The following is a 57,070-nucleotide window of genomic DNA, read 5'->3' on the forward strand; positions in this document are numbered from 1 at the left end:
GCTCTGGGGTGTTCTTTTTGGGTATTGTGGCGCCCCCCCCGGCCGCTATTGGTGGGTGCGGTGTGGTCGCGCTCGCCTAACTGGATCGCCCGCGCGCGAGGCCGGCGTTGGTGTCGAACCGGCGGCAGATCGCGTCGCCGAGGGTCCTGGTGGTGGCGTTGCCGCCCATGTCCGGGGTGAGTGCGTCACCACCGGCAGCGAGGACGTCCTCGACGGCCGTCATGATCGCCGCGGCCGCTTCGAATTCGCCGAGATGCTCGAGCATCATGCTCGCGCTCCAGATCTGCCCGATCGGGTTGGCGATGCCCTTGCCTGCGATGTCCGGTGCGGAACCGTGAACCGGTTCGAACAGGCTCGGGAACGTGCGCTCGGGGTTGATGTTTCCGCTCGGCGCCACGCCGATGGTGCCCGTGCAGGCCGGGCCCAGATCGGAGAGGATGTCCCCGAACAGGTTGCTGGCGACCACGACGTCGAACCAGTCCGGGTGCAGCACGAAGTTCGCCGTGAGGATGTCGATGTGGTACTTGTCCACCACGACGTCCGTGAAGTTTCGGGCCATCGCTTCGACGCGCTGATCCCAGTACGGCATCGAGATCGAGATCCCGTTGCTCTTCGTCGCCGACGTCAGGTGCCTCTTCGGCCGGGACTGCGCCAGGTCGAAGGCGTACTTCAGGATCCGGTCCACCCCGGTGCGGGTCATCACCGTTTCCTGGATGACGGTTTCCCGGTCCGTGCCCTCGAAGATCGTGCCGCCGATGCTCGAGTACTCGCCCTCGGTGTTCTCCCGCACGACGTAGAAGTCGACGTCTCCGGGTTCGCGGCCGGCGAGCGGGCTGGTGATGCCGGGCAGGAGCTTGACCGGGCGGAGGCTCACGTACTGGTCGAAGTGGCGGCGGAACTGCAGCAGGCTGCCCCACAGACTGATGTGGTCGGGCACCACCTCGGGCCAGCCGACGGCGCCGAAGAAGATCGCGTCGAACTGGTTGAGCTGGTCGAACCAGCCCTCGGGCAGCATCTGGCCGGTGCGGGTGTAGTAGTCGGCGCTGGCGTAGTCGAATTGTTCGTAGTCGAGCCGGAAGTCGAATGCCGACGCTGCGGCTTCGAGGACGCGCAGGCCCTCCGGGACGACCTCCGTCCCGATCCCGTCGCCGGGGATGACCGCGATCCGATGTGTTGCACCCATGGTGTACCTACTTTCTGACAACGTTGCGAACGTCGGCTCTCCCTGACGGGGTGAGGAAATCGGTGACTGGAGCACTGATTCGCCGACTACTGTGGGCATGGACACAGCGTATCCGGCAACAATCAGCCCAAAAAGGTGCACATGAGCAAGGCAGTCTTGCCTGAAACGAAAGAATGAGCGACGCCATGAGTGAAGCATCGGCCGACGACGCCCTGTTCTTCGACGTCGTCGCACGATCGTCGAGCCTGACGGAGGCCGCCCGCGAATTCGGCGTCTCGGTGTCGTCGGTGAGCAAGCGGCTCAGTCGGATCGAGCGCCGCCTGGGCGTCCGCCTGATCCAGCGCACCACCCGGCGCCTGACGATGACGTCGGAGGGGGAGCGTTACGCGGCCGGGGCCGCGGTCATCGCGGCGGAACTCACCGAACTCGAGGAATCGATCTCCGAGGCGCACGCCGAACTCGTCGGCCGGGTGCGTATCCACGCGACCCTGGGACTGGGGCGCGCGCACATCGCACCGTTGGTCGCCCAATTCCTGGACGAGCACCCGCGGCTGAACGTCGAACTCGATCTGTCCCCGCTCCCTCTCAACATCGCAGGCACCACGTTCGACATCGGCATCCGGGTCGGGTCGCTGCAGGACTCGCGGTTGACCGCGAAACGGTTGTGCCGGAACCGGCGTGTGGTCTGCGCGTCGCCCGCCTACCTCGGCCGCCGCGGAATCCCGCTCGAGCCGAAGGATCTCGAGCACCACAACTGCATCGTGATCCGCGAGAACGAAGGCGACTACGCGCTGTGGCGGTTCGGAGTCGACCACGAGGAGACCGCGGTACGGGTGTCCGGGAATCTGCTGTGCAACGACGGCGACGTGGTCACCCAGTGGTGCGTGGACGGCCACGGGCTGATCATGCGCTCGATCTGGCACGTCGCCCCACTCCTGCGGGACGGCACCCTCGTGCAGGTGCTGGCCGACATCCCCACCCCGTCGGCGGACGTACACGCGCTGTACTCGGCCACCACCCACGTTCCCCGCCGCATCCGCGAACTCGTCGATTACCTCGCTGCCGGACTGCACCCCAGAATCGAGGTGTGAGACCGACCGATCGACTCGTCGGCGACGTCGACGGCGCCGGACCCGCGCGGGCGTCACGGGTTGACGTGGTGGCGTGCCGCGTCGAGTTCGTCGGGCGTTCCGAGAGCGATGAGGATCGTGCCGGGTTCGAGTTGGACAGTGGGGGCCGGATTGGCGACGAACTGACCGGACACGGCGCGAATCGCAAGCAGCAGTGCGCCACTGACGTGAAGTCCCATCTGCGCAAGCGTGTATCCCACCCAGGGTGAGGTGGACCCGACGGTGATCTCTTCCATTCGGTAGTCGAGGGTCTCGTCGTGCATCACCACGTCGAAGAATTCGGCCACGTGGGGTTGCAGCGCAAAGGAACCCATTCTGCGGCCGCCGATCAATTGCGGGTTGACCACCCGGTTGGCGCCGGCGCGTACGAGTTTGGACATCGACCCCTCGTTCCGGGCGCGGGCGATGATGACGAGATCCGGGCGCAATGCCCGTCTCGACAGCGTGACGTACACGTTGTCGGCATCGGTGTCGAGTGCGGAGATCAGAGCGTGTGCGTGTGCGATCCCGGCTGCTTCGAGGGTCCGGTCGTCGGTGACGTCGCCGATGACGGTGGGATGCTGGATATCTCGGAGTCTGTCGGCTTCGCGGTCGATGACGACGATCTCGCGGCCGAGTGAGGTGAGGTACTGGGCGCTCGCAGTACCCACCCGGCCCCACCCGCAGATGATGATGTGGCCGGTCATCCGGCCGATGCGTCGATCCATTCGCCGTCTCTCCATGTGGTGGCGCAGGTGGCCCTCGATGAGCGCCTCGAGCAGGACGCCGAACATGTACAGCGCGGTGCCCACCCCCGCGAGGATGAGGGTGATCGTGAATATTTCTCCGACGCGGCTGAGTGGATGTACTTCGCGGAATCCGACGGTCGTGATCGTGGTGACCGTCTGATAGAGCGCGTCCAGGATCCCGAAGCCGAGGACGATGTATCCGGCCGTGCCGATGACAACGACCAGCGCGAACGCGAGGAGCGCTCGACCGATTCGTGCCAGGGGGCTCACCGCGACAATTGTTCCCCCGATCTCGTCGAAGAGTGGGTATTTCCGATGGACCACCGACGGGTGGGGAGGCGGACAGGGCGTACGCCGGTGCGGTGCCGCCTCCCCGGATCGGTCAGTCGCCGACGACGGCGTCGGCCTCGATCTCGATGAGCAGGCCCGGGGCGATCAGCGCGCTGACCTCGAGGATCGTCGTGGCGGGACGGATCTCGCCGAAAACCTCGCCGTGTGCGATGCCCGCTTCTTCCCACCGGCTCATGTCGGTGAGGTACATGCGGGTGCGGATCACATCGGTCGTGCTCGCGCCGGCCTCCGCGAGCGCCGCCTCGATTCGGCGCAGCGCCTCGCGTGTCTGCTCTGCGAGATCGTCTCCGCCGACGGGGCCGTCGGGACCCGACGCGGTGGTACCCGACACGGACACGAGTTGACCGATCCGCACGGCTCGGGAATAGCCGATCTTGCCTTCCCACTCGGAACCGGACGAGATGTTGTTTCTGTTCGACATGAGCGACATTGTCGCAATCCCGGATCCGGCACCCACCAGCGCGGTCGACGTCGAGGAACTCGCGTTCGCCCGGCGCGAAGCCTTGACACCGGTTAGAACACATGTTCGCATGTACTCATGAGGTGGGATGGGCAAGCGGTCGACGCCGACGACGGTGCATTGCCAGGGCTGGAACGCGCCGGACTCGTGCGCAGCGTACAGACACCCGAGTTCGACGGCATCACCTTTCACGAAGTGCTCTGCAAGAGCGCGCTGAACAAGATGCCCGAGGAGTCGCAACTACCATTCCGGTTCACCGTCAATGCCTTTCGCGGGTGCTCGCACGCATGCCGCTACTGTTTCGCCCGGCCCACCCACGAATACCTCGACCTCGATGCGGGCGGCGACTTCGACAGTCAGATCGTCGTGAAGACCAACGTCGCGGCGGTGCTGCGCAAGGAGTTGGGGCGCAGGTCGTGGAAGCGTGAACACGTGGCGCTCGGCACCAACACCGATCCGTATCAGCGCGCCGAGGGCCGGTACCGTCTGATGCCCGGCATCATTCGGGCGCTCGCCGAATCCGCCACCCCGTTCTCGATTCTGACCAAGGGGACGCTGCTGCGGCGCGACCTCCCGCTGCTGACTCTGGCCGCCCGTCAGGTGCCGGTGAGCATCGGCGTCTCGCTGGCGATCCACGATCCCGACCTCCAGAAGTCGATCGAGCCGGGAACGCCCACCCCGAAGGCGCGCCTCGACCTGATCCGGGCGATCACCGACGCCGGGCTGCCGTGCAATGTGATGGTGGCTCCCGTCATTCCGTTCCTCACCGATTCGGTGCGCCACCTGGACGGCCTGCTCGAATCGATCGCCGATGCCGGTGCCTCGGGCGTGACCGTCTTTCCGATGCACCTGCGCGGCAGTACCAAGGGCTGGTTCCTGAACTGGCTGTCGACGGAGCATCCCGCGCTCGTCCGCCAGTACCGGCAGTTGTACGGGCGGGCGGCCTACGTTCCGCCCGAATACAAGTCGTGGCTGAAGCAGCGAGTCGACCCGCTCGTCGACCGGTACGGTCTCGGCGGCGGTGCGAAACACCGGGAGGCCGGGCAGCCCGAACCGGATCGAGGTGAACTGGTCGGGGCGGGTCGTCCCGGACCGGCGCTCACCCTCTTCTGAGGTGGACGGTCCGTCTCGGTTCGTACCATTCGGCGTCTGCGGGTTCTCCCGCCATGTTCCAACTCCACGAGATGGTCGGTGCGATGCGCACATAAATGCCGGGTCCGACCATGCCGTCCCGTTCCACCGGCTGATCGGCCGTGCCGTAGACCCGGATGGATCGCGCGACGAACGGCTCGAACGAGACCAGGTCGTCGACGACCAGCGACACCTTGTCGTTCCCGGCCCGGATGTTCCGGAACTTGCGGGTACCGGCGACGGACGGACCGGAACCTCCCACCCAGAAGTCCGTTCCGTCGAACTCGAACGCGAGTGGAACCACGTCGGGTTGCCCGTCTGCGCCGACGGTGGCGACGCGGGCGATCGGCTGCGACCGCAGGTAGGCGATCTCTTCGTCCGTGAACGACATGGAAACTCCTCGAGGCCAACCGATGTTCCTGTGTCGACACTAGTCAAAGGGACGCGCAACGCGCCCCGCCTTGCCGCACCCACAAAGGGGAGGGGTTCGCCCGCCGGCGCACGATCGAGAAGCGTTTCGTGGGCACGTCCCGGGTGGAGGCGAGTGCACCGCCTCCCGAACTCGGGCACCGCGGAGAGTCACGCGAAGACGTCGTCCAGCCAGGACGTCCACGCGTCCTGCGACTTCTCCTGGTCGTCGCCCGCGGCGAACAGGTGGTGCGCCGCGTCGACCGTTCCGCCGAACGCGTTGCGGCCGTAGAACCGGTACAGCGCGTCGCCGGTCCGGATGCCGATGAAGTGCGGCGTCAGGTAGTCGACGACGCCGTCCACCGTGCCGAATCCGGGAACGTCGACGGTGACCGTGTCGCCGGCGGTCGACGTGTCGGACAGGCCGAGCGCGCCGCGGAGCGTGGCCATGGCTGCGGGGTCGGCGGAGGCAGCCGGGCCGCCGGCCGCGATGTAGGTGGCCGCGCGGCCCGCGAAGTGCTGGACGTACTGGCCGAGGCTGTGCAGGTAGAACGTGGTGTGTTTGTCGGCACCGTCGTACTGGGCGTCCCAGTCGTCGGTGAAGATGCCGCTGTGGACGTAGCGCAGTGCCGCGGTGCCGCCGTCCCGCGCCTCGATGAGGTACTCCAGCGCGTTGAACCAGCCGTCGGGGCCCTCCTGGCGGACCGCGAACTTCTGCGGCGGCTCCCAGGCGACGACGGCGGGGTCGTCGGGTCCCTCGTTGCCGGTCCCCGGATCGAGGTCGGTGGGGAACATCCAGCCGCCGGTGCCGGTGGTGACGGCGGCGAACACGTCCTCGGCGGTGGCGTTCAGGACGACTTCGCGGCGGATCTCGAAATTCTTCGACATGGCTAGTTCTCCTCGTGACGGTTGCCGGATGACTTCGGTTGCGCGGACGGTGTTTTGAGGCTCGGATGCAGTGCGACGACGAGGCGGTGCCTGCGCCCGTTCGGGGCGTTCTCGTCGTGGTAGCGGGCCACCAGGTTCTTGACGGACTCGCCGAGTTCGTCGGCGAACGCGGACCGGTCGGCCGCCGATGCGAACTGGATCTCGCTGTCGATCGCGTAGGTGGCCAACGGCTGACGTGCCGCGGTGGCGCCGGCGATCAACTCGCCGACCTCACGCACCAGTCGCGCGGCCAGCGCCACCAGCCAGCGGGCCGACAGTTGGTCCGGAGCCCGGTCGGGGTCGGGCGCGAGGGCGGCGAACGCGGCGGGGGAGATGACGTACGACGCCGCGGTGGCCTGGAACAGCCGTTCGGTGACGTTGCCCTTCCTGCGTTCCTCGACGAGTTCGACGAGGCGGTGTTCCTCGAGCGCCCGCAGGTGGTAGTTGGCCTTCTGCCGTGTCAATCCCACCTGGGCGGCGACGGAACTCGCCGAACCGGGTTCGGCGAGCGCCGCCAGCAACCGTGCCCGGACCGGGTCCAGCGAAATCTCGGCGGCGGCCGCTTGATCGATCACTGCTACGTCCAACATGCATCAACTCTCGCACCGACAGTAAATTCTGTCAAGACAAAAATGTTTGTCGGCGTGGGGATGGTCAGCGGAGTGCGGGCGGGGTGTTCAGATCGCGTGCCGAGTAGGTGTCGCAGGCCTGCACCTGGCCGGTCCGGTATCCGGTCGCGAACCACTTCTGGCGCTGCTGCGAGGAGCCGTGCGTCCAGCCCTCCGGATTGACCCGGGCGCCCGCCGACTGCTGGATGCGGTCGTCGCCGACCGACGAGGCGGCGGACAGGGCGTCGTCGATGTCGGCGTCGGTGAGGGTGTTCAGGAACGGAGGCCCGCCGTCGGGGCCGGGGAGGGTGTCGGCGTAGTGCGCCCACACGCCCGCGTAGCAGTCGGCCTGCAATTCGGTCCGCACCGCGGCCGAGTCGGCGCCCCGCGGGTCGGCCTGAGCCCGTCCGATGTCGCCGAGCTGATTCTGAATGTGGTGACCGAACTCGTGCGCCACGACGTACTCCTGCGCCAGCGGACCCCCACTGGACCCGAAGCGGTCGACGAGGAGCTGGAAGAAGCTGGTGTCGAAGTACGCCGTCGAATCGGCCGGGCAGTAGAACGGCCCGACCTCGCTGGTGGCGTTGCCGCACCCGGTGTTGACGGAACCGGAGAACAGCACGACCTCCGGTGGCACGTACGCGGTGCCGGTCTGTTGCGCGAGTTCCTGTCCCCACACGGAGTCGAGGCTGCCCGCGGTGAACACCACCCGGCAGTTCACGTCGCGGTTGGCGTCCGCGCCGGTCTCACACCCTTCGAGGCCGGCGCCCGAACTCTGGCCGGACTCGGTGGTGCCGCTGAGACCACCGAGCAGCGAACCGGGATCGCCGCCGAGGAGCAGCGCCAGAACCAGCACGATCAGACCGCCGGCGCCGCCGCCCATCGCGAACTTCCCGCCGAGGCCACCGCCGCCCCCGCCTCCGGTCGACACCCGGCCCGAGTCCATTCGGGCGCCCTCGTTGAAGGTCATGTGTCTTCGCTTTCTCTTCAGTTTTCCGGTGCGTGCCGATCGAGCCTCCCACGAGAAGCGGGTATGCGTTTCCGCTCACGCGCGGTGTCTCCGTAGGATCTCAGCCAACGAAGTAGCTTGCCCCATGTTTCGAAAGGAATCCCGTGCTGCGCACACATCTCGCCGGTTCATTGCGAGCCGAGCAGGCCCAGCAGACCGTAACCCTCACCGGTTGGGTTGCCAGGCGTCGTGATCACGGCGGGGTGATCTTCATCGATCTACGTGACGCGTCGGGCGTGTCCCAGGTGGTGTTCCGTGAGGGCGCCGCCGCCGAGCAGGCCCACCGTCTGCGCGCCGAGTACTGCGTCAAGGTCACCGGTGTGGTCGAGGTCCGTCCCGAGGGCAACCAGAACTTCGAGATCCCCACCGGGGCGATCGAGGTCAACGTCACCGACCTCGAGGTCCTCAACGAGAGCGCACCGCTGCCGTTCCAGCTGGACGACCAGGCCGGCGAGGAAGCGCGCCTGAAGTACCGCTATCTGGACCTGCGCCGTGAGGGCCCCGGCCACGCCATCCGGTTGCGGTCCAAGGTCAACGCCGCGGCCCGCGCGGTGCTCGCGCACCACGAGTTCGTCGAGGTCGAGACGCCCACGTTGACGCGGTCGACGCCGGAGGGCGCCCGCGACTTCCTGGTTCCCGCGCGTCTGCAGCCGGGCAGCTTCTACGCGTTGCCGCAGAGCCCGCAGCTGTTCAAGCAGCTGCTCATGGTCGGCGGTATCGAACGCTACTACCAGATCGCGCGCTGCTACCGCGACGAGGACTTCCGCGCGGACCGGCAGCCCGAGTTCACGCAGCTCGACATAGAGATGAGCTTCGTCAACCAGGACGACGTCATCCTCCTCGCCGAGGAGGTGCTGACCTCGCTGTGGAAGCTGGTCGGGCACGAGATCAAGACGCCGATCGCGCGGATGATGTACGCCGAGGCGATGCGCCGCTACGGTTCCGACAAGCCGGACCTGCGCTTCGGTGTCGAACTGGTCGAGTGCGCCGAGTTCTTCACCGACACCACGTTCCGCGTCTTCCAGCAGGAATACGTCGGTGCGGTGGTCATGCCCGGTGGTGCGAGCCAGCCGCGGAAGCAGCTCGACGCCTGGCAGGAGTGGGCGAAGCAGCGCGGGTCGAAGGGCCTGGCGTACGTGCTGGTCGGCGAGGACGGCACCCTCGGCGGACCGGTGGCCAAGAATCTCACCGACGCCGAACGTGAGGGCCTCGCCGCGCACGTCGGCGCGAAGCCGGGCGACTGCATCTTCTTCGCCGCCGGCGCCACCAAGTCCTCCCGCGCCCTGCTCGGTGCCGCTCGCGGCGAGATCGCCCGGAAGCAGAACCTCATCGACCCGGACGCGTGGGCGTTCGTGTGGGTCGTCGACGCACCGCTGTTCGAGCCGACGGCGGATGCCACCGCGAGCGGCGACGTCGCGCTCGGCTACAGCGCCTGGACGGCGGTGCACCACGCGTTCACCTCGCCGAAGCCGGAGTCGATCGACACGTTCGACACCGACCCGGGGTCCGCGCTCGCGTACGCCTACGACATCGTCTGCAACGGCAACGAGATCGGCGGCGGCAGTATTCGTATCCACCGCAAGGACATTCAGGAGCGAGTGTTCAAGGTGATGGGGATCTCCCACGAGGAGGCCGAGGAGAAGTTCGGGTTCCTGCTCGACGCGTTCGCGTTCGGGGCGCCGCCGCACGGCGGCATCGCGTTCGGCTGGGACCGCATCACCGCCCTGCTCGCCGGTGTCGATTCCATTCGTGAGGTCATCGCGTTCCCGAAGTCGGGTGGCGGTGTCGATCCGCTGACGAGCGCTCCGGCTCCGATCACCGCGCAGCAGCGCAAGGAGTCCGGGGTGGACGCGAAGCCGGAGCCGAAGGGCGACGCCGCCGCGGCGAAGCCCGACGCTCACGCCGCGAAGTAGGCGGGTCCGTCGGCGGACGCCGGCGCACCCGAACGATCGGACGACGCGGAACAGCCGGGGGACACGATGTTGCACCTGCGAGTGATCTGTCCGGCCGAGCGCACCGAGGACGTCCTCGGTGTGCTCGCCGCGGAACCCGGCGCCACCCACGTGGTGGTGCTGCGACAGGCCGCGATCGACCCCGCCGGCGACGCGATCCAGACCGACGTCGCCCGGGAGGCCGCGAACGACGTGATCGGCGCGCTCGAGGCCCTGGGAATCGATCGCACCGGCGCGATCACCGTGGAGCCCGTCGAGACGGTGCTGTCGAAGTCCGCGCACGAGGCGGAGAAGGCGGCGCCGGGCGATCCCGCGGACAGCGTCGTGTGGGAGGAACTGGTCAGCCGGACGCGTGAGGAATCGACGCTCAACGTGACGTTCCTCGCGTTCCTCACCATCGCCTGCCTGCTGGCCGCGGTGGGGGTGGTGACCGACTCGCCGATCACCGTCGTCGGGGCCATGGTGGTGGGGCCGGAGTTCGGTCCACTCGCCGCGCTCGCCGTCGCATTGATGCGGCGCAAGCTCGGGCTGGCCCGGCGGTCGCTGATCGCCCTGCTGTTCGGTTTCCCGTTCGCGATGGCGGCGACGCTGGTCGCGACGCTGTTGATGGAGCGGGCCGGGTGGATGGAGTTCGAGAGCATCGAGTCCCTCGACCAGGTCGACTTCATCTACCGCGTAGGTCCGCTGTCGCTGATCGTCGCGCTGCTTGCCGGCGCGGCGGGCATGCTCGCGCTCGTGTCCTCGAAGTCGGCGGCGCTCGTCGGCGTCTTCATCTCCGTCACCACCGTTCCGGCGGCCGGATTCGCCGTCGTCGCGGTCACCGTCGGCGAATGGCGCGTCGCGGCACTGGCGGCGCTGCAACTCGGGGTCAACATGGTGGGCATCGTGGTCGCCGGCGTCCTGGTCCTGGCGCTGCGACTTCGCAGCGGCGGCGATCCCCGCAGGCTGCTCGCGCAGGCGCGGAAAGACCGCACCCCGGCGCAGCGGCGGAGGGCCTGATGAGCGTCTCGCCGCACGACGGCGCGGGCTACGACGAACTGTTCGACGACGCCGGCGGCCTCCGCGAACCGTGGGCGGAACTGGCCCGGGACTTCACGGACGGCGGCCCCGAGTCCGTCCGCCGCCTGCAGGCCCGCATCCGGCTCCTCGTCGACAACCACGGGATCACCTACAACCCCCTCGACGGTTCGGACGCGCCGACCGCATCGCCGCGGTGGGAAATCGACGCCGTCCCGCTGATCGTCGCGGCCGACGAGTGGGAGCAGCTGGCGGCGGGCTTCGTGCAGCGCTCCCGGCTTCTCGACGCGGTGCTCGCGGACCTGTACGGACCGATGACGCTCGTCCGGAGCGGCGCCGTCCCGGCCCGCACTGTGTTCGGGCACCCCGGCTACGTCCGTGCGGCGCACGGCATCACGGTGCCGGGCCGCCACCAGCTGTTCCTGCACGGACTCGACGTCGGACGCGGGGCGGACGGCACGTTCCACGCGCTGCGCGACCACACGCAGTCCCCGGCGGGCGCCGGGTACGCGATGGCGGACCGACGCGTCATCGCACGGGCGATGCCCGGCATCTACGAGGCGGTCGGACCGCGCCCGCTGTCCTCGTTCGCCCAGTCGATGCGGCTCGCGGCGATCGACGCCGCCCCCGCGGGCACGGAGGACCCGCTCGTCGTCGTCCTCAGCCCCCGTACCCGGTCCGAAGCCGCATTCGATCAGGCGTACCTGGCGACGGTCCTCGGGTTCCCGCTCGTGGAGAGCGCCGACCTGGTGGTCCGCGACGGTCACGTGTGGATGCGGTCCCTCGGCAGTCTGGAACGCGTCGACGTCATCGTCCGGCGCGTGGACGCAGACCTCGCCGACCCCCTCGACCTTCGCCCCGGCTCCCGGTCCGGGGTGGTCGGTCTCGTCGAGGTGCTGCGGCGGGGCGCGGTGACCGTCGTCAACACCCTCGGCAGCGGAATCCTCGAGAACCCCGCACTCACCCGCTTGCTTCCGGATCTGTGCCGCAGGCTGCTCGACGAGGATCTGCTGTTGCCGTCGGTTCCCAGTTTCTGGGGCGGCGACCGCTCCGAGCTGTCGCACATCCTCGCGAACGCCTCGTCGATGGTGCTGCGCGCGGTGCACGGGGGTGCGCCGATCGTGCCCGCCGACCTCGGTGACGCCGACCGGGACACCCTGCTGGACCGGGTGCGAGCCGAACCCGAGCGGTGGGTCGGGCAGATCGTCCCGGACCCGTCGTACGCGCCCGCCGCCGAGGGGGCCGGGGACGTCGTGCTCGCACCGGTCGGGATGCGGCTGTTCAGCGTGGCGCAGCAGGTGGGATTCACGCCGATGGCCGGCGGTCTCGGCACCTCCCTCGTTCCCGGGGCCGAGCGCGGGGACCGCCGCCACGCCGGCGCGAAGGACGTCTGGATCCGGATGGCACAACGCGCCGCGTCCACCGACCCGGGCGACGGCACCGAGCGGGACGGCGAGACCCTGCCCACGTACGCCGGAACGACGTCCGACCTGATGACGTCGCCGCGTGCACTGACCGAACTGTTCTGGATGGGCAGGTTCGCCGAACGCGCCGAGGGCGCGGCCCGGCTGATGATCGCCGTGGGGGAGAAGTACCGCGACTACCGCCTGCGACCGTGGCTGGCGGGCGGCGGGAGCCTCCCGATCCTGCTGAACACGGTCCTGCGGGTCGCCGACGCCGGGCATCACCCCGTTTCCGACTCGGACTCCGACCCGGTCAGCGACCAGCGGCGGGTGCGCTCGGAGTTTCGCTCCCTGACGGCGGACCCCGACCGGGACGGGTCGCTCGCCCATGCGGTGCGCGGCGTCGAGCAGGCCGCGCGGGCCGTGCGCGGGCAACTGTCGAACGACATCTGGGCCGTCCTCAGCTCCGTCGAACGCACGCTCGGACAGGTCGCCGCCGACACCGTCGACGACGGGTCCGCACTGTTCGAGGCGCAGTCCGCCGTGCTCGGCGGCATGCTCGCCCTCTCCGGGGTCGCCGCGGAGTCGCTGGTCCGCGACACCGGCTGGCACGTCATGGACATCGGCAAACGGATCGAGCGGGCAGCCACCCTGATCGCACTGGTGGACTCCACCCTCGGGCGGAAGACGGATCCCGCGACCGAGCGGGCGGTGATCGAATCGCTCCTCGTCGCCACGGAGAGTTCCGTGGTCTACCGCCGACGCAACCGCAGCATCCGCCCGGCGGCCGTGGCCGAGTTGCTGCTGTTCGACGTGAAGAACCCGCGGTCGCTGGCGTTCCAACTGGAGGCGCTGCGCACGAATCTGGCCGCACTGCCGGACGCCTCGGGTGCGTCCCGTGCGGAGCGGCTCGCCGAGGACATGGTCAACACCGTGCGGCGCGTCGACCCCGTCCGGCTCGAATCGGTCGACGCGGGCGGGTCCCGGAAGGAGCTGGGTGAGCTGACGACCACGATGCGCGCACTGCTGCGCGAACTGTCCGACGTGATGCTGAAGGGTCAGCTGTCGCTGCCCGGCGGCACCCAGCCGCTGTGGGGCAGCGGCACCCCCTCGAGCACCTTCCCGGGCGGAGTTCCCGCGTGACGGACACGACGCCGCCCACCGGCCCGGCAGCGGAACGTCCGGTTCTGCGCCGATACACGATCACCCACCGCACGACGTACACGTACTCGGGGCCGGTGACCTCGTCGTACGGCCGGGGTTACCTGCTGCCGCGCGACACCGAGGAACAGCGGTGCGTCGCCTCCGTCGTCGACATCACACCGCCGCCCGCGGACCGCTCCACCGGCTCGGACGTGTACGGCAACCGGGACCTGTACTTCCAGGTGAGCACTTCGCACGAGGAACTGGTGGTGGCGGCCGAATCCGAGATCGAGGTCTACGGACCGGACAGGGCGAGACTCGCGGCCGCACCGGCGAACGCGCCGTGGGAGCTGTCCCGGCCCGTGGGCACCGAGGGCGCGATGGCGCAGGAGTTCGTGCTCGACCTCGAACGTCCCGAGATCGGCGACGCGGTCCGCGAGTACGCGGCACCCAGTTTCCCGCCGGAACGGCCCCTCGTCGACGCGGTGGTCGATCTCACGACCCGCATCCACCGCGACTTCGAGTACAAGTCGGGGTCGACGTCGATCTCGACGCGGGTCGCGGAGGTGCTGGAGAAGCGCTCGGGCGTCTGCCAGGACTTCGCCCGGCTCGCCATCGCCTGCCTGCGCTCACGCGGACTCGCGGCCCGGTACGTGTCCGGGTACCTGGCGACGCAGCCGCCGCCCGGCAAGGAACGGATGATCGGCGTCGACGCGACGCACGCCTGGGCCGCGGTGTGGATGCCGGGGGACCGGTGGCTGGCCTTCGACCCCACCAACGACCAGCTCGTCGACGAGCGGTACACGGTGGTCGCGTGGGGCCGGGACTACGCCGACGTGCCGCCGCTGCGCGGTGTCATATACACAGAGGCACGAAACAGCACCATTGCGGTGTCGGTTGACGTGGCGCCGATGGAAGTACTCGCACCGGATCAGCCGAAATGCTGAAATTCATCGGGGCTTCCGGAGGAGGACTCGATGATCCGTGTCACTAGCAGGTAAGTTGGTCCGCGATGACTGCAATACTGGCAGACCCCGTTTCAGAGGTAGTTGCCGCAGCCGAGAAGCTGCTCACCCGTCGCACAGGGGCACCCGTGACACTGGTGGATCCCGTGGATCTCGGCGGTAGTGGCCGCACCATCGTGCTCCGTGTGCGGGTGGCGGAGAATCCGTTCTCCCTTCCCCGGACGTTGGTGATCAAGCAGGTCCGCGAGGAGTCCGGGGTGTCCGGCGCGCGGGCCGTCGATCCCGACGACCTGTCCGGCGACAGCCGCAGCGCCTTCCTCCGCGAGGCCGTCTCGTACCAGTTCGCCACGGCGCTGGCGACGGACAGCCGCCCCGGAGCCGAACTGCTCGCCTCCGACCTCGACGCCCGGCTCCTCGTGCTCAGCGACCTCGGGGACGCCACCCCGATCAGCGCGCTGCTCGAGCACTCCGACTCCGACACCGTCACCAACACCCTGATGGCCATGGCCCAGGCACTCGGCCGCATGCACGCGGCCACCGTGGGCCGCGAGGAAGACTTCACCGCACTGCTGCGCCGCGCCGAGGTGGCGCACTGCGACGACACCGTGGCCGAGCAGGTCGAGCGTGCGGTGCCCGCCGTGCCCGGCCTGCTGTCCGACATCCTCCGCGTCGACGTGTCCCCGGAGCTGACCGAGCAGGTGGCCCGGGCCGCGAAGCTGTTCGAGAGCGGCCGGTTCCGGGCGTTCAGCCCGTCCGACCTGTGCCCGGACAACATCATCGTCAACGACGAGGGCGTCCGATTCCTCGACTACGAGTGGGGCGGGTTCCGCGACGCGATGCTCGACATCGCGTACGCGCTGGTCTCGTTCCCGGGCTGCCTGTGCAGCATCGAACTGTCCGAGGACCGCACCCAGGCGATGATCGAGGCCTGGCGGGCGGAGGTCGTGGGGATGTGGCCCGCGCTCGCCGACGACAACGTGCTCGCCGCCCGCATGGTCGAGGCGCAACTGATCTGGGTGTGGCTCAGCACCTACCTGTTCCTGCCGGACAATCACACCCGGATCGCCGCGGTCCGCGAGCATCACCTGTCGGTGCCGCGGTCCGAGGCGCTGACCCAGCGCTGGGACAAACTGGCCCGTTCCGCGGATCACGCGGGGAACACGGTGGTCGCCCACGACGCCCGCGTCATCGCCGACAAGATCCGGGGACTGTCCGTCGGCTGACGCGAGGTCCGGCCGGACTGGGTCGGACGGTGCGGGTTCCAGTAGCGTCGAACTTGTGAGCGATCTTTTCGGTTCGGATGTCGGCGAGGACGAGTCGGCGGGCCTGTTCGAGACGGCGCGACCGGACGAGGCCGCGGCTCCGCGCTCGGTTCCCGGTCCGGTGCCGGTCGACCACCGCGCACCGCTGGCCGTGCGCATGCGTCCCCGCACGCTCGGCGAGGTGGTCGGCCAGCAGCATCTCCTCGGCCCCGGTGCGCCGCTCCGGCGCCTGGTGGAGGGGTCGGGGGCGGCGTCCGTGCTGCTGTACGGTCCGCCCGGCACCGGCAAGACCACGCTGGCGTCGCTGATCTCGGGCGCCACGGGGCGCCGCTTCGAGGCGCTGTCCGCGCTGTCCGCGGGGGTGAAGGAAGTGCGCGGCGTCATCGAACTCGCCCGCCGACGACTCCTCGCGGGCGAGCAGACGGTGCTGTTCATCGACGAGGTCCACCGCTTCTCCAAGACCCAGCAGGACGCACTGCTGGCGGCGGTGGAGAACCGGATCGTGCTGCTCGTGGCCGCCACCACCGAGAATCCGTCGTTCTCGGTGGTGTCCCCGCTGCTGTCGCGCTCACTGGTCCTGCAACTGCAGTCGCTGACGGCGGACGACATCGAGAACCTCCTCGAGCGGGCGCGCACCGACGAGCGGGGTCTCGGCGGGGACATCGAGATCGCAGGCGACGCGATGGACCACCTGGTGCGCCTCGCGGCCGGTGACGCCCGGCGCGCGCTCACCGCGCTCGAGGCGGCGGCGGGTGCGGCGCTCGACCGGGCCGGTGACGCGGACCGTCCCGTGCTGCTGGACCTCGCGACGGTGGAGGCCAGCGTCGACAAGGCGGCGGTCCGCTACGACCGTGACGGCGACCAGCACTACGACGTGATCAGCGCGTTCATCAAGTCGATCCGCGGCTCGGACGTCGACGCCGCCCTCCATTACCTGGCGCGGATGCTGACCGCGGGCGAGGATCCCCGCTTCATCGCGCGGCGGCTCGTCGTCCACGCCAGCGAGGACATCGGGATGGCCGATCCCACCGCGTTGCAGACCGCCACCGCCGCCGCACAGGCGGTGCAGCTGATCGGGATGCCGGAGGCGCGCCTCGCCCTCGCACAGGCCACCATCCACCTCGCGACCGCGCCGAAGTCGGGGGCCGTCATCGCCGCGCTCGGCGCCGCCATGGCGGACGTCGCGGCGGGAAACGCCGGGCTCGTCCCACCGCACCTGCGCGACGGCCACTACGCGGGGGCGGCGAAGCTCGGCAACGCCGTCGGCTACCGATATCCCCACGACCACCCGGACGGGGTACTGGCGCAGCAGTATCCGCCCGACGAGCTCGTCGGCGTCGACTACTACCAGCCCACCACCCACGGCGGCGAGCGCGACATCGCGGGACGTGTGGACAAACTGCGCGCCATCGTCCGCGGCACGAACCGTCAGGGTGGCCGGTTAAGCTGAATGTTGCCGAACCGCCGGGTGTGCCCAGCCACCCGGCGACCGTAGTTGCCCTCGAGACAGACAATAAGGATCACTGACGTGCAGACCCACGAGATTCGCCGGCGCTTCCTCGACCATTTCGTCAAGGCGGCCCACACCGAGGTACCCAGCGCCTCGCTGATTCTCGACGATCCGAACCTGCTGTTCGTCAACGCCGGAATGGTGCAGTTCGTTCCGTTCTTCCTCGGTCAGCAGACTCCGCCGTACCCGCGGGCGACCAGTGTCCAGAAGTGTGTGCGCACCCTCGACATCGAGAACGTCGGCATCACCACACGGCACAACACGTTCTTCCAGATGGCCGGCAACTTCTCGTTCGGCGACTACTTCAAGCGCGACGCGATCAGGCACGCGTGGGCGCTGCTGACCTCCGGCGTCGACGACGGCGGTTACGGGTTCGACCCGGAGCGGATCTGGGTGACGGTGTACCTCGACGACGACGAGGCCCGCGACATCTGGCGCGACGAGGTCGGCGTTCCCGAGACGCGGATCCAGCGCCGCGGCATGGCCGACAACTACTGGTCGATGGGCATCCCCGGCCCCTGCGGCCCGTGCTCGGAGATCTACTACGACCGCGGCCCCGAGTACGGCGCCGAAGGCGGCCCGGAGGCCGACGAGGACCGCTACATCGAGATCTGGAATCTCGTGTTCATGCAGAACGAACGCGGTCTCGGCATCAGCAAGGACAACTTCGAGATCCTCGGGCCGCTGCCGAAGCAGAACATCGACACCGGCATGGGCGTCGAGCGCGTCGCGTTCCTGCTCCAGGGCGTCGACAACGTGTACGAGACGGATCTCGTGCGCCCGGTCATCGCGAAGGCCGAGGAACTGTCGGGCCGCAAGTACGGCGTCGTCCACGACGACGACGTGCGGTTCCGGGTGATCGCCGACCACGCGCGCACCGCCGCGATGCTCATCGCCGACGGCGTGAACCCCGGCAACGACGGCCGCGGCTACGTCCTGCGCCGCCTGCTGCGGCGCATCGTCCGCTCCGCGAAACTGCTCGGCGCCGACAAGCCCAGCATGCGGGAGTTCATCACCGTCGTCCGCGACACGATGGCGCCGTCGTACCCCGTCCTCGACACGGACTTCGGCCGCATCGAGACGGTCGCCGTGGGCGAGGAGACCGCGTTCCTCAAGACCCTCACGTCCGGTTCCAAGCTGTTCGAAGGCGCCGCCGAATCGGTGAAGGCGTCCGGCAAGTCGACCATCGGCGGCGACCAGGCGTTCGCGCTGCACGACACGTACGGCTTCCCGATCGACCTGACTCTGGAGATGGCGGCCGAGGCCGGTCTGACCGTCGACGAGGAGGGTTTCCGCACGCTGATGGCCGAACAGCGGCAGCGCGCGAAGGACGACGCCCAGGCGCGCAAGCACGCGCACGCCGACCTGACCGTCTACAAGGAACTCCTCGATCGCGGACCCACCGAGTTCACCGGATTCCACGAATTGGTTTCCGAGGCACACGTTCTCGCGCTGATCTCGCAGGGGCAGCGCGTCCCCGTCGCGGCGGCGGGCCAGGACGTCGAGGTCATCCTCGACCGCAGCCCCCTGTACGCGGAGGCGGGCGGCCAGATCGCCGACCTCGGCACCCTCACCGGCCCGGGGCTGCGGGTGAAGGTCAACGACGTCCAGAAGATCGCCAAGAAGCTGTGGGTCCACAAGGTGACCGTGCAGGAGGGGCAGATCACCGAGGGCGACGTCGTGCTCGCGCAGGTCGACGCCGCGTGGCGCAAGGGCGCCACCCAGGGGCACTCCGGCACGCACATGGTGCACGCCGCACTGCGACAGGTGCTCGGCCCCAACGCCGTTCAGGCCGGCTCGCTGAACAAGCCGGGCTACCTTCGGTTCGACTTCTCCTGGCAGGGCGCGCTGACGGAGGCGCAGAAGCAGGACATCGAGGTCGTCGCGAACGAGGCGGTGGCCGCCGACTACTCCGTGAACACGTTCGTCACCGACCTCGACAAGGCGAAGTCGATGGGCGCGATGGCGCTGTTCGGCGAGAACTACGGCGACGAGGTGCGGGTCGTCGAGATCGGCGGACCGTTCTCGATGGAGCTGTGTGGTGGAACTCACGTGGGCAGCTCGTCGCAGATCGGCAACGTCACGCTGCTCGGTGAGCAGTCCGTCGGTTCCGGCGTGCGCCGCGTCGAGGCCTACGTCGGGCTCGACTCGTACCGCTACCTGGCCAAGGAACGGGCCCTGCTCGCCGGGTTGTCGTCGTCGTTGAAGGTGCCCTCGGAGGAGGTGCCCGCCCGCGTCGAGGCACTGGTGGAGCGACTTCGGGTGGCGGAGAAGGAACTCGAACAGACCCGCGCGCAGGCGGTGCTCGCCTCGGCGGGCACGTTCGTCGACAAGGCGCAGCGCGTCGGGCCCGTGCTGCTGGTCGCGGACTCCGCCCCGGCCGGTGTCGGCGGCAACGACCTGCGCGGGCTCGTCACGGACATCCGCGGCCGGTTCGGCACCCAGCCCGCCGTCGTCGTGCTGCTCGGCGACGTCGACGGCAAGGTGCCGTTCGTGGTGGCCGTGAGCAAGGCCGCGCAGGAACTCGGCCTCTCGGCCGGCGACCTCGTGAAGGAATTCGGTCCGAAGATCGGCGGCCGCGGTGGCGGGAAGGCCGACATGGCACAGGGTTCAGGTTCGGACACCAGCGGAATCGCGGCCGCCCTCGACGCGGTCCGGGCACAAGTCGCAGACAAGGTGGGGAGCCAGTAGCGGTGGGTCACGCGGAACAGGGTCCGGATCGACCGGGAGTCGACGACCCTGGGCGTGGTCGGCGTATCGGCATCGATGTGGGCAGTGTCCGCATCGGTGTCGCGTCGAGCGACCCCGACGGGATCCTCGCCACCCCGGTGGAGACGGTGCCCCGGTCCAAGGAACGCGGGCCCGACGCGCCGGACATCCGGCGCATTGCCCACATTGTCGAGGAATACGAGGCGGTGGAGGTTATCGTCGGTCTGCCGCAGACCTTGCGGGGTGAACGGGGAAAAGCCGCCTCGATCGCTACTGTGTTCGCGAAGCGATTGCGAAGGAAGGTCGACCCGATACCGGTGCGGATGGCGGACGAACGTCTGACGACCGTCACCGCCGCGCGGGCGCTTCGCGAGAGCGGTGTCAGTGCGAGGGGCCAGCGTCCTGTGATCGACCAGGCTGCGGCGGTGGCGATCTTGCAGGGATGGTTGGACGAGCGGAGCAGGTCGGTGAATGCAGGGGATTCGGGTGGGGACGCGCAGCGACCGGAGGCGGGCCAGTGAGCAATCACCGCCGCCCCGCAAGTGAGCGACCCGACTTCCAGTACATCCCCCGCGAACCCCGGCGGCACCGCTATCTCGACGAGGACGACGACGAGGTCGACTACACGCCGCCCCCCGACGACGACCTCGTCACCACCGGCCGGCACGCCGTCGTGTACGACGAGCCGCATTTCGACCAGCCGCACTACGAGGAACAGCGCCCCGACGAACAGCACGTCGAGGAACCGCAGCGCCACGAACCGCACCGCGAGTACGCGGAGCCGCGATACGAGCAGCGGTACGAGCAGCCCTACGACGCCGAGTCCGTGTACGAGGACGGATACGGTCCGCGCTCCTACGGCGACGCCCGCGCGTACCGGGAGCCGCCGGCCGGCGACCGCCCACATGTGGACGACTACGTCGACGAGCCGGCCGAGGCATACCCCGACGACGGCTACGACCGCCCGCAACCGGACGTCGCGTTCGCGGAGGCCGAGACGCAGATAATCTCGGCGATTCCCGAGGAGATCCCACCCTCGGCGATTCCCGAGGCGATCCCACCGACCCGCGCCGCTGCTCGCACGCAGGCCCGCAGGCGCAAACAGGCCAGGGGACGCGCGCGCCGGGGCAAGGTGTTCGGCGTCCTCGCTGCCGCGACGGTCCTCATCGTGTTGGTCGGTGTCGTGTTCGTCGGCGGCAAGCTGTTCTTCGGCGGGTCCGACGCGCCCGCGGACTACGCAGGCCCCGGTGGTCCCGAAGTGGTCGTGCAGGTCCATCCGGGCGACACCGCGGAGGAGATCGCCACCACCCTGGCGGACCGCGACGTCGTCGCCAGCGGATCGGCGTTCTTCAACGCCGCAGTCCAGAGCAACGCGATGAACTCGGTGCAACCCGGTTTCTACAGCCTCTCCACCCAGATTCCGGCCGCTGACGCCGTGCAGGAACTGGTCGACCCCGCTTCCCGCGTCGGGCAGATGATCATCTCCGAGGGCAGGCAACTCCACGACACGACCGACGTGCAGACCGGCGCCAAGAAGAAGGGGATCTACACGCTGATCTCCGAGGCGAGCTGCCTGGGTGACGCCGGCCGGGAGAAGTGCATCAGCTACGACGACCTCAACGCCGCCGGCGCGGGCGACCTGTCCGCGCTCGGCGTGCCCGACTGGGCGAAGGACTCGGTCGCGGGTGTCCCGGACCGGGATCGCCAGCTCGAGGGGCTGATCGCCGCGGGCAGTTGGGATTTCGATCCCACCGCCGGTCCGGTCGCGATTCTGCAGCGGCTGGTGTCGGAGAGTTCCGCGAGCTACGAGAAGACCGGGATCCTCACCGCGGGCAACCAGGTCGGTCTCACGCCGTACAAGATGCTGGTCGCGGCGTCGCTGGTGGAACGCGAGGCGATGCCCGACGACTTCTCGAAGGTCGCCCGCGTCATCCTCAACCGGCTCGCCGTCAACCAGGCGTTGCAGTTCGATTCCACGGTCAACTACGCGCTGGACACCACCGAACTGGCCACCACCGACGCCGACCGCGCGCAGGTGACACCCTGGAACACGTATGCCAGCCCCGGCCTGCCTGCGACGCCGATCTCGTCGCCGAGCATCGGGGCGCTCCAGGCGGTCGAACAACCGGCGCCCGGCGACTGGATCTACTTTGTGACGGTCGACGCGAAGGGCACGACACTCTTCACGAAGAGCTACGACGAACACCTGGCCAACATCGACCAGGCTCTGAACAACGGGATTCTCAACAGTGGACGATGAGTTGGCGACCGCACGCAAAGCTGCGGTGCTGGGCAGCCCTATTGCGCATTCGCGATCACCGCAACTGCACCTCGCGGCGTACCGGGCGCTCGGTCTCACCGGGTGGACGTACGACCGCATCGAGTGCGACGGGGAGCGACTCCCCGGGCTGGTGTCCGGGCTCGGCCCGGAATGGGTCGGCCTGTCCGTCACGATGCCGGGCAAGATCGCCGCGCTCGAATTCGCGTCCGAGCGCACCGACAGGGCTGTGGCGATCGGCTCCGCGAACACCCTCGTCCGCATCGAGGGCGGGTGGCGTGCCGACTGCACCGACGTGGACGGGGTCAGCGGCGCGCTCACCGCGGGCGGTGTCGGTGCCATCGCGGGCGCCGAGGCGGTCGTCGTGGGTGCGGGCGGCACGGCCAGGCCCGCGCTCGTCGCCCTTGCCGACCTGGGCGTGAAATCGGTGACCGTCGTGGCCCGCGACGCGGGTCGCGCGGCAGGTGCGCTGGGGTGCGCGGAATCGGTCGGGCTCGACGTCCGCTTGCTGGGCTTCGACAGCCCCGAACTCGGTGCCCGGTGCGCCGCGGCCGCCGCACTCGTCAGCACCGTCCCGTCCGCCGCGATCACCGACTACGCGGATGTTCTCGGCCGGGCGCCGTTCGTGCTCGACGCGATCTACGACCCGTGGCCGACCCCACTGGCGGCCGCGGTCGAGGCGGCCGGGGGAACGGTGGTCGGCGGTTTGTCGATGCTGCTGCACCAGGCGTTCGGGCAGGTCGAGCAGTTTACCGGTCGCCCGGCGCCGCGCGAGGCGATGGCGGCCGCTCTGGGTTAGTTGTCCACAGGCCCGGCCGCCATCCACAGGGCGATCGTTCCCGCAGGTCGCCGCGAGGGGGCCAGGTGCCCCGGCTCGCACACTGGTCGGCATGTGGTGGCTGATCGCGACGAGTGTGGTGGCCGGTGCGGGTGCGGGACGGTGTGCGCGCCTCACCGCGGGCCGGTTCGTGGGCCCGGTGCCGCCGGGCTGGTGCGAGGCGGTGTGCGCGGTCGGCGTCGCCGCCACGGTCTGGGCCGACGCCGGCCGCAACCCGGCGTGGATATTGCCGGGCGCTCTCGCGTTCTGGTGGTGGTGTGCGAGTCTCGCCGCCACCGACCTGTGCGCCCGGAGGCTGCCGAACCTGCTGACGCTGCCTGGGTTCCTGGTGATCGTCGGCATCGGTGCCGCGACCGGCGCCGCGTCCGCCGCCGTGATCGGCGGTCTCCTGCTGGCCGCGGCCTATCTCGCCCTCTACCTGGGAGCGCCCGGTGCGATCGGCGCCGGTGACGTGAAACTCGCGCTCGGGGTCGGCGCGGCCGCCGGTATGGCCGGGGGAGAAGCCTGGGTGTTCGCGGCCGCGCTCGCGCCCGCACTGACCGCAGTGGCGGGCTGCATCGTCCTCGCCGCCCGGCGCTCGTCGCCGCCGCTCCCGCACGGACCTGCGATGTGCGCCGCGACACTGGTGGCGCTGGTCGCCGGGCACCTCACCTGACCGAGTCCGCACCCCGCGCGCGCCCCGGGAGGACCACCGTCACTGCCGGACGCGGCGACATGGAAGGATATTGGCGTGCTGCGCTGGATAACTGCCGGAGAATCCCATGGTCCCGCCCTCGTCGCGATGCTCGAGGGGATGGTCGCGGGCGTCGAAGTGACGTCCGAGGACATTTCGACCCAACTCGCGCGACGTCGCCTCGGCTACGGCCGCGGTGCGCGGATGAAGTTCGAGGCCGACAAGGTCACCATCGTCGGTGGTGTCCGACACGGCCGGACGCTCGGCGGCCCGATCGCCGTCGAGGTGGGCAACACCGAGTGGCCCAAGTGGGAAACCATCATGTCCGCGGACCCGGTGGACGCCGACCTGCTGGCCGATCAGGCGCGGAACGCGCCGCTCACCCGTCCGCGCCCCGGTCACGCCGACTATTCGGGCATGCTCAAGTACGGGTTCGACGACGCCCGCCCGGTTCTCGAACGCGCGAGTGCGCGCGAGACCGCGGCCCGGGTGGCGGCCGCGACGTTCGCCCGCGGTTTCCTGCGCCAGGTGTTCGGCGTGGAGGTGCTGTCGCACGTGATCTCGATCGGCGCGTCCGATCCGTACGTCGGCCCGGAACCCACCGCGTCGGACCTCGCGGCGATCGACGCCAGCCCGGTCCGGGCGTTCGACAAGGCCGCCGAGGAATCGATGATCGCCGAGATCGAGGCCGCCAAGCGGGACGGCGACACCCTCGGCGGTGTCGTCGAGGTCGTCATCCACGGTCTCCCCGTGGGTCTCGGATCGTTCATCAGCGGCGCGGACCGCCTCGACGCCCGTCTGGCGTCCGCCCTGATGGGCATCCAGGCCATCAAGGGCGTCGAGGTCGGCGACGGCTTCGAGACCGCGCGCCGCCGCGGCAGCCAGGCGCACGACGAGATGCGGCCCGGCCCGGACGGAATTCTGCGTTCGACCAACCGCGCCGGCGGCCTCGAAGGCGGCATGACCAACGGCGAGGCGCTCCGCGTGCGCGCGGCGATGAAGCCGATCTCCACGGTCCCGCGCGCCCTGGCCACCGTCGACATGTCGACCGGTGAGGAAGCCGTGGCCATCCACCAGCGGTCCGACGTGTGCGCGGTGCCCGCCGCCGGTGTCGTGGCCGAGGCGATGGTGGCGTTGGTCGTGGCCCAGGCCGCGCTCGAGAAGTTCGGTGGCGACTCGGTCGCCGAGACGGCCGCGAACTACGAGCGTTACGCGTCGGGTGTCGCAGCCCGGCTCGCGCGATGACCAGCCCGTCTGCCGTCGCGCCGGGGCGGTGACCGGTGATGGCACCGAAAGCCGTGCTCGTCGGTCCGCCGGGAGCAGGTAAGTCCACGATCGGGCGTCGCCTCGCGCAGGCGCTGGACCTGTCGTTGTTCGACACCGACGTGGCCGTCGAGGAAGAGGCGGGACGCACGATCGCCGAGATCTTCGTCCAGGAGGGTGAACCCGCCTTCCGGGCCCTCGAGGAAGAGATCGTGCGGAAGGCCATCGAGAGTCACGAGGGGATCGTCTCGCTCGGTGGCGGGTCCATCCTCTCCGAGCGCACCCGCGAGTTGTTGAAGGGCCAGACGGTGATCTACCTCGAGATCAGCGTGGCCGAGGGGCTCAAGCGCACGGGAACCAACACGGCGCGTCCCCTCCTCGCCGGTGGCGACCCCCGCCAGAAGTACACCGAGTTGATGCGCAAGCGCCGACCGCTGTACCGGGAGGTGGCGTCCATCCGGATACGCACGGACGGGCGGAGTCCCGCCCGGGTGGTGCAGCAGCTGGTGGCGAAACTCGCCGAGTGATCGGCGACCCGGCGGAATTACAGACATCCGAGAATCTCGGACAAGACGGAGCGGAGCAGCAGACAGTGACCGAACCGGTACGCGTACAGGTGCAGACGGCGAACCCCTACCCGGTCATCATCGGGCGCGGATTGCTCGGCGAGCTGGTGGACGAACTCACCGGCACGAGGACGGTGGCGATCTTCCACCAGCCGCCGCTGGCGGAGACGGCGGAGGCGGTGCGCGCGGCGCTCGCCGAGAAGGGGATCGATGCGCACCGCATCGAGATTCCGGACGCGGAGGACGGCAAGGATCTGGCCGTCGCCGGGTTCTGCTGGGAGGTCCTCGGCCGGATCGGCCTGACCCGCAGTGACGCAGTCGTCAGTCTGGGCGGCGGCGCGGCCACCGACCTCGCCGGGTTCGTCGCGGCGACGTGGATGCGCGGGGTGCGCGTGATCCACGTGCCCACGACGCTCCTCGCGATGGTGGATGCGGCGGTCGGCGGCAAGACCGGCATCAACACCGAAGCCGGTAAGAACCTGGTGGGATCGTTCCACGAGCCGTCGGCGGTGCTCATCGACCTGGCGACGCTCGAGACGGTGCCCCGCAACGAGATCGTCGCGGGCATGGCGGAGGTCGTGAAGACCGGATTCATCGCCGACCCCGTCATCCTGGAGCTCATCGAGAAAGATCCCGAGGCCGCGCTGGATCCCACGGGAACCGTTCTGCCCGAACTGATCCGGCGGTCCGTGGAGGTCAAGGCCAAGGTCGTGGCCGCGGACCTGCGCGAGTCGGATCTGCGGGAGATCCTCAACTACGGGCACACGCTCGGGCACGCGATCGAGCGGCGTGAACGGTACCGCTGGCGTCACGGTGCGGCGGTCGCCGTCGGGCTCGTGTTCGCGGCCGAGCTGGGGCGGCTGGCGGGACGCCTGGACGATGCGACGGCGGACCGGCACCGCACCATCCTGGAACTGGTGGGTCTGCCCACCACGTACGACGCGGACGCGTTCGGCCAGCTGGTGGAGGGAATGCAGACGGACAAGAAGAACCGGGCCGGCGTGCTGCGGTTCGTCGTGCTCGACGGGCTCGCGAAGCCCGGACGGCTCGAGGGCCCGGACCCGTCCCTGCTCGTCGCCGCGTACTCCGCGGTCGCCCGCGAGGCGACACCGGGCACCGGCGGTGCCGTCCTCCTGTGACGTAACGGAGAAGGCAAGGACGCGGCGGTGTGAGCGAGTGCGCTCATACCGCCGCGTCGTCGGTCGGTGTGTCGTCCGTCGGGTGTGGGAGAGCCGGGAGCGGCTACTCGCCTCGGCGCTGGTCGTCCGCGGTCCGCTTCCCGAGGTCGACCGGGTCCTGCCAGGTGGTGTCCCCGCCCTGCGGCTGATCGAGGTCCGAGGTGTCCTCGCGGTAGTTGTGCACCGGTTCGAACACGGCCGTGTCGGCATCGGAACCGGCGTACCCGGTGTCCGGGGTCTGCTCGTACGCCTGGCCGGGGTAGTTCTGGCCGTACCCGTCGTCGTCTGCCACGGCTGCGGCTGCGGTTCCCCCCGCTGCGGCTCCTGCCGCCACTCCGGCGCCGTGCGCCGCCGTCCGGCGTTCGCCGCGGCCCTTCTCCGTCTTCCTGGAGTCCCGGCCGACGAAGAACCGGCCGAGGAACACGGCGAGCATGGCAGGAACGAAGATCAGCAGGACCGTGAACGCCGCCCCGGACGTGATCTCGAAGAAGAACGAGTTCTGGGTGACGTTGAGGTTCGGCACCAGGTTGGCCAGCCAGCTCCCCACGCCCGCGACGACTCCGCCGAGCAGGGCCGCCTTCAGCCACAGCATCGTCAGGTCGGCGCCGTCCTCCGGGTCCGGGTTCCGGCGGCGGTCCCGGATACCGTCGATGCCGGCCCAGATCAGTGCCACGAACACCACGATCAGCAGTGCGAGCCATCTCAGAGCGGAACCCTGAAGCGGCCACTGTGTGATCGACACACCGAGGATCACACGAACGAAAACATGTATCAGGGCCATGCCGAGGCCGCGTACCACCCACGCATTCATGGGCACAGCGTAACGAGCGGGTTTCCGCCCGTGTGGCCTAACCCACACGGGGGCGGTCTGAAACCTGTTCTCGCCTGTGGTCGGGTGCCGTCGATCCGCGCCCGCCCGGCGGCGGACTCCCGGTACGTTTGACGACATGCCTGCTGATCATGGTTCGCGGCGCGCGGCGCTGCGCGCGGCCCTCGCCGCCCGGGATCTCGACGCACTTCTGGTGACGAATCTGGTGAACATCCGGTATCTCACCGGGTTCACCGGCTCCAATGCCGCGCTGCTCGTGCACGCGTCCGACGCCGAGGGCGCCGAGGAGCGCACCGTCATCTGCACCGACGGCCGCTACCTCACACAAGTCGGAGAACAGGTTCCCGATCTGCGGGCCGAGATCGCCCGCGCCAGCGCAGCCCATCTGATCGAATCCGTGGGTCGGCGGAACCCGTCGTCGCTGGCGTTCGAGAGTCACGTCGTCACGGTGGACGAGTTCGCCGCCTGGTCGGTGCTCGCGCCGGACGCGCGGCTCGACCCGGTTCCGGGTCTCGTCGAGGAACTACGGATGGTGAAGGACGACTTCGAGGTCGGGCTGCTGCGCGCGGCGTGCGCGGCCGCCGACTCCGCGCTCGCCGAGTTGATCGAGCGCGGTGGTCTCCGCCCCGGGCGCACCGAGAAGGAGGTGGGCCGGGAACTGGAGGCGCTGATGCTCGCGCACGGCGCCGACGGCATCTCGTTCGAGACCATCGTCGCGGCGGGCGCCCACTCGGCGATCCCGCACCACCGCCCGACCGAGGCGGTGCTCGGCAGCGGCGACTTCGTGAAGCTGGACTTCGGGGCGGAGATCGGCGGCTACCACTCGGACATGACCAGAACGTACGTCCTGGGGCAGGCCGCCGACTGGCAACGCGACGTATATGCGCTGGTCGCGCGGTCGCAGGAGGCAGGCCGGGACGCGCTGCGCCCGGGAGTCGAGGTGTCCGCGGTGGACGCCGCCGCCCGCCGGGTCATCGAGGACGCCGGCTACGGGGAGCTGTTCCTGCACGGGCTCGGACACGGCGTCGGCCTGGAGATCCACGAAGCTCCGGGAATCGGCAAGCTGGGCACCGGTACACTTCTGGACGGTGCGGCGGTGACCGTCGAGCCGGGCGTGTACTTCTCCGGGCGCGGAGGCGTGCGGATCGAGGACACGCTCGTGGTTCGTGAGCAGGGACCGGAGCTGCTCACACTCACCACCAAAGACCTGACTGTCGTGTAGACGGTTTCGACCTTATCGAGGAGACGCGAAGCAAGTGGCTTCAACCAGTGATTTCAAGAACGGCCTGGTCCTGCAGATCGAAGGCCAGCTGTGGACGATTACCGAGTTCCAGCACGTGAAGCCCGGCAAGGGTCCCGCGTTCGTGCGCACCAAGTTGAAGAACGTGCTCTCGGGCAAGGTCGTCGACAAGACGTTCAACGCCGGCGTCAAGGTGGACACGGCCACGGTCGACCGCCGCGACATGACCTACCTCTACCACGATGGCACCGACTACATCTTCATGGACGGCGCCACGTACGACCAGATCTCGATCAGCGAGGCCACCGTCGGCGACGGCGCCCGCTTCCTGCTCGAGAACATGTCCGTGCAGGTCGCGACGCACGAGGACGTTCCGCTGTTCGTCGAACTGCCCGTCACCGTCGAACTGGTGGTCAAGCACACCGATCCCGGTCTGCAGGGCGACCGCTCCACCGGCGGCACCAAGCCCGCCACCCTCGAGACCGGCGCAGAGATCAACGTTCCGCTGTTCATCAACACCGGTGACAAGCTGAAGGTCGACTCCCGCGACGGCAACTACCTCGGGCGTGTGAATTCCTGAGTGTCCGGTTCGCATAAGAAACTCGGCGCACGGCACAAGGCCCGCAAGCGCGCCGTCGATTTCCTCTTCGAGGCCGAGGCGCGAGATCTCGATCCGGTCGATCTCGCGAACGAGCGCGCGGAATTGTCCGGCAAGGACGATTCCGTGGCACCGGTCGCCCCGTACACCGTCACCGTGGTGACGGGTGTCGCGGAGAACCTGGACCGCCTCGACGAGGTGATCTCGTCCCACCTGCAGGACTGGACGCTCGAGCGGCTGCCCGCCGTCGACCGCGCCATCCTGCGCATCGCCGTGTGGGAGCTGTTCCACGCCACCGACGTGCCTCCGGTCGTGGCCGTGGACGAGGCGGTGGAGCTCGCCAAGCAGCTGTCCACCGACGAGTCGCCGGGTTTCGTCAACGGCATCCTCGGCCAGGTCGTGCTGGTGGCCCCGCAGGTGCGGTCGGCTGCGGCCGCGACGTCGCGGCGTGCCGAGACCGCCGGCGGCGAGTCGAACGACGCCCGCTCGTAAGTTCGTGTCCCGCTGCGGGCCCGTGTCGGCGGGTCCGCAGGTCAGGGGTCCGGGCCTGGCGCAGTCGACGCGCTGATAAGCTGTCCGCGTCAGGCATCCTTTAACGATCCGTCCAGTGAGGCGGAGAAGGAGGTCGTTGTATGCGCGTGCCCGAAGGGTCTCGCCCCGCCGGGGAACCGGCGGATTCAACACCAGAAGAGTCCCCGTCCGTCGAACCCGCACGGGAGCTGCTGTCCGCAGCCGATGTGGGACGGACCATTGCGCGAATCGCGCACCAGATCATCGAGAAGACCGCGATCGACGCCGCCGACGGTGAGGCGCCGCGTGTCGTTCTGATCGGCATCCCGACCCGGGGCACGACGCTGGCCGCGCGGCTCGCCGGGAAGGTCGAAGAATTCTCCGGGGTGCGTCCACCGGTCGGCTCCCTCGACATCACCCTGTACCGCGACGATCTGCGCACCAAACCGCACCGCCCCCTCGAACGGACCTCGGTGCCCGAGGGCGGCGTCGACAACACCCTGGTCGTCCTCGTCGACGACGTGCTGTTCTCCGGCCGCACCGTCCGCTCGGCGCTCGACGCCCTCCGCGACCTCGGGCGGCCCCGGGCCGTCCAGCTGGCCGTCCTCGTCGACCGCGGGCACCGCGAACTGCCGCTGCGCGCCGACTACGTGGGCAAGAACGTGCCCACCGCCCGCACCGAGGACGTCAAGGTGCTCCTGAGCGAACACGACGGCCGCGACGCGGTCATGATCTCCGGGGGGAAGAGCTAAGTGAAGCACCTGTTGTCGATCGCGGACCTGACACGGGAATCGGCCGTCGAACTTCTCGACGAGGCCGAACGCTTCGAACAGGCCCTCCTCGGACGTGAGGTGCGCAAGCTCCCGACGCTGCGCGGCCGGACCGTGATGACCGTGTTCTTCGAGAACTCGACCCGCACCCGGGTGTCGTTCGAGGTCGCAGGCAAGTGGATGAGCGCGGACGTCATCAACGTCAGCGCCTCCAGCTCGTCGGTGTCGAAGGGCGAGTCGCTGCGGGACACGGCGATGACGCTGCGCGCCGCCGGGGCCGACGCCCTGATCGTGCGGCACCCCGCGTCGGGTGCGGCCCACCAGATCGCGAACTGGACCGGACGTCAGGATGACGGCGGACCCGCGGTGATCAACGCCGGCGACGGCACGCACGAACACCCCACCCAGGCGCTGCTCGACGCGCTCACGCTGCGGCAACGCCTCGGCGACATCGACGGCAAGCGCATCGCCATCGTCGGCGACATCCTGCACAGCCGGGTCGCGCGGTCCAACGCGCTGCTGCTGTCGATGCTCGGCGCCGAGGTCGTCCTCGTCGCGCCGCCCACGCTGCTCCCGGTCGGTGTGTCGTCGTGGCCGGTGTCGGTGGCGCATTCCCTCGACGCGGAACTGCCCGGTCTCGACGCCGTCCTCATGCTGCGGGTGCAGGCGGAACGGATGAACGGCGGGTTCTTCCCGTCCCAGCGGGAGTACTCGATCAATTACGGCCTGTCGGAGAAGCGGCTCGCGCTGCTTCCCGAGCACGCGGTGGTGCTGCACCCCGGTCCGATGCTCCGCGGCATGGAAATCGCCTCGGCGGTGGCCGATTCGACGAGAACCGCCGTGCTGCAGCAGGTGACCAACGGTGTGCACATGCGGATGGCGGTGCTGTTCCGGCTGCTGGTCGGAGCGGAGGAAGTAGCGGGATGAGTGACAGTGCAGTGACAGGAGAGACAGTGCTCATCAAGAACGTGTTGCTGTACGGCGAAGGCGAGCCCACCGACGTTCTGCTCGGTGACGGCGTCATCGCCGCGATCGGTGCGGACGCGGGCACGGACGCCGCGCCGGACGCCGAGGTGATCGACGCGGCGGGGCAGATCCTGCTCCCCGGTTTCGTCGACCTGCACACCCACCTGCGGGAACCGGGCAGGGAGGACACCGAGACCATCGATTCCGGTTCCGCCGCCGCGGCGCTCGGCGGGTACACCGCGGTCTTCGCGATGGCCAACACCAGCCCGGTCGCCGACTCGGTGGTCGTCACCGACCACGTGTGGCGCCGCGGCCAGGAAGTCGGGCTCGTCGACGTGCACCCCGTCGGAGCGGTCACCGTCGGGCTCGAGGGCAAGCAACTCGCCGAGATGGCCACGATGGCGTCCGGGACCGGCCGGGTGCGGATGTTCTCGGACGACGGCCATTGCGTCTACGACCCGCTGATCATGCGCCGGGCCCTCGAGTACTCGAGTTCGCTCGGCGTGCTCATCGCGCAGCACGCGGAGGAGCCGCGACTGACGGTCGGAGCGATCGCGCACGAAGGGCCCACCGCCGCCCGGCTCGGGCTGGCGGGCTGGCCGCGCGCCGCCGAGGAGTCGATCGTCGCCCGCGACGCACTGCTCGCCCGCGATGCCGGGGCGCGCGTGCACATCTGCCACGCCTCCACCGCGGGCACCGTCGAACTGATGAAGTGGGCACGCGGACAAGGTATTTCGATCACAGCCGAGGTCACCCCGCACCACCTGCTGCTCGACGATTCCCGGCTCGAGACGTACGACGCCGTCAACAAGGTGAACCCGCCCCTGCGGGAGGCGAGCGACGTCGCCGCGCTCCGGGCCGGACTCGCCGAGGGGACCATCGACTGCGTCGCCACCGACCACGCGCCGCACGCCGAGCAGGACAAGTGCTGCGAGTTCGCGGCCGCCCGCCCCGGAATGCTGGGGCTCGAGACGGCGCTGTCGATCGTCGCGCAGACGATGGTCCGCACGGGGCTGCTCGACTGGCGCGGCGTTGCCCGGGTGATGAGTGAGCGCCCGGCCGAGATCGTCGGACTCGACGACCAGGGGCGTCCGATCGCGGTCGGCGAACCCGCCAACCTCGTGCTGATCGATCCGGACGCCGAATGGACCGTCCACGGCCCGGATCTGGCCAGTGTCGCCCACAACACGCCGTACGAGTCGATGACGCTCCCGGCGCGGGTGACCACGACGATCCTGCGTGGCCGGATCACCGCCAGCGACGGCCGGGCCCGCGTGCCGGCACGGAACGGCAGGGGATGACGGTGGAGAGAATTCTGTGGATCGTCGGCCTCGTCGCGTTCTGGGTGCTGGCCATCTTCCTCATGTACGTCGGCTGGCGGGGGCGTGCCCGTCGGCAGGCCGACCGGGTCGGGCAGCTTCCCGCCGTGCCCGCGCACCTGGGCGAGCAGACGATCGCGCCGGTCTCCGGCCTGTACGTGGGCAGCACCCTCGCCCCCAGCTGGCAGGACCGTATCGCGGTCGGCGACCTCGGCTTCCGGGCGACGGGCGAGATCTCCCGCTACGCCACCGGGATCCTGCTCGAACGGGACGGGGCGTCGGCGATCTGGATTCCGCGGGACGCGGTCCGCGCGGTGCGCACCGAACGCGGCCTGGCGGGCAAGGTCATGAGCAAGGACGGCGTCCTGGTGATCCGGTGGGAGCTGCCGACCGGCACCGAGATCGACACCGGTTTCCGCAGCGACGACAAGTCCGTGTACCCCGCCTGGGTGGGCACAGGGAAACCGGACGGCAAGACAGACAGTGAAGATTCAGCGAATGCGGCGAGCTCTGGTGAGGTCGAGCAGAACGGAGAGAACGCATGAGCGGCTACGACACCGACTCTGCAGTACTGGTCCTCGAGGACGGACGGGTATTCCGGGGCACCACTTTCGGCGCCGTCGGCCAGACACTCGGTGAGGCCGTCTTCAGCACCGGCATGACCGGGTACCAGGAGACGCTCACCGACCCCAGCTACCACCGCCAGATCGTCGTGGCCACCGCGCCGCAGATCGGCAACACCGGATGGAACGACGAGGACGACGAGTCCGTCGGGCCCACCGGCAGCAGCGCGGAGGCGAAGATCTGGGTCGCCGGGTACGTCGTCCGCGACCCCGCCCGCCGCACCTCCAGCTGGCGCGCCACCGGATCCCTGCAGGACGAGCTCGTCAAGCAGGGAGTCGTCGGGATCGCCGGCATCGACACCCGGGCCCTGGTCCGCCACCTGCGCACCCGCGGTTCCATGCGCGCCGGCGTCTTTTCCGGCGACGCCCTCGCCGACACCGACGTGCTGCTCGAGCGGGTGAAGGGCCAGCCGTCGATGCTCGGCGCGGACCTCGCCGGCGAGGTCAGCACCACCAGCGGCTACGTCGTCGAGCCGACCGGGGGAGAGGCGCGCTTCACGGTCGCGGCCATCGACCTCGGCATCAAGACCAACACCCCGCGCATGTTCGCCGAGCGCGGCATCCGGGTGCACGTGCTCCCGTCCGACGCCACGCTCGCGCAGATCCTGGACCTGAAGGCCGACGGCGTCTTCCTCTCCAACGGTCCCGGCGACCCGGCGACCGCCGACGGCGCCGTGCACCTGACGAAGGAAGTCATCGGGCAGGGCCTGCCCCTGTTCGGCATCTGCTTCGGCAACCAGATTCTCGGGCGCGCACTCGGTCTCGGCACGTACAAGATGAAATTCGGTCACCGGGGCATCAACATCCCGGTCGTCGAACACGAGACGGGACGCATCGCGATCACCGCGCAGAACCACGGGTTCGCGCTGGAGGGGGAGGCCGGACAGGAGTTCGACACCCCGTTCGGCAAGGCCGTCGTCAGCCACACCTGCGCCAACGACGGCGCCGTCGAGGGGGTCCGCCTGCTCGACGGATCCGCCTTCTCGGTGCAGTACCACCCCGAGGCCGCGGCGGGCCCGCACGACGCCGCGTACCTGTTCGACCGCTTCACCAGCCTGCTCGAGGGAGTCAAGAACTAATGCCACGCCGTACAGATCTCTCCCACATCCTGGTGATCGGCTCCGGGCCGATCGTCATCGGCCAGGCCTGTGAGTTCGACTATTCCGGAACCCAGGCCTGCCGGGTGCTGCGCGAGGAGGGCCTGCGGGTCAGCCTCGTCAACTCCAACCCGGCCACGATCATGACCGACCCCGAATTCGCCGACGCCACGTACGTGGAGCCGATCACCGCCGAGTTCGTCGAGAAGGTCATCGCCCTCGAGGCCGAGAAGGGTCACCCCATCGACGCCGTCCTCGCGACGCTCGGCGGCCAGACCGCCCTCAACACCGCGGTGGCGCTGCACGAGCAGGGCATCCTCGAGAAGTACGACGTCGAACTGATCGGCGCCGACTTCGACGCCATCCAGCGCGGCGAGGACCGGCAGAAGTTCAAGGACATCGTCGCCAAGGTCGGCGGCGAGTCCGCGCGCTCCCGCGTCTGCTACACCATGGACGAGGTCCGGGACACCGTCGCAGAACTCGGTTTCCCCGTCGTCGTGCGGCCGTCGTTCACGATGGGCGGACTCGGCTCCGGCATGGCCTACGACGACGAGGACCTCACGCGGATCGCCGGCGGCGGCCTCGCCGCGTCACCCACCGCCAACGTGCTGATCGAGGAGTCGATCCTCGGGTGGAAGGAATACGAGCTCGAGCTGATGCGCGACGGCCGCGACAACGTGGTGATCGTGTGCTCGATCGAGAACGTCGACCCGGTCGGGGTGCACACCGGTGACTCGATCACCGTGGCCCCCGCGATGACGCTCACCGACCGCGAGTACCAGGCGATGCGCGATCTCTCGATCGACATCCTCCGCGAGGTCGGCGTCGACACCGGCGGCTGCAACATCCAGTTCGCGATGGACCCTGCCGACGGGCGGCTCGTCGTCATCGAGATGAACCCGCGCGTGTCCCGGTCCAGCGCGCTCGCGTCCAAGGCGACCGGCTTCCCGATCGCGAAGATCGCCGCGAAGCTCGCCATCGGCTACACCCTGGACGAGATCGTCAACGACATCACCAAGGAAACGCCGGCGTGCTTCGAGCCGACCCTCGACTACGTCGTGGTCAAGGCGCCCCGGTTCGCGTTCGAGAAGTTCCCGGGCGCCGACGACACCCTCACCACCACGATGAAGTCGGTCGGTGAGGCCATGTCGATCGGCCGCAACTTCACCGAGGCGTTCGGCAAGGTGCTGCGCTCCCTCGAGACCAAGCGGGCGGGGTACTGGACGGGTCCCGACGTGGAGGCCGCCGACCTGGACAGCCTCCTCGCGGAACTGAGCGTTCCCCGCGACGGACGCGTGTACGGCCTGGAGAAGGCGTTCGCGCTCGGCGCCACCGTCGAGCAGCTGTTCGACGCCACGAAGATCGACCCGTGGTTCCTCGACCAGATCCTGCAAATCCACGAACTCGGCGACGCGTTGCGCGAGGCGCCCGAGGTGACCGAGCGGGTCCTGCGCCGCGCCAAGCACCACGGCCTGTCGGACCGGCAGATCGCGGCCCTGCGCCCCGAGATCGGTGGCGAGGACGCGGTCCGCGCGCTGCGTGAGCAGTGGGACGTCCACCCCGTCTACAAGACGGTCGACACCTGCGCCGCCGAGTTCGAGGCGAAGACGCCCTACCACTACTCCAGTTACGAACTGGACCCGGCGGCCGAGTCCGAGGTGGCCCCGCAGACCGAGCGTCCGAAGGTCCTGATCCTCGGTTCCGGACCGAACCGCATCGGTCAGGGCATCGAGTTCGACTACTCCTGCGTCCACGCCGCCCTGACGCTGTCGGAGGCCGGCTACGAGACCGTGATGGTCAACTGCAACCCGGAGACCGTCTCCACCGACTACGACACGGCCGACCGGCTGTACTTCGAGCCGCTGACGTTCGAGGACGTGCTCGAGGTGTACCGGGCGGAGTCGATCTCGGGCACCGTCGCCGGTGTGATCGTGCAGCTCGGCGGTCAGACCCCGCTGGGTCTGGCGAAGCGGCTGAAGGCGGCGGGGGTGCCGATCGTCGGCACCAGCCCCGAGGCCATCGACCTCGCCGAGGATCGCGGCGAATTCGGGAAGGTGCTGGTCGATGCCGGTCTGCCCGCCCCCAAGTTCGGCACCGCCACCACGTTCGCCGGGGCCCGCGACATCGCCGCCGGCATCGGGTACCCGGTGCTGGTGCGGCCGTCGTACGTCCTCGGCGGCCGCGGCATGGAGATCGTGTACGACGAGGCGTCCCTCGAAAGCTACATCTCCCGCGCCACCGAAATCTCCGACGATCGGCCGGTGCTCGTCGACCGCTTCCTGGAAGACGCCATCGAGATCGACGTCGACGCCCTCTGCGACGGCACCGAGGTGTACCTCGGCGGCGTGATGGAGCACATCGAGGAGGCCGGTATCCACTCGGGCGACTCGGCCTGCGCGCTGCCGCCGATCACCCTCGGCCGCGCCGACCTCGAGAACGTGCGCCGCTCCACGGAGGCGCTCGCCAAGGGCATCGGCGTGAAGGGCCTGCTCAACGTCCAGTACGCCCTCAAGGACGACATCCTGTACGTCCTCGAGGCCAACCCCCGCGCCAGCCGCACCGTGCCGTTCGTGTCGAAGGCGACGGCCGTGCAGCTCGCCAAGGCGTGCGCCCGCGTCATGCTTGGCGAGTCCATCGCCGAGCTGCGCACGAGCGGCGTGCTCCCGGCCACCGGCGACGGCGGCTGGACCCCGGCGGACGCGCCCGTCGCCGTCAAGGAGGCGGTGCTGCCGTTCAACCGGTTCCGCCGCGCCGACGGCACCGGGGTCGACACTCTGCTGAGCCCGGAGATGAAGTCGACCGGCGAGGTCATGGGCATCGACGCCGACTTCGGCACCGCGTTCGCGAAGAGCCAGACGGCCGCGTACGGTTCGCTGCCCACCTCGGGCTCGGTGTTCGTCTCGGTCGCCAACAAGGACAAGCGGTCGCTGATCTTCCCGGTGAAGCGGCTCGCGGACCTGGGCTTCCGGATCCTGGCCACGGAGGGCACCGCGGCGGTCCTCCGCCGCAACGGGATCACCTGCCAGGAGGTGCACAAGCATTCCGGCGAGAAGCTGGAGGCGGGGGAGCGCACCATCGTCGAGACGATCCGCGACGGCGAGGTCGACATGGTGATCAACACCCCGTACGGCAACTCCGGACCGCGTGTCGACGGCTACGAGATCCGCAGCGCGGCCGTCGCGATGAACATCCCGTGCGTCACCACCGTGCAGGGCGCGTCCGCCGCGGTGCAGGGCATCGAGGCCGCGATCCGCGGCGATATCGGCGTCCAGTCGCTTCAGGCGCTGCACGAGCGACTGCGGTCGCCCGCCGTCGTCGTCGCCCCGGCGACCGGATCCGTCTCGTCGTGAGCGGACACCATCACCACCACCACTCCTGGGTGCATCGGCTGACGTCGGCGGTCGAGCACCGGGGGCGGTTGTGTGTCGGCATCGACCCGCATCCGGGGCTGCTCGAGGCGTGGGGGCTGCCCGTCTCCGCCGAGGGGCTGGAGACGTTCGCGGAGATCTGCGTGGAGGCCTTCGTCGGTGAGGTGGCCGTCGTGAAGCCTCAGGTGGCGTTCTTCGAAGCGTACGGCTCCGCCGGGTACGCGGTGCTCGAACGCACGATTTCGGTCCTCAGAGAGGCAGGGACGCTCGTCGTCGCCGACGCCAAGCGCGGGGACATCGGGTCGACGATGGCGGCGTACGCGCAGTCCTGGCTGGGCGCGGAGTCCGCTCTGTCGTCCGATGCCGTGACGGTGTCGCCGTACCTGGGATTCGGTGCCCTGGATCCGGCGCTGTCGCTGGCCGCGGAGCAGGGTCGTGGGCTCTTCGTGCTGGCCCGGACGTCCAATCCCGAGGGCGGCGATCTGCAGGCGGCGGGAACGGCCTCGGGGGTGTCGGTGGCGCAGTCCGTGGTGGACGCGGCGGTCCGGCACAACGACGCGCAACCGGGTCTGGTGGGTCTGGTGGTGGGCGCGACACGCGGACACGGCCTGGATTTGTCGAATTTTTCCGGGCCGATTCTCGCGCCCGGTCTCGGCGCCCAGGGTGCGACTCCCGGTGATCTCGCCGACATTTTCCCCGATTCGCGAAAACTGTTGTTGCCGAACAGTTCTCGGGGTGTTCTCCGGGCCGGACCGTCGGCGGCGGCACTGCGTGAGGCGGCCGTGAAGGTGCGTGACGAGATCGAGTCCGCACTCTCATAGCCCACCTGAATCCGGCTCTGACCTCGGGGGGTGGGTTCGCAATCGGCGCCGGGCGTGAGTACGGTCGCTATCGCTGCTGGTTATCCAGTGGTTTGGACTATTTGCCAACGACGAGACGGAGGAACCGTGGCCCTTCCCCAGTTGACTGATGAGCAGCGCGCTGCTGCTTTGGAGAAGGCAGCTGCTGCCCGCAAGGCCAGGGCTGAGCTCAAGGAGCGCCTGAAGCGTGGTGGCACCGACCTCAAGCAGGTTCTCAAGGACGCCGAGGACGACGAGATCCTGGGCAAGATGAAGGTGTCGGCACTGCTCGAGGCGCTGCCCAAGGTGGGCAAGGTCAAGGCGCAGGAGATCATGACCGAGCTGGAGATCGCTCCGACCCGTCGCCTCCGTGGCCTCGGCGATCGGCAGCGGAAGGCCCTGCTCGCCAGGTTCGACTTCGAGGCCTGAGCACGACAGTGGTAGCTGACGCACAAGTGTCAGAGCGCAAGACCGCAGTGCGGAGGGGTCGGCTGGTAGTACTGGCCGGCCCCTCGGCCGTCGGTAAGTCCAGCGTGGTGCGACTCCTGCGTGAGCGGATGCCGGAGCTCGTCTTCAGCGTGTCCGCGACGACGCGCGATCCACGCCCGGGCGAGGTGGACGGAAAGGACTACCGGTTCACCTCTCGTGACGAGTTCCAGCGGATGATCGATTCCGGTGAGCTGCTCGAATGGGCCGAGATCCACGGCGGACTCCAGCTGTCGGGAACCCCGGCCGCGCCCGTCCGCGCGGCCATCGAACAGGGCAGGCCGGTGCTGGTCGAGGTCGATCTCGCCGGTGCGCGGGCCGTCCGCGCCGCGATGCCCGAGGCTCTGCTGGTCTTCATGGCGCCCCCGAGCTGGGACGTGCTGGTCGAGCGGTTGACCGGCCGGGGCACCGAATCCGCGGAGGTCGTGGAGCGGCGTCTCGCGACCGCCCGGGTCGAGCTGGAGGCCCAGGACGAGTTCGATGTGGTCGTCGTGAACGAGGATGTCAGCCGAACGTGCGACGAGTTGGTATCCTTGTTGGTTGGACGACCGGAACAGTCCGACTCGACCCACTAGATCTCACATCAACTAGCCAGAACAATTTCAGGAGATACCGAGTGAGCAGCACCCCCGCAGTAGCGTCCGCAACACCCAGCCACGGCGCCCTGCCGGCTTACGACACCCCGCTCGGCATCACCAACCCTCCGATCGACGAGCTTCTCGCCCGCACGTCGTCGAAGTACGCGCTGGTGATCTACGCGGCCAAGCGTGCGCGTCAGATCAACGACTACTACAACCAGCTCGGCGACGGCATCCTCGAGTACGTCGGCCCCCTCGTGGAGCCGGGCCTGCAGGAGAAGCCGCTGTCGATCGCGCTGCGTGAGATCCACTCCGATCTTCTCGAGCACACCGAAGGCGAGTGAGCGGAGGATCTGCGGTGCCTGACCAGGCAGCGGGCCCGGGTTCCGGGCGCGGGACGGATTCACCGGAACCGGTGCCCTCGGGGGTGCGCAAGCGGATCGTCGTCGGTGTCGGCGGCGGCATCGCGGCCTACAAGAGCTGCGCCGTCATCCGGGCCTTCACCGAGGCCGGACACCACGTTCGGGTCATCCCGACCGAGTCCGCGCTCGAGTTCGTGGGCAAGGCGACATTCGAGGCGCTGTCGGGCAACCCCGTGCACACGGGTGTGTTCACGGACGTCCCGCAGGTTCCGCACGTGCGTCTCGGGCAGGAAGCGGATCTCGTCGTCATCGCCCCCGCCACCGCCGACCTCATGGCGCGGGCCGTGGCGGGACGCGCGGACGACCTCCTCACCGCGACGCTGCTCACCGCACGATGTCCCGTCGTGTTCGCGCCCGCGATGCACACGGAGATGTGGGAGCACCCGGCCACCGTCGCCAACGTCGCCACGCTGCGCGCCCGCGGCGTGACCGTCATCGAACCCGCATCCGGCCGCCTCACCGGCAAGGACACCGGCGCCGGCCGGCTGCCCGAACCCGACGAGATCGTCGGATTGGCGTCGTTGCTGGTCGAGCGTCCCGACGCGCTGCCCCGCGACCTGGAGGGCCGCCGGCTCCTCGTGTCCGCGGGCGGCACCCGGGAACCACTCGACCCGGTGCGGTTCCTCGGGAACCGCAGTTCGGGCAAGCAGGGTTACGCCATCGCCCGGCTCGCCGTGCAGCGCGGGGCCGAGGTCACCCTCGTCTCCGGGTACACCGCCGGCCTCGCCGACCCGGCCGCCGTCGACGTGGTGCACGTGCGGACCGCGGAAGACATGCGGGTCGCCGTCGCCAAGCACGCGCCCGGGTTCGACGCGGTGATCATGGCCGCGGCCGTCGCGGACTTCCGGCCGACGACGACGGTGGCCAGCAAGATCAAGAAGGGTGCGGGTGAACCCGACTCGATCGCACTGACCAAGAACGAGGACATCCTCGCCGGCCTCGTCCAGTCCCGGAGGGACGGCGAGATCCCGTCGACGACCGTGATCGTCGGATTCGCGGCCGAGACCGGCGACGCGGACGGCGACGTCCTCACGTACGCACGGGCCAAGCTCGCGCGTAAGGGCTGCGATCTCCTCGTCGTCAACGCGGTCGGTGAGGGCAAGGCGTTCGAAGTCGACCATAACGACGGGTGGCTGCTCGGAGCCGACGGTTCCGAGTCCGCGCTCGAGCACGGATCGAAGGCGTTGATGGCGAGCCGGGTGCTCGACGCCGTCGACCAGCTCTTCCGGGCACTCTGACGAAACGTTCGGGAGGGTTTCGGTGATTCTAAGGGTGTCACTCCCGCCGGGGTGGCGTTAGGGTCGTTCGTTGTATTACGCAGCTAAGCTGTTTTCACGTGCTGTTCAGGACAACTGTCGAGAGGGAATTCTGTGAGCCAGTCCGGTAGTCGGCTATTCACCAGTGAGTCTGTGACCGAGGGGCACCCGGACAAGATCTGTGATGCGATCAGCGACTCCATCCTCGACGCGCTCCTCACGGACGACCCCCGTGCCCGTGTCGCCGTCGAGACCCTGGTGACCACCGGACAGGTCCACGTCGCCGGTGAGGTGACGACCACCGCCTACGCCGACATCCCCAAGATCGTGCGCGACACCGTCCTCGAGATCGGCTACGACTCCTCCGCGAAGGGCTTCGACGGCAACTCCTGCGGCGTCAACGTGGCGATCGGGGCGCAGTCCCCGGAGATCGCCCAGGGCGTCGACCACTCGCACGAGGTCCGCACCGGCGAACTGAGCGACGACGAGATCGACCGTCAGGGCGCGGGCGACCAGGGCCTGATGTTCGGGTTCGCCACCACCGACACCCCGGAACTGATGCCCCTGCCGATCGCGCTGGCGCACCGGCTGTCGCGCCGACTCACCGAGGTCCGCAAGTCGGGGGTCCTCCCGTACCTGCGCCCGGACGGCAAGACCCAGGTCACCATCGAATACGACGGTGACAAGGCGGTGCGCCTCGACACCGTGGTCATCTCGACGCAGCACGCCGCCGACATCGACCTCGACAACCTGCTCACCCCCGACTTGCGGGAGAAGGTGCTCGGTTCGGTTCTCGCCGAGATCGACATGCCCGAACTCGACGTCTCGAACATCCGGCTGCTCGTCAACCCGACCGGCAAGTTCGTGCTCGGCGGCCCGATGGGCGACGCCGGATTGACCGGTCGCAAGATCATCGTCGACACGTACGGCGGCATGGCCCGCCACGGTGGCGGCGCGTTCTCCGGCAAGGACCCGTCGAAGGTCGACCGGTCGGCGGCCTACGCGATGCGCTGGGTGGCCAAGAACGCGGTCGCGGCGGGGCTCGCGGACCGCATCGAGGTCCAGGTGGCGTACGCGATCGGCAAGGCCGCACCGGTGGGTCTGTTCGTCGAGACGTTCGGGACCGAGAAGACGGATCCGGCGCGGATCCAGCAGGCCATCACCGAGACGTTCGATCTGCGTCCGGGTGCGATCATCCGCGACCTCGACCTGCTGCGCCCGATCTACGCGCAGACCGCGGCGTACGGCCACTTCGGTCGCACCGACATCGACCTCCCGTGGGAGAGCATCGACCGGGCGGAGAAGCTGCGGGCAGCCGCAGGCCTCTGATCGGTAGTCACGGCGCGGCGGGCGCCGCCGCGGTAGGAGCCGCCGCGTGAGCGCGGAAAAGGTTGCGGCAGAGGTCCACCCGGTTGCCCGGGTGCTGCCGCTCCTTCCGCTCGCGCACCTCGACCGCGAGTTCGACTATCTCGTGCCGAAGGACCTCGACGAGCAGGCGCAGCCCGGGGTCCGGGTCCGCATCCGGTTCGCCGGGCGCCTCGTCGACGGATTCGTCGTGGCCCGCACCGCGACGAGCGACCATCAGGGCCGTTTCGGCTGGCTCGAACGGGTGATCTCACCGGAGCGGGTGCTGACCGAGGAGATCACCCGGGTGGTCGACCTCGTCGCCGGCCGGTACGCCGGAACCCGCGCGGACGTCCTGCGGCTCGCGATTCCGCCGAGGCACGCGCGGGCGGAGTCCGAGGCCGCGTCCGAACCGCCCGAGATGTCCGGCACCGCCATCCCCACCGGCGCGTGGGACCGGTACGTCCACGGCGCCGCGTTCCTGACGGCGCTGTCGGAGGGGCGCGCCCCCCGTGCGGTGTGGCAGGCGCTCCCCGGCGAGGACTGGCCGGCACGTCTCGCGGAACTGTCCGGGCTCGTCGCCGCCACCGGTGCGAGCACGGTGGTCGTGGTCCCCGACCAGCGCGACCTCGACCGGGTCGTCGCGGCGGTGGAGACGCTGCTGGGCAAGGACGCCGTCGTCGGGCTGGCCGCCGGCCTCGGGCCCGCCCTGCGCTACCGGCGGTGGCTGGCGGCGTTGCGGGGGACCGCCCGGGTCGTCGTCGGGACCCGGAGTTCGGTGTTCGCGCCGACACCGCGTACCGGACTGATCGTGGTGTGGGACGACGGGGACGACAACCATTCCGAACCGCGCGCACCGTACCCGCATGCCCGCGAGGTGGCGCTGCTCCGCGCGTATGCCGGTGGGTGCGCCGTGGTGCTGGCCGGGCACGCGCGCACCGCCGAGGCCCAGGCCCTCGTCGATTCGGGATGGGCGCACGACCTCGTCGCGTCCCGGGACTCCGTGCGGGCGGCTGCCCCGAAGATCACCGCACTCGCCGACAGCGACCACGCCCTGGCCCGCGACCCCGGAGCGCGGGCCGCCCGGTTGCCCGCCATCGCGTTCGCCGCCGCCCGGGAGGCGCTCGGCGCCGGCAGGGGAGTGCTGGTCCAGGTCCCCCGGCGCGGCTACGTCCCCAGCCTCGCGTGCGGCAAGTGCCGGGCGCCCGCGCGCTGCCGCCGATGCAACGGACCGCTCGCCCTGCCGTCCGCCGCCGGGCCGGACGGGGCGGGAACACCCGCGTGCCGGTGGTGCGGCGTCGCCGACGCCGCACATCGCTGCCACGCGTGCGGAGCGCGGGCGCTGCGCGCGGTCGTGGTCGGCGCCGGACGCACCGCCGAGGAACTGGGCCGCGCCTTCCCCGGGGTCGCCGTCCGGATGTCCGGAGGGTCGGACGTCGTCGACGAAGTGAAGCAGGGCCCCACCCTCGTGGTGTCGACCGTCGGGGCCGAACCCGTGATGCCGGGCGGCTACGGTGCGGCATTGCTGCTCGACGGCTGGGCACTGCTGGGTCGCCCCGATCTGCGAGCCGCCGAGGAGACGCTGCGGAGGTGGATGACGGCGTCGTCGCTCGTGCGCCCGTTCGCCGACGGCGGTCAGGTGGTCGTGGTCGCCGATTCGGGTATTCCGACAGTGCAGGCGCTGGTCCGCTGGGATCCGGTCGGTCACGCGCGTGCGCAGTACGAGGAGCGGGCCGAGGTCGGATTTCCGCCGGCCATCCATCTCGCGGCGATCGACGGCAGCGCGAAGGCGATCGCCGACCTCCTGGACCTCGCCGACCTGCCGGCGAACGCGGAATTGCTCGGCCCGGTCGAATTGCCCGCGGGGGAGCGGCTGCCGTTCTCCGGTGACGCGCCGGAGCCGGCGGAGGTGGAGCGCATGCTGATCCGGGTGCCCCGCGGGGAGGGGAAACCGCTGGCCAAGGCGCTGGGAGAGGCGCAGTCGGTGCGCAGTGCGCGGAAGGACTCGCAGCCCGCGCGGGTACAGATCGACCCTCTCCGCATCGGGTAGTTGACGACCGTCACAGAAATGGGTCTTGCCGGCCTGCAATTGACGATATATCGTTGATGCATCAGCGATACAGAAGGAGGCTGATGATGGAAGACTTCCATTTCGAACACAGAGGTTCCCGACGGGAACGATTCGGACGCGAACGGATGGCACGGCCCGACGGGCCGCACCGTCACGGACACCGCCGAGGCGGCTTCGGTCCCGAGGGCGGTCCGGGCTTCGGGCCCGGAATGCACTTCGGCCGCGGACGCGGACGAGGCGGGCGGGGTCGGCGCGGCGATGTCCGCTCCGCGATCCTGCTGCTGCTCACCGAGCGGCCGATGCACGGCTACGAGCTGATCCAGCAGATCGTCGAGCGCAGCGACGGGGTGTGGAGGCCCAGCCCCGGGTCGATCTATCCCGCGCTGTCGCAGCTCGAGGACGAGGGTCTGGTGCTCATCGAAAAGGTGGCGGGCCGCAAGACCGCGCGCCTCACGGACGAGGGCACGGCCTTCGTCGAAGCGAACAAGACCGAACTCGGCACCCCGTGGGACGACGTGCGGGAGAGCGTCGGCAGGCCGGCCGAGGACCTGCGGGGCCTGATCGGGCTGCTGATGGGCGCAGCCGGGCAGGTCGCCGCGGTCGGCGACGACGACCAGGTCCGGCGGGCAGGCGAGATTCTCACCGACGCGCGGCGCTCGTTGTATCGCCTTCTCGCAGAAGATGATCAGAGCGACGCGGGCAAGGACGACACCGACTCGTAGGGCGCCGCACCCCGCCGGCTCGACGCGACAGCGCGTGCACATTCTGGGAAGGTGCACAGCAAAGTCTCAGCGAAGTCGGGAGAGATCATGAGGTTTCGGGGTGCCGGTGCGGTCGTTACGGGTGTCGTCCTGCTGATGTCCGGCGCAGTGTCCACCGCCCAGGCGGACGACGCCTCGCCCCCCTCACTCGTCGTGCCCGCAGGCGCCGGGCTTCCCCAGACCGGCCGTAGTGCCGCCGCCGCGTACGCGCACGACCACCCCGGTAGCGCACCCGCCGGATCGAACGACTTTTCCTGCACGCCCTCCGCGGACCATCCTGAGCCGGTCGTGCTCGCGCACGGCACCGACGCCAGCGCCTACGCGGACTGGGCCGCCCTGTCGCCGATGCTCGCCGCGGACGGCTACTGCGTGTTCGCCCTCAACTACGGCGGTGCTCCGGGCGCCGATTCGTTCGGGACCGAGGACATCGTCGCGAGCGCGGGGGAGTTCGGCCGGTTCGTCGACCGGGTCCGCGACGCGACCGGTGCCGACAAGGTCGACGTCGTCGGCTACTCGCAGGGCGCGAACGTCACCAGGTACTACGTCAACAAGCTCGGCGGCGCCGCGTTCGTCGACCACTGGGTCGGACTGGCGTCGCCCAGCTACGGGGGAGTGATGTACGGCCTCGTCCCGGTCGTGCAGGCGCTGCCCGGCGGCCCGGACTTCGCCCGCACGGTGACGTCGGTCGCCGTCAGTCAGCAGATGCAGGGCTCACCGTTCATGAACGACCTGAACGCGGGCGGCGACACGGTGCCCGGCGTCTCGTACACGACGATCGGGTCGCGGTACGACGAAATGATCCAGCCGTACACGAACATGGCGCTCCGCGGCGCCGGGGCGGTCAACATCCTGATCCAGGATCGATGCCCCGAGGACGGCACCGGGCACTTCCGCGCACCCTACGATCCGTTCGCCCTCGATCTCGTCCGTGCGGCGCTCGACCCGGATGCGGGTCCGCTCGCTCGCTGCGAGTTCGTGCCGATCGGCGCGGGTATCCCGGAGGTCGTCGTCGACAGCAACCGCTAGCCGGTTTCGCGACGACCTGCGCCCACAGGAAGTACGCGTTGGTGCCGAGGTCCTTTCACGGTCTTGACGGTGAGCGCGGCCGCCAGGTGTTCGGCGTCGGAATCGTTCACTGCAGGGCGGCGACTCCGTTCGCCGAGTGTCACGGCCCGGGTGTGACTCCCTAGACTGGTCGGCACATCGTCGATCAAAGGGGAGCTTCCTTCGTGAGTACCGTTTCGGCCCGCGCAGCGGTCCACCGTCCGTCGTGTGGGTCGCCGGCGTGCGCATAGTCTTCGCCGGAACCCCCGAGCCCGCCGTTCCCTCACTCGAACGCCTGATCCGTTCGCCACGCCACGACGTCGTCGCGGTGATCACCCGCCCCGACGCGGTCGCGGGGCGTGGACGCAAGGTGGTCCGCTCACCGATCGGTGCACTCGCCGACTCCCACGGCATCGAGGTGCTCACCCCGGAGCGGCCCACGGAACCGGAGTTCCTGGCGCGCCTCGCGGACCTCGCACCCGACTGCGCCCCCGTCGTCGCCTACGGGGCGCTGCTGCCGCAGAAGGTGCTCGACATCCCGGCCCACGGCTGGGTGAACCTGCACTTCTCGCTGCTGCCGGCGTGGCGCGGGGCCGCCCCCGTGCAGGCCGCGATCGGCGCGGGCGACGACATGACCGGTGCCAGCGCGTTCCGGCTGGAGGCGGGGATGGACACCGGCCCGGTCTACGGGGTGGTCACCGAGCGGATCCGCGACACCGACACCGCAGGCGACCTCCTCGGACGTCTCGCCGACAGCGGCGCCGTGCTCCTGGAGTCGGTTCTGGACGGGATCGAGGACGGCGCGATCACCGCGGTCCCACAACCGGCCGAGGGGGTCTCGCACGCCGCCAAGGTGACGGTCGAGGCGGCCCGGATCCGTTGGGACAGAACAGCTGCGGTGGTGGACCGGCACATCCGGTCGGTGACCCCCGCGCCCGGCGCCTGGACGACGATCGGTGATCTGCGCGTCAAGGTCGGCCCGGTCACCGTGACGGACGAGCGACTGGAGCCGGGGGAGATCTCCGTGACCAAGTCCGGATTCCTGATCGGGACGTCCACGGTGGCGGTGCGGCTCGACCGTGTCCAGCCGCAGGGCAAGAAACAGATGGCCGCCCTGGACTGGGCGCGAGGCGCACGACTCGACGCGGAGGTACGGGCACAGTGAGCGAATCCAGAAGGCCCGCACGCCGCGGCCAGTCCGGCTCGGGCGCCCGCAACAACCGCCCCCGGCAGGCGCGCCGCCCCGACGCGTCCCAATCCGGGCTCGACCAGCCGCGGCTCGCCGCGAGGGACGTGCTGCGCGCCGTGCGGGAACGCGACGCCTACGCCAATCTCGTCCTGCCCGGGCTGCTGCGTGAGCGGCGCCTGGACGGGCGTGACGCCGCCCTCGCCACGGAACTGGCCTACGGCGCCGCCCGTGCCCGCGGGCTCCTCGACGCCGTGATCGCCGACTGCGCGGGCAGGCCGATCGCCGAGATCGACGGACCCCTCCTCGACGTTCTCCAATTGGGCGCCTACCAGCTGCTGCGCACCCGTGTCGCCCCGCACGCCGCCGTCGCCACCTCCGTCGACCTGGTGCGCGCGGAGGCCGGCCCGGGGAAGGCGGGGTTCGTCAACGCCGTGCTGCGCCGGGTGTCGGAGCGGTCGGAGGCGGAATGGGTGGAGCGTCTCGCCCCGGCCGACCCGGTGGGGCGGCTGGCGTTCGAGCACGCGCACCCCACGTGGATCGCGCAGGTGTTCGCGGACGCGCTCGGCACCGATGCCGGGGAACTCGAGGACGTGCTCGTCGCCGACGACGCGCGGCCCGCGGTGCATCTCGTCGCCCGCCCGGGTGAGATCTCGGCGGAGGAGCTCGCACTCGCCACCGGCGGCGAGGTGGGCCGGTACTCGCCGTACGCGGTCTACCTGGACGGCGGCGATCCGGGTCTGCTCGACGCGGTCCGCGAGGGGCTCGCCGGAGTGCAGGACGAGGGCAGCCAGCTCGTCGCCCGGGCGCTGTCGCTGGCGCCACTGGACGGACCGGACACCGGCCGCTGGCTCGACCTGTGCGCGGGCCCCGGCGGCAAGGCTGCCTTGCTGGGTGCACTCGCCGGGATCGAGGGCGGGCGCCTCGACGCCGTGGAACCGGTGGCGCACCGCGCGGACCTGATCCGCAAGACGACGAAGGAACTTCCGGTTCACGTGCACGTCGCCGACGGCCGCGATCCCGGGTTGGAGGGCGGGTTCGACCGCATCCTGGTCGACGCGCCGTGCACCGGACTGGGTGCGTTGCGCCGACGTCCGGAGGCGCGGTGGCGCCGGCAGCCGTCGGACGTGGCGGGGCTCGCGAAACTGCAGCGGGAACTCCTCGCGTCGGCCGCCCGGCTGGTTCGCCCGGGTGGCGTGATCCTGTACGCGACGTGTTCGCCGCACCTGTCCGAGACGGTGGCCGTGGTCGCGGACGCCGTGCGGCGCCACGGCCTCACGGCGCTCGACACGCGTGAGCTCGTTCCCGGTGTACCCGGTCTGGGGGACGGTCCGAGCGTCCAGCTCTGGCCGCACCGGCAGGGGACCGACGCGATGTTCATGGCCGCGTTGCGCAAGCCGTAGGGCGGTCGCCTTCCCGCTGCCCGGTCCTCCGGCCGCAACTCGGTAGAACCTGTTTCACTTTTGGTGTGAAACGTGTTCTACTTCTTCTCGCGACAGAGACGTACGTCACGAAGCGAGTGGAGGACTTCACATGAATCGGGTAGCGGGGAAGGTCGTTCTGATCACCGGAGCGGCGCGAGGTCAGGGTCGTAGTCACGCGGTGCACCTCGCCGACGAGGGCGCCGACATCATCGCCTTCGACCTCTGCGAGGACATCGCGTCGAACGAGTACCCGCTGGCCACCGAGGCCGACCTCGCGGAGACGCGGCGGCTCGTCGAGAAGGCGGGGCGCCGCGTCGTCACCGCCAAGGTGGACGTGCGCGACCGGGCGGCGATGCGCCGCGAACTCGACGCCGCGGTCGCGACGCTGGGACGGCTGGACGTTGTGGTCGCCAATGCAGGGATCGCGCCCCTCGGGAACGACGTGCCCGTCGAGGGGTTCGTCGATGCGTTCGACGTCGACTTCGTCGGTGTGATCAACACGATTCACTCGGCCCTCCCGCACCTGGACGCCGGCGCGTCGATCATCGCGACGGGGTCGGTGGCCGGGCTGGTCCCGCAGACCGGCCTGAACGGCCAGCAGGCCCTGCAGGGACCGGGGGGCGACGGCTACGGCCTCGCCAAGAAGATGCTGTGGACGTACACCACCTCGCTCGCGCTCACCCTGGGCCCGAAGTCCATCCGCGTCAATGCGATTCACCCCACCAACTGCAACACGGACATGCTGCAGAGCCCGCCGATGTTCCGCACGTTCCGCCCCGACCTCGAGAACCCGACCGCCGAGGACGCGAAGGTCACGTTCCCGTTCATGCAGGCGATGCCCACCCCGTGGGTCGAACCCGAGGACATCTCGCACGCGGTGGTGTTCCTGTCGTCCGACGAGTCCCGGTTCGTCACCGGTCAGCAACTCCGGGTCGATGCGGGGGCGGGCCTCAAGCTCGGCGTCTGACGCCGATCCGATGAGGGTCCGGGCCGGTGTGCGGGCGCCGCCCGGGCCCTCGCCTTCCCGTCAGATCTGGTCGAACTGCCTGCGCAGCTTCGCCGGGGCCTTGATCCGCCAGGCGTCCCGCAGCAACTCCGTCAGCTGCGGGACGTCGACGTTCTCGAGGTCCACGAGGATCGAACCGTGGCCGTCGTAGTGCGCCGTGGTGTAGAACGGTGCCCCCTCGGCGAGCAGGGCTGCCTTCTCGTCGAGGTCGCACATCACCACCAGGCCGCCGTCCGACTCGGCCCGCAACCGGGCCAGCAGCTTGCCCGCCACCTTCAGCGCCGGGGTGTTGTACGAGGTGCTCTCCTGCACCTCCGGCAGCGACGCACCGATCGCCACGACGTCCGTCCAGGTCGGCATGGGCCCAGTATGGACCGCGCGACCCGGCCCCCACGCGCGTACGACTAAACTTCGGCGCGTGGCAACCCCGATGATCGCACCGTCCATTCTGTCTGCCGATTTCGCGCGTCTCGCCGAGGAGGCGGACGCGGTCGCCGGTGCCGACTGGCTGCACGTCGACGTGATGGACGCACATTTCGTGCCCAACCTGACTCTCGGCCTCCCCGTCGTCACGAGTCTCCTGGCGGCGACGGACATCCCGCTCGACTGCCACCTCATGATCGACGACCCCGGCCGCTGGGCGCCGCCCTACGCGGAGGCCGGGGCGCACAACGTCACGTTCCACGCCGAGGCGACGGACGACCCCCGGTCCGTCGCCCGCGACATCCGCGCCGCCGGCGCCAAGGCCGGCCTCAGCGTCAAGCCCGGCACGCCGATCGAGCCGTACCTGGAGATCCTGAAGGACTTCGACACGCTCCTCGTGATGAGCGTCGAACCCGGATTCGGTGGGCAGTCGTTCATCCCGGAGGTCCTGTCGAAGGCGAAGGCCGTCCGCCGCCTCGTCGACTCGGGTGAGCTGCGGCTGGTCGTGGAAATCGACGGCGGCATCAACGCCGACACCGTCGAGGCCGCCGCCGAGGCGGGCGTCGACTGCTTCGTCGCCGGCTCCGCCGTCTACGGCACGAGCGATCCCGCCGAGGCCGTGCGCGCCCTGCGTGCCAGCGCCGCGAAGGCGTCGCCGCACCTGAGTCTGTCCCGGTAGCGGTACCCGGCACATCGTGAACCCCCACGTGCGGCACGAGAATTCGGCTGCGGACCTCGATGCCGCGATGCAGATCGCGATCGGCGCCGCGGAGTCGGCGCGCGGATTCACCAGCCCGAACCCGGCGGTCGGTGCGGTGGTCCTCGACGCCGCCGGGCGCATCGCCGGTGTCGGGATGACGCAGCCGCCCGGCGGCCCCCACGCCGAGATCGTCGCGCTGCGGGAGGCAGGGGACGCCGCCCGCGGCGGCACCGCCGTCGTCACGCTGGAACCGTGCAACCACACCGGCCGGACCGGGCCGTGCTCGCGGGCGCTCCTCGATGCCGGTGTGGTCGCCGTGCACTACGCGGTGGGCGACCCGAACCCGGAGGCCGCGGGCGGGGCGGAGACCCTCGTCTCCGCCGGCGTCGAGGTGACGTCCGGTCTGCGCGCGCAGGACGTCGAACGCGGTCCGCTGCGGGCGTGGCTGCACCGCCAGCGCACCGGACGACCGCACGTGACCTGGAAGTACGCCGCCACGCTCGACGGGCGCAGCGCGGCCGCCGACGGCACCAGCCAGTGGATCACCGGTCCCGAGGCGCGCGCCCGCGTGCACGCCGACCGCGCGAAACTCGACGCGATCGTGGTCGGCACGGGGACGGTGCTGGCCGACGACCCGCGCCTGACCGCCCGCACGCCCGACGGGTCCCTCGCCGCGCACCAGCCGGTGCGCGTCGTCGTCGGACTCGGCGACATCCCGCCGGGCGCCCACGTCCTCGACGACTCGGCGCCCACACTGCGGCTGCGCACCCGGGACGTCGACGAGGTCCTCGCCGCGCTCGCCGAGTACACCGACGTGCTGCTCGAGGGCGGGCCCCGGCTGGCGGGCGCGTTCCTCGCCGCGGGCCGGGTCGACCGCATCCAGGCGTACCTCGCCCCGCTGGTACTCGGTGCGGGAGCGTCCGCGGTGTCGGAGGCGGGTGTGCACACGATCGACGAGGCCCTGCGGTTCCGGCACGAGTCGGTCGAAACAATCGGCCCCGATCTGTTGTTGAGTCTGGTTCCAGCAGTGTCCGAAAACCCTGACAGTCACCGAACGTAGGAGAAGCCACAGTGTTCACCGGGATCGTCGAAGAATTGGGTGAGGTCGTCGCCAAGGAGGAACTGGCCGACGCCGCACGGTTCACCGTGCGTGGTCCGGTCGTGACTTCCGATGCGTCGCATGGTGATTCGATCGCGGTCAACGGCGTGTGCCTGACCGTCGTCGAGGTGCTCGCCGACGGCTCCTTCACCGCGGACGTCATGCAGGAGACGTTGAACCGGTCGAGCCTCGAGAAGATCGACGTGGGCAGCCGCGTCAACCTGGAGCGGGCCGCCGCGCTGAACAGCCGCCTCGGCGGCCACCTCGTCCAGGGCCACGTCGACGGCACCGGGCACATCATCAGCCGCAGCCCGTCCGAGAACTGGGAGGTGGTGCGCATCGCCCTTCCCGACGCCATCTCCCGGTACGTCGTGGAGAAGGGCTCGATCACGGTCGACGGTGTGTCGCTGACGGTGTCGGCGCTCGGCGGGGAACGCGGCGCCGAATACTTCGAGATCTCGCTCATCCCGACCACACTGCAACTGACCACGCTGGGGGCGGCGTCCGTCGGGACGCCCGTCAACCTCGAGGTCGACGTGATCGCGAAGTATGTGGAGCGGCTGCAAGCGGCCGGCCGCTGAGTCGTACTGTTGAGGAGCATCCCACGGATGCATCCGTTGTATTCGAAGATGCGTCAGTCAAGACTTTGGAGACCGAGCACGTGACCAGGTTCGACAGTATCGAGCGCGCCGTTGCGGATATCGCCGCAGGCAAGGCTGTCGTCGTCGTCGACGACGAAGACCGCGAGAACGAGGGAGACCTCATCTTCGCCGCGGAGAAGGCCACCCCCGAGTTGGTTGCCTTCATGGTCCGATACACCTCCGGCTATCTCTGTGTGCCGCTCGACGGTGCCGACTGCGACCGGCTCGGCCTGCCCCCGATGTACGCCACCAACCAGGACAAGCACGGCACCGCGTACACCGTCACCGTCGACGCCCGCGAGGGCATCGGCACCGGCATCTCCGCGTCCGACCGGGCCGCCACCATGCGGTTGCTGGCCGACCCGGCCAGCGGCGCCCAGGACTTCACCCGCCCCGGCCACGTCGTGCCGTTGCGGGCCAAGGAGGGCGGCGTGCTGCGCCGTCCCGGTCACACCGAGGCCGCCGTCGACCTCGCCCGGATGGCCGACCTCCGGCCCGCCGGCGTGATCTGCGAGATCGTCAGCCAGAAGGACGAGGGCCACATGGCCCAGACTGACGAGCTGCGGGTCTTCGCCGACGACCACGACCTCGCGCTGATCTCCATCGCCGACCTCATCGCGTGGCGCCGCAAGCACGAGAAGCACGTGGAGCGGGTCGCGTCCGCGCGGATCCCCACCCGGCACGGCGAGTTCACCGCCGTCGGGTACCGGAGCATCTACGACGACGTCGAGCACGTGGCCCTGGTCCGCGGCGACCTGCCCGGCCCGGACGGCGACGGCAGTGATGTGCTGGTGCGGGTGCACTCCGAGTGCCTCACCGGCGACGTGTTCGGTTCGCTGCGCTGCGACTGTGGTCCCCAGCTCGACGCCGCCCTGGACATGGTCGCGCAGGAGGGCCGCGGGGTGGTCCTGTACATGCGCGGGCACGAGGGCCGCGGCATCGGCCTGATGCACAAGCTGCAGGCCTACCAGCTGCAGGACGCCGGCTCGGACACCGTCGACGCCAACCTCGAGCTGGGCCTGCCCGCCGACGCCCGGGACTACGGCATCGGCGCGCAGATCCTGGTGGACCTGGGCATCTCCTCGATGCGGCTGCTCACCAACAACCCGGCCAAGCGGGTCGGACTCGACGGCTACGGGCTGCAGATCACCGAGCGGGTGTCCATGCCGCTGCGCGCCAACGCCGAGAACCTGACATACCTGCGCACGAAGCGGGACCGCATGGGCCACGACCTGATCGGGCTCGACGACTTCGAAGCGGGGGAGATGCTGTGAGCGGCGAGGGACTGCCCGAGCTCCAACTCGGGGAGGCGGGCGACCTCCGGCTCGCCATCGTCGCCGGCAGCTGGCACGCGGAGATCTCCGAGGCGCTGATCGCCGGTGCGCAGCGCGTGGCCGCCGAGGCGAACGTGAAGAACGTCACGCTGGTCCGCGTCGCGGGCGCCATCGAACTGCCCGTGGTCGCGCAGGCGCTCGCCCGCAGCCACGACGCCGTCGTCGCGCTCGGTGTCGTGATCCGCGGCGGGACCCCGCACTTCGAATACGTCTGCGACGCCGTCACGGCCGGTCTGACCCGGGTCTCGCTGGACGAGAGCACCCCGGTCGGGAACGGTGTGCTCACCACGGACACCGAGCAGCAGGCCGTCGACCGCAGCGGCCTGCCCGGGTCCGTCGAGGACAAGGGCGGGCAGGCGTGCGCTGCCGCACTCGACACCGCCGTCACGTTGGCGCGACTGCGCCGGGCCGAGGAGTCCTTCGCATGATCCGGATCCGCCCGTGACCACCCCCGAATCCGAGTGGACACTCGTCGCGAAGCCACGCAAGTCCCGCCGCTACGCGATCGGGGTGGCGGTCCTGCTCGTCGTCGTCCACGTGACGTTCGCGATCCTGTTGCGCGGCGATTCGACGGGCGTGTACTTCCGGCTCGCCGACCAGTTGGCGTTCGCGGGCATCGGCTGCCTCTTCGCCGCCGCCGTCCTGCTGCTGACCCGCCCGCGGGTGCGCATCGGGCCCCGCGGCATCGCCGTGCGGAACGTGCTCGGTGAGCGCATCGTCGACTGGGACCTGTACGAGGGGCTGTCCTTCCCGGACGGCTCGGCGTGGGCGCGGATCGAGCTGCCCGACGACGAGTACCTGGCCGTGATGGCCATCCAGTCGAACGACCGCGAGTACGCCGTCGACGCCGTCGACCGGTTCCGCGCGCTCGCGTCGGAGTACGCGCCGTCCTGACCGGGCAGCCACCCCTCCGTGACGCCGCGGATGCGGGGTTGGTCGGTGGCGCCGACTAACGTGGAGGGGTGCCCGATCCTTCGACATATCGCCCCGCGACCGGAACGATTCCGGTCGACCCGGGGGTGTACAAGTTCCGCGATCCGCACGGCCGGGTCATCTATGTCGGGAAGGCGAAGAGTCTTCGATCACGGCTGAATTCCTATTTCGCCGACGTCTCGACGCTGCACCCGCGCACCCGCCAGATGGTGACCACGGCCGGCAGCGTCGAGTGGACCGTGGTGAGCACCGAGGTCGAGGCGCTTCAGCTCGAATACAACTGGATCAAGGAATTCGATCCCCGGTTCAACGTCCGCTACCGCGACGACAAGACGTACCCGGTTCTCGCGGTCACCCTGAACGAGGAGTACCCGCGGCTGTTCGTCTACCGCGGCCCCCGGCGCAAGGGTGTCCGCTACTTCGGCCCCTACTCGCACGCGTGGGCCATCCGCGAAACCCTCGACCTGCTGCTGCGGGTGTTCCCCGCCCGCACCTGCTCGGCCGGGGTGTTCAAGCGGCACAACCAGATCGGCCGCCCCTGCCTGCTCGGCTACATCGACAAGTGCTCCGCGCCGTGCGTCGGCCGCGTGTCCGCGGCCGAACACCGCAAGATCGTCGAGGACTTCTGCGACTTCCTGTCGGGGCGCACCGACAAACTGGTCCGGCAGCTCGAGGCCCGGATGCAGCAGGCGTCCGAGGAACTCGACTTCGAGACGGCGGCGCGGCTGCGCGACGACGTGGGCGCATTGCGGCGGGCGCTGGAGAAGCAGGCCGTCGTGCTCGGCGACGGCACCGACGCCGACGTCGCCGCGTTCGCGACCGACGAACTCGAGGCGGCGGTCCAGGTGTTCCACGTCCGGGGCGGCCGCGTCCGCGGGCAGCGCGGCTGGGTGGTCGAGAAGGCCGGCGACGTCATCGACTGGGCCGCCGTCGATTCCGAGGCGGGCTCGGACCTGCCGTTGCTGGTCGAGCAGTTCCTCACCCAGTTCTACGGTGAGCAGGCGGCGCTGTCGGGTGCCGCCGACCCGGAGGCGGGCAGCAGCGGGGTGCCGCGGGAGGTGCTCGTGCCCGTGCTGCCGCCGGACGCCGAGCAGGTGCAGGAATGGCTCAGCGGGCTCCGCGGCTCCGCCGTCCGTCTCCGGGTGCCGCAGCGCGGCGACAAGAAGGCACTCGCCGAGACCGTGCAGCGCAACGCGATGGAGGCATTGCAACAGCACAAGCTGCGCCGCGCCGGCGACTTCACGTCGCGGTCGGCGGCCCTGCAGGGCATCCAGGAGGCCCTCGACCTGGACTCGGCGCCGCTGCGCATCGAATGTGTCGACATCAGCCACGTGCAGGGCACCGACGTGGTGGCCTCCCTCGTCGTCTTCGAGGACGGGCTGCCGCGCAAGTCCGACTACCGGCACTACGCCATCAAGGAGGCGGCCGGCGACGGCCGCTCCGACGACGTCGCCAGCATCGCCGAGGTCACCCGGCGCCGGTTCCTCCGGCACAACCGCGACGTCGGGGTG

Annotated in this window: 53 protein-coding genes; 44 read left to right on the top strand and 9 right to left on the bottom strand. The window is 69.8% G+C overall.

Features of this window, described 5'->3' with window-relative positions:
* Positions 1–76 precede the first annotated feature (76 nt).
* Complete coding sequence (locus tag ACFTZB_RS06660; RefSeq protein WP_378430670.1) at positions 77–1,183, bottom strand: tartrate dehydrogenase; 1,107 nt, start codon at positions 1,181–1,183, stop codon at positions 77–79.
* Between the two features lie 185 nt (positions 1,184–1,368).
* Between ACFTZB_RS06660 and ACFTZB_RS06665 the strand changes: the two genes are divergently transcribed.
* Positions 1,369–2,274, top strand: a complete 906-nt coding sequence (locus ACFTZB_RS06665) for a LysR family transcriptional regulator (RefSeq protein WP_378430671.1) — start codon at positions 1,369–1,371, stop codon at positions 2,272–2,274.
* A 53-nt stretch (positions 2,275–2,327) separates the two neighbouring features.
* On the opposite strand, the gene ACFTZB_RS06670 is transcribed toward ACFTZB_RS06665, so the two are convergent.
* Complete coding sequence (locus ACFTZB_RS06670) at positions 2,328–3,311, bottom strand: potassium channel family protein (RefSeq protein WP_378430672.1); 984 nt, start codon at positions 3,309–3,311, stop codon at positions 2,328–2,330.
* Positions 3,312–3,423: 112 nt separating this feature from the next.
* Complete coding sequence (locus tag ACFTZB_RS06675) at positions 3,424–3,822, bottom strand: RidA family protein (protein WP_378430673.1); 399 nt, start codon at positions 3,820–3,822, stop codon at positions 3,424–3,426.
* A gap of 108 nt (positions 3,823–3,930) precedes the next feature.
* On the opposite strand from ACFTZB_RS06675, the gene ACFTZB_RS06680 reads away from it, so the two are divergent.
* Complete coding sequence (locus tag ACFTZB_RS06680) at positions 3,931–4,965, top strand: Rv2578c family radical SAM protein (protein ID WP_378430674.1); 1,035 nt, start codon at positions 3,931–3,933, stop codon at positions 4,963–4,965.
* On the opposite strand, the gene ACFTZB_RS06685 is transcribed toward ACFTZB_RS06680, so the two are convergent.
* From ACFTZB_RS06685 to ACFTZB_RS06700, 4 genes are all read right to left on the bottom strand, one after another.
* Positions 4,952–5,374, bottom strand: coding sequence for a PPOX class F420-dependent oxidoreductase (locus ACFTZB_RS06685; protein WP_378430675.1), 423 nt, complete (start codon positions 5,372–5,374; stop codon positions 4,952–4,954). The genes ACFTZB_RS06680 and ACFTZB_RS06685 overlap by 14 nt on opposite strands.
* Positions 5,375–5,562: 188 nt before the next feature.
* A complete protein-coding gene (locus tag ACFTZB_RS06690) occupies positions 5,563–6,279 on the bottom strand; it encodes an SRPBCC domain-containing protein (protein WP_378430676.1) in 717 nt (238 codons plus the stop codon).
* A 2-nt stretch (positions 6,280–6,281) separates the two neighbouring features.
* Positions 6,282–6,908: an ArsR/SmtB family transcription factor gene (locus ACFTZB_RS06695; protein WP_378430677.1), complete on the bottom strand. Its 627-nt coding sequence runs from the start codon at positions 6,906–6,908 to the stop codon at positions 6,282–6,284.
* Between the two features lie 64 nt (positions 6,909–6,972).
* Complete coding sequence (locus tag ACFTZB_RS06700) at positions 6,973–7,896, bottom strand: neutral zinc metallopeptidase (RefSeq protein ID WP_378430678.1); 924 nt, start codon at positions 7,894–7,896, stop codon at positions 6,973–6,975.
* Between the two features lie 143 nt (positions 7,897–8,039).
* Between ACFTZB_RS06700 and aspS the strand changes: the two genes are divergently transcribed.
* The 14 genes from aspS to aroB all read left to right on the top strand — a co-directional run bounded on the left by aspS (position 8,040) and on the right by aroB (position 26,653).
* Complete coding sequence (aspS, locus tag ACFTZB_RS06705; RefSeq protein WP_378430679.1) at positions 8,040–9,848, top strand: aspartate--tRNA ligase; 1,809 nt, start codon at positions 8,040–8,042, stop codon at positions 9,846–9,848.
* Positions 9,849–9,914: 66 nt separating this feature from the next.
* On the top strand, positions 9,915–10,886 hold the full coding sequence (locus tag ACFTZB_RS06710) for a DUF389 domain-containing protein (RefSeq protein ID WP_378430680.1): 972 nt from the start codon (positions 9,915–9,917) through the stop codon (positions 10,884–10,886).
* On the top strand, positions 10,886–13,450 hold the full coding sequence (locus tag ACFTZB_RS06715; protein WP_378430681.1) for a circularly permuted type 2 ATP-grasp protein: 2,565 nt from the start codon (positions 10,886–10,888) through the stop codon (positions 13,448–13,450). The genes ACFTZB_RS06710 and ACFTZB_RS06715 overlap by 1 nt, the downstream gene beginning before the upstream one ends.
* Positions 13,447–14,397: a transglutaminase N-terminal domain-containing protein gene (locus ACFTZB_RS06720; protein WP_378430682.1), complete on the top strand. Its 951-nt coding sequence runs from the start codon at positions 13,447–13,449 to the stop codon at positions 14,395–14,397. The genes ACFTZB_RS06715 and ACFTZB_RS06720 overlap by 4 nt, the downstream gene beginning before the upstream one ends.
* Before the next feature lie 65 nt (positions 14,398–14,462).
* Entirely contained in the window at positions 14,463–15,638 is a 1,176-nt protein-coding gene (locus ACFTZB_RS06725; protein WP_378430683.1) for a phosphotransferase family protein, read from the top strand.
* Between the two features lie 55 nt (positions 15,639–15,693).
* Entirely contained in the window at positions 15,694–17,127 is a 1,434-nt protein-coding gene (locus tag ACFTZB_RS06730) for a replication-associated recombination protein A (protein ID WP_378430684.1), read from the top strand.
* Positions 17,128–17,205: 78 nt separating this feature from the next.
* Positions 17,206–19,878, top strand: a complete 2,673-nt coding sequence (alaS, locus tag ACFTZB_RS06735) for an alanine--tRNA ligase (RefSeq protein WP_378430685.1) — start codon at positions 17,206–17,208, stop codon at positions 19,876–19,878.
* A 2-nt stretch (positions 19,879–19,880) separates the two neighbouring features.
* The gene (gene ruvX, locus ACFTZB_RS06740; protein WP_378430686.1) at positions 19,881–20,417 is read left to right on the top strand and encodes a Holliday junction resolvase RuvX; all 537 of its coding nucleotides are present in this window, start codon (positions 19,881–19,883) and stop codon (positions 20,415–20,417) included.
* Positions 20,414–22,156 (top strand): endolytic transglycosylase MltG, encoded by a 1,743-nt coding sequence (locus tag ACFTZB_RS06745; RefSeq protein WP_378430687.1) that lies wholly within the window; start codon positions 20,414–20,416, stop codon positions 22,154–22,156. Before ruvX ends, ACFTZB_RS06745 begins: the two co-directional genes overlap by 4 nt.
* Positions 22,146–22,973 carry a shikimate dehydrogenase gene (locus ACFTZB_RS06750; RefSeq protein ID WP_378430688.1) on the top strand — a complete coding sequence of 276 codons (828 nt, stop codon included), beginning with the start codon at positions 22,146–22,148 and terminating at the stop codon, positions 22,971–22,973. The genes ACFTZB_RS06745 and ACFTZB_RS06750 overlap by 11 nt, the downstream gene beginning before the upstream one ends.
* A gap of 91 nt (positions 22,974–23,064) precedes the next feature.
* Positions 23,065–23,667 carry a prepilin peptidase gene (locus ACFTZB_RS06755; protein ID WP_378430689.1) on the top strand — a complete coding sequence of 201 codons (603 nt, stop codon included), beginning with the start codon at positions 23,065–23,067 and terminating at the stop codon, positions 23,665–23,667.
* A gap of 75 nt (positions 23,668–23,742) precedes the next feature.
* On the top strand, positions 23,743–24,930 hold the full coding sequence (gene aroC, locus ACFTZB_RS06760) for a chorismate synthase (RefSeq protein ID WP_072942156.1): 1,188 nt from the start codon (positions 23,743–23,745) through the stop codon (positions 24,928–24,930).
* 38 nt (positions 24,931–24,968) lie between these two features.
* Positions 24,969–25,475, top strand: a complete 507-nt coding sequence (locus ACFTZB_RS06765) for a shikimate kinase (RefSeq protein ID WP_072942154.1) — start codon at positions 24,969–24,971, stop codon at positions 25,473–25,475.
* 65 nt (positions 25,476–25,540) lie between these two features.
* Positions 25,541–26,653: a 3-dehydroquinate synthase gene (gene aroB, locus ACFTZB_RS06770; protein ID WP_378430690.1), complete on the top strand. Its 1,113-nt coding sequence runs from the start codon at positions 25,541–25,543 to the stop codon at positions 26,651–26,653.
* Positions 26,654–26,756: 103 nt separating this feature from the next.
* Here aroB and ACFTZB_RS06775 read toward each other — a convergent pair whose 3' ends face one another.
* Positions 26,757–27,503 (bottom strand): B-4DMT family transporter, encoded by a 747-nt coding sequence (locus tag ACFTZB_RS06775; RefSeq protein ID WP_378430691.1) that lies wholly within the window; start codon positions 27,501–27,503, stop codon positions 26,757–26,759.
* Between the two features lie 136 nt (positions 27,504–27,639).
* On the opposite strand from ACFTZB_RS06775, the gene ACFTZB_RS06780 reads away from it, so the two are divergent.
* The 21 genes from ACFTZB_RS06780 to ACFTZB_RS06880 all read left to right on the top strand — a co-directional run bounded on the left by ACFTZB_RS06780 (position 27,640) and on the right by ACFTZB_RS06880 (position 50,390).
* The gene (locus tag ACFTZB_RS06780; protein ID WP_378430692.1) at positions 27,640–28,743 is read left to right on the top strand and encodes an aminopeptidase P family protein; all 1,104 of its coding nucleotides are present in this window, start codon (positions 27,640–27,642) and stop codon (positions 28,741–28,743) included.
* 34 nt (positions 28,744–28,777) lie between these two features.
* Positions 28,778–29,341 carry an elongation factor P gene (gene efp, locus ACFTZB_RS06785; protein ID WP_378430693.1) on the top strand — a complete coding sequence of 188 codons (564 nt, stop codon included), beginning with the start codon at positions 28,778–28,780 and terminating at the stop codon, positions 29,339–29,341.
* A complete protein-coding gene (gene nusB, locus ACFTZB_RS06790) occupies positions 29,342–29,851 on the top strand; it encodes a transcription antitermination factor NusB (RefSeq protein WP_378430694.1) in 510 nt (169 codons plus the stop codon).
* Between the two features lie 140 nt (positions 29,852–29,991).
* Positions 29,992–30,621, top strand: coding sequence for a bifunctional pyr operon transcriptional regulator/uracil phosphoribosyltransferase PyrR (gene pyrR, locus ACFTZB_RS06795; RefSeq protein WP_015890604.1), 630 nt, complete (start codon positions 29,992–29,994; stop codon positions 30,619–30,621).
* Complete coding sequence (locus ACFTZB_RS06800) at positions 30,622–31,566, top strand: aspartate carbamoyltransferase catalytic subunit (protein ID WP_378430695.1); 945 nt, start codon at positions 30,622–30,624, stop codon at positions 31,564–31,566.
* Complete coding sequence (locus ACFTZB_RS06805) at positions 31,563–32,906, top strand: dihydroorotase (RefSeq protein WP_378430696.1); 1,344 nt, start codon at positions 31,563–31,565, stop codon at positions 32,904–32,906. The genes ACFTZB_RS06800 and ACFTZB_RS06805 overlap by 4 nt, the downstream gene beginning before the upstream one ends.
* Positions 32,903–33,469, top strand: coding sequence for a transporter (locus tag ACFTZB_RS06810; protein WP_378430697.1), 567 nt, complete (start codon positions 32,903–32,905; stop codon positions 33,467–33,469). The genes ACFTZB_RS06805 and ACFTZB_RS06810 overlap by 4 nt, the downstream gene beginning before the upstream one ends.
* The gene (carA, locus tag ACFTZB_RS06815) at positions 33,466–34,626 is read left to right on the top strand and encodes a glutamine-hydrolyzing carbamoyl-phosphate synthase small subunit (RefSeq protein WP_378430698.1); all 1,161 of its coding nucleotides are present in this window, start codon (positions 33,466–33,468) and stop codon (positions 34,624–34,626) included. The genes ACFTZB_RS06810 and carA overlap by 4 nt, the downstream gene beginning before the upstream one ends.
* The gene (gene carB, locus ACFTZB_RS06820) at positions 34,626–37,994 is read left to right on the top strand and encodes a carbamoyl-phosphate synthase large subunit (RefSeq protein ID WP_378430699.1); all 3,369 of its coding nucleotides are present in this window, start codon (positions 34,626–34,628) and stop codon (positions 37,992–37,994) included. The genes carA and carB overlap by 1 nt, the downstream gene beginning before the upstream one ends.
* Positions 37,995–38,023: 29 nt before the next feature.
* Positions 38,024–38,833, top strand: coding sequence for an orotidine-5'-phosphate decarboxylase (gene pyrF, locus ACFTZB_RS06825; protein ID WP_378430712.1), 810 nt, complete (start codon positions 38,024–38,026; stop codon positions 38,831–38,833).
* A gap of 126 nt (positions 38,834–38,959) precedes the next feature.
* Entirely contained in the window at positions 38,960–39,280 is a 321-nt protein-coding gene (gene mihF / locus ACFTZB_RS06830) for an integration host factor, actinobacterial type (protein ID WP_005262298.1), read from the top strand.
* 8 nt (positions 39,281–39,288) lie between these two features.
* Positions 39,289–39,912: a guanylate kinase gene (gene gmk / locus ACFTZB_RS06835; protein ID WP_378430700.1), complete on the top strand. Its 624-nt coding sequence runs from the start codon at positions 39,289–39,291 to the stop codon at positions 39,910–39,912.
* A 41-nt stretch (positions 39,913–39,953) separates the two neighbouring features.
* Positions 39,954–40,259 carry a DNA-directed RNA polymerase subunit omega gene (rpoZ, locus tag ACFTZB_RS06840; RefSeq protein ID WP_005241734.1) on the top strand — a complete coding sequence of 102 codons (306 nt, stop codon included), beginning with the start codon at positions 39,954–39,956 and terminating at the stop codon, positions 40,257–40,259.
* A 14-nt stretch (positions 40,260–40,273) separates the two neighbouring features.
* Positions 40,274–41,575, top strand: a complete 1,302-nt coding sequence (gene coaBC / locus ACFTZB_RS06845) for a bifunctional phosphopantothenoylcysteine decarboxylase/phosphopantothenate--cysteine ligase CoaBC (RefSeq protein ID WP_378430701.1) — start codon at positions 40,274–40,276, stop codon at positions 41,573–41,575.
* Positions 41,576–41,707: 132 nt separating this feature from the next.
* On the top strand, positions 41,708–42,922 hold the full coding sequence (metK, locus tag ACFTZB_RS06850) for a methionine adenosyltransferase (protein WP_120659112.1): 1,215 nt from the start codon (positions 41,708–41,710) through the stop codon (positions 42,920–42,922).
* Between the two features lie 46 nt (positions 42,923–42,968).
* A complete protein-coding gene (locus tag ACFTZB_RS06855; protein ID WP_378430702.1) occupies positions 42,969–44,987 on the top strand; it encodes a primosomal protein N' in 2,019 nt (672 codons plus the stop codon).
* 86 nt (positions 44,988–45,073) lie between these two features.
* Positions 45,074–45,730 (top strand): PadR family transcriptional regulator, encoded by a 657-nt coding sequence (locus ACFTZB_RS06860; RefSeq protein ID WP_378430713.1) that lies wholly within the window; start codon positions 45,074–45,076, stop codon positions 45,728–45,730.
* Positions 45,731–45,817: 87 nt separating this feature from the next.
* Complete coding sequence (locus ACFTZB_RS06865) at positions 45,818–46,795, top strand: esterase/lipase family protein (RefSeq protein ID WP_378430703.1); 978 nt, start codon at positions 45,818–45,820, stop codon at positions 46,793–46,795.
* Positions 46,796–47,054: 259 nt separating this feature from the next.
* Positions 47,055–47,978, top strand: coding sequence for a methionyl-tRNA formyltransferase (gene fmt / locus ACFTZB_RS06870; RefSeq protein WP_378430704.1), 924 nt, complete (start codon positions 47,055–47,057; stop codon positions 47,976–47,978).
* Positions 47,975–49,402 carry an RsmB/NOP family class I SAM-dependent RNA methyltransferase gene (locus ACFTZB_RS06875; protein ID WP_378430705.1) on the top strand — a complete coding sequence of 476 codons (1,428 nt, stop codon included), beginning with the start codon at positions 47,975–47,977 and terminating at the stop codon, positions 49,400–49,402. The genes fmt and ACFTZB_RS06875 overlap by 4 nt, the downstream gene beginning before the upstream one ends.
* A gap of 130 nt (positions 49,403–49,532) precedes the next feature.
* A complete protein-coding gene (locus ACFTZB_RS06880; RefSeq protein ID WP_378430706.1) occupies positions 49,533–50,390 on the top strand; it encodes a mycofactocin-coupled SDR family oxidoreductase in 858 nt (285 codons plus the stop codon).
* A gap of 60 nt (positions 50,391–50,450) precedes the next feature.
* Here the strand turns inward: ACFTZB_RS06880 and ACFTZB_RS06885 are convergent, their stop codons facing one another.
* Complete coding sequence (locus tag ACFTZB_RS06885; protein WP_378430707.1) at positions 50,451–50,789, bottom strand: MmcQ/YjbR family DNA-binding protein; 339 nt, start codon at positions 50,787–50,789, stop codon at positions 50,451–50,453.
* Between the two features lie 58 nt (positions 50,790–50,847).
* On the opposite strand from ACFTZB_RS06885, the gene rpe reads away from it, so the two are divergent.
* From rpe to uvrC, 7 genes are all read left to right on the top strand, one after another.
* Positions 50,848–51,531 (top strand): ribulose-phosphate 3-epimerase, encoded by a 684-nt coding sequence (rpe, locus tag ACFTZB_RS06890; protein ID WP_072942121.1) that lies wholly within the window; start codon positions 50,848–50,850, stop codon positions 51,529–51,531.
* A 28-nt stretch (positions 51,532–51,559) separates the two neighbouring features.
* On the top strand, positions 51,560–52,612 hold the full coding sequence (ribD, locus tag ACFTZB_RS06895; RefSeq protein WP_378430714.1) for a bifunctional diaminohydroxyphosphoribosylaminopyrimidine deaminase/5-amino-6-(5-phosphoribosylamino)uracil reductase RibD: 1,053 nt from the start codon (positions 51,560–51,562) through the stop codon (positions 52,610–52,612).
* Positions 52,613–52,623: 11 nt separating this feature from the next.
* On the top strand, positions 52,624–53,232 hold the full coding sequence (locus tag ACFTZB_RS06900; protein ID WP_378430708.1) for a riboflavin synthase: 609 nt from the start codon (positions 52,624–52,626) through the stop codon (positions 53,230–53,232).
* An 80-nt stretch (positions 53,233–53,312) separates the two neighbouring features.
* Complete coding sequence (locus ACFTZB_RS06905) at positions 53,313–54,566, top strand: bifunctional 3,4-dihydroxy-2-butanone-4-phosphate synthase/GTP cyclohydrolase II (protein WP_378430709.1); 1,254 nt, start codon at positions 53,313–53,315, stop codon at positions 54,564–54,566.
* On the top strand, positions 54,563–55,054 hold the full coding sequence (gene ribH, locus ACFTZB_RS06910; RefSeq protein ID WP_087555955.1) for a 6,7-dimethyl-8-ribityllumazine synthase: 492 nt from the start codon (positions 54,563–54,565) through the stop codon (positions 55,052–55,054). The genes ACFTZB_RS06905 and ribH overlap by 4 nt, the downstream gene beginning before the upstream one ends.
* A gap of 13 nt (positions 55,055–55,067) precedes the next feature.
* Positions 55,068–55,520, top strand: a complete 453-nt coding sequence (locus ACFTZB_RS06915) for a PH domain-containing protein (RefSeq protein ID WP_378430710.1) — start codon at positions 55,068–55,070, stop codon at positions 55,518–55,520.
* A 68-nt stretch (positions 55,521–55,588) separates the two neighbouring features.
* Positions 55,589–57,070 (top strand): excinuclease ABC subunit UvrC (gene uvrC / locus ACFTZB_RS06920; RefSeq protein ID WP_378430711.1); only part of this gene is annotated, 1,482 nt, incomplete at its 3' end.

Source organism: Rhodococcus sp. NPDC057014 (assembly GCF_042673295.1).
GTDB lineage: Bacteria > Actinomycetota > Actinomycetes > Mycobacteriales > Mycobacteriaceae > Rhodococcus_F.

What these genes read in the sequence shown, in the direction of transcription:
- carB (WP_378430699.1), top strand. Translation starts at nt 34,626, where the DNA reads ATGCCACGCCGTACAGATCTCTCCCACATCCTGGTGATCGGCTCCGGG.
- ACFTZB_RS06865 (WP_378430703.1), top strand. Translation starts at nt 45,818, where the DNA reads ATGAGGTTTCGGGGTGCCGGTGCGGTCGTTACGGGTGTCGTCCTGCTG.
- ACFTZB_RS06880 (WP_378430706.1), top strand. Translation starts at nt 49,533, where the DNA reads ATGAATCGGGTAGCGGGGAAGGTCGTTCTGATCACCGGAGCGGCGCGA.
- ACFTZB_RS06660 (WP_378430670.1), bottom strand. Translation starts at nt 1,183, where the DNA reads ATGGGTGCAACACATCGGATCGCGGTCATCCCCGGCGACGGGATCGGG.
- ACFTZB_RS06685 (WP_378430675.1), bottom strand. Translation starts at nt 5,374, where the DNA reads ATGTCGTTCACGGACGAAGAGATCGCCTACCTGCGGTCGCAGCCGATC.
- ACFTZB_RS06725 (WP_378430683.1), top strand. Translation starts at nt 14,463, where the DNA reads ATGACTGCAATACTGGCAGACCCCGTTTCAGAGGTAGTTGCCGCAGCC.
- ACFTZB_RS06665 (WP_378430671.1), top strand. Translation starts at nt 1,369, where the DNA reads ATGAGTGAAGCATCGGCCGACGACGCCCTGTTCTTCGACGTCGTCGCA.
- ACFTZB_RS06775 (WP_378430691.1), bottom strand. Translation starts at nt 27,503, where the DNA reads ATGAATGCGTGGGTGGTACGCGGCCTCGGCATGGCCCTGATACATGTT.
- ACFTZB_RS06885 (WP_378430707.1), bottom strand. Translation starts at nt 50,789, where the DNA reads ATGCCGACCTGGACGGACGTCGTGGCGATCGGTGCGTCGCTGCCGGAG.
- ACFTZB_RS06675 (WP_378430673.1), bottom strand. Translation starts at nt 3,822, where the DNA reads ATGTCGCTCATGTCGAACAGAAACAACATCTCGTCCGGTTCCGAGTGG.
- ACFTZB_RS06695 (WP_378430677.1), bottom strand. Translation starts at nt 6,908, where the DNA reads ATGTTGGACGTAGCAGTGATCGATCAAGCGGCCGCCGCCGAGATTTCG.
- ACFTZB_RS06700 (WP_378430678.1), bottom strand. Translation starts at nt 7,896, where the DNA reads ATGACCTTCAACGAGGGCGCCCGAATGGACTCGGGCCGGGTGTCGACC.
- ACFTZB_RS06755 (WP_378430689.1), top strand. Translation starts at nt 23,065, where the DNA reads ATGTGGTGGCTGATCGCGACGAGTGTGGTGGCCGGTGCGGGTGCGGGA.
- ACFTZB_RS06690 (WP_378430676.1), bottom strand. Translation starts at nt 6,279, where the DNA reads ATGTCGAAGAATTTCGAGATCCGCCGCGAAGTCGTCCTGAACGCCACC.
- ACFTZB_RS06860 (WP_378430713.1), top strand. Translation starts at nt 45,074, where the DNA reads ATGGAAGACTTCCATTTCGAACACAGAGGTTCCCGACGGGAACGATTC.
- ACFTZB_RS06715 (WP_378430681.1), top strand. Translation starts at nt 10,886, where the DNA reads ATGAGCGTCTCGCCGCACGACGGCGCGGGCTACGACGAACTGTTCGAC.
- ACFTZB_RS06805 (WP_378430696.1), top strand. Translation starts at nt 31,563, where the DNA reads ATGAGTGACAGTGCAGTGACAGGAGAGACAGTGCTCATCAAGAACGTG.
- pyrR (WP_015890604.1), top strand. Translation starts at nt 29,992, where the DNA reads ATGCGCGTGCCCGAAGGGTCTCGCCCCGCCGGGGAACCGGCGGATTCA.
- ACFTZB_RS06710 (WP_378430680.1), top strand. Translation starts at nt 9,915, where the DNA reads ATGTTGCACCTGCGAGTGATCTGTCCGGCCGAGCGCACCGAGGACGTC.
- ACFTZB_RS06810 (WP_378430697.1), top strand. Translation starts at nt 32,903, where the DNA reads ATGACGGTGGAGAGAATTCTGTGGATCGTCGGCCTCGTCGCGTTCTGG.
- ACFTZB_RS06680 (WP_378430674.1), top strand. Translation starts at nt 3,931, where the DNA reads ATGAGGTGGGATGGGCAAGCGGTCGACGCCGACGACGGTGCATTGCCA.
- ACFTZB_RS06765 (WP_072942154.1), top strand. Translation starts at nt 24,969, where the DNA reads ATGGCACCGAAAGCCGTGCTCGTCGGTCCGCCGGGAGCAGGTAAGTCC.
- ACFTZB_RS06780 (WP_378430692.1), top strand. Translation starts at nt 27,640, where the DNA reads ATGCCTGCTGATCATGGTTCGCGGCGCGCGGCGCTGCGCGCGGCCCTC.
- carA (WP_378430698.1), top strand. Translation starts at nt 33,466, where the DNA reads ATGAGCGGCTACGACACCGACTCTGCAGTACTGGTCCTCGAGGACGGA.